59 protein-coding genes and 2 pseudogenes (2 of these 61 running past the window's edge) are annotated in these 57,671 nt (G+C 43.6%); 52 read left to right on the top strand and 9 right to left on the bottom strand.

Translation table 11 applies throughout. The annotated features are described in order from the left end of the window. The 8 genes and pseudogenes from ABLA85_RS00575 to ABLA85_RS00610 all read left to right on the top strand — a co-directional run. Positions 1-148, top strand: the final stretch of a protein-coding gene (locus ABLA85_RS00575) for an amino acid adenylation domain-containing protein (protein WP_367960427.1). 4,352 nt of this gene lie to the left of the window's left edge; 148 of the gene's 4,500 nt are visible here — the last part of the coding sequence; its start codon lies beyond the left edge, outside the window; it ends in the stop codon at positions 146-148. A gap of 1 nt (position 149) precedes the next feature. Further along, entirely contained in the window at positions 150-1,505 is a 1,356-nt protein-coding gene (basC, locus tag ABLA85_RS00580; protein ID WP_367960430.1) for a putative histamine N-monooxygenase, read from the top strand. Continuing rightward, entirely contained in the window at positions 1,483-2,649 is a 1,167-nt protein-coding gene (locus tag ABLA85_RS00585; RefSeq protein ID WP_367960432.1) for a histidine decarboxylase, read from the top strand. Before basC ends, ABLA85_RS00585 begins: the two co-directional genes overlap by 23 nt. A gap of 110 nt (positions 2,650-2,759) precedes the next feature. Beyond that, positions 2,760-3,557, top strand: a complete 798-nt coding sequence (locus ABLA85_RS00590) for an ABC transporter ATP-binding protein (RefSeq protein ID WP_367960434.1) — start codon at positions 2,760-2,762, stop codon at positions 3,555-3,557. 2 nt (positions 3,558-3,559) lie between these two features. Beyond that, positions 3,560-4,570: a FecCD family ABC transporter permease gene (locus tag ABLA85_RS00595; RefSeq protein WP_367960435.1), complete on the top strand. Its 1,011-nt coding sequence runs from the start codon at positions 3,560-3,562 to the stop codon at positions 4,568-4,570. A 56-nt stretch (positions 4,571-4,626) separates the two neighbouring features. Then, on the top strand, positions 4,627-5,622 hold the full coding sequence (locus ABLA85_RS00600) for a FecCD family ABC transporter permease (RefSeq protein ID WP_367960602.1): 996 nt from the start codon (positions 4,627-4,629) through the stop codon (positions 5,620-5,622). Positions 5,623-5,631: 9 nt separating this feature from the next. Continuing rightward, a pseudogene (locus tag ABLA85_RS00605) lies at positions 5,632-5,745 on the top strand (IS110 family transposase); the annotation flags it as partial. Between the two features lie 84 nt (positions 5,746-5,829). Beyond that, complete coding sequence (locus ABLA85_RS00610; protein ID WP_367960437.1) at positions 5,830-6,375, top strand: DUF5625 family protein; 546 nt, start codon at positions 5,830-5,832, stop codon at positions 6,373-6,375. A 186-nt stretch (positions 6,376-6,561) separates the two neighbouring features. Here the strand turns inward: ABLA85_RS00610 and ABLA85_RS00615 are convergent, their stop codons facing one another. The 4 genes from ABLA85_RS00615 to greB form a co-directional block, all read right to left on the bottom strand. Continuing rightward, positions 6,562-6,711: a hypothetical protein gene (locus tag ABLA85_RS00615; RefSeq protein ID WP_367960439.1), complete on the bottom strand. Its 150-nt coding sequence runs from the start codon at positions 6,709-6,711 to the stop codon at positions 6,562-6,564. A 349-nt stretch (positions 6,712-7,060) separates the two neighbouring features. Further along, positions 7,061-8,179 (bottom strand): ATP-binding protein, encoded by a 1,119-nt coding sequence (locus ABLA85_RS00620; RefSeq protein WP_367960440.1) that lies wholly within the window; start codon positions 8,177-8,179, stop codon positions 7,061-7,063. 69 nt (positions 8,180-8,248) lie between these two features. Then, complete coding sequence (gene ompR / locus ABLA85_RS00625) at positions 8,249-8,968, bottom strand: two-component system response regulator OmpR (RefSeq protein WP_047685160.1); 720 nt, start codon at positions 8,966-8,968, stop codon at positions 8,249-8,251. A gap of 171 nt (positions 8,969-9,139) precedes the next feature. Further along, the gene (gene greB / locus ABLA85_RS00630; protein ID WP_367960442.1) at positions 9,140-9,625 is read right to left on the bottom strand and encodes a transcription elongation factor GreB; all 486 of its coding nucleotides are present in this window, start codon (positions 9,623-9,625) and stop codon (positions 9,140-9,142) included. Between the two features lie 362 nt (positions 9,626-9,987). Here greB and ABLA85_RS00635 point away from each other — a divergent pair, with 362 nt between their 5' ends. From ABLA85_RS00635 to ABLA85_RS00670, 8 genes are all read left to right on the top strand, one after another. Further along, complete coding sequence (locus ABLA85_RS00635) at positions 9,988-12,336, top strand: Tex family protein (RefSeq protein ID WP_367960444.1); 2,349 nt, start codon at positions 9,988-9,990, stop codon at positions 12,334-12,336. 344 nt (positions 12,337-12,680) lie between these two features. Continuing rightward, entirely contained in the window at positions 12,681-13,205 is a 525-nt protein-coding gene (locus ABLA85_RS00640) for a pyridoxamine 5'-phosphate oxidase family protein (RefSeq protein ID WP_367960446.1), read from the top strand. A gap of 316 nt (positions 13,206-13,521) precedes the next feature. Continuing rightward, positions 13,522-13,752, top strand: a complete 231-nt coding sequence (gene feoA / locus ABLA85_RS00645; RefSeq protein WP_367960448.1) for a ferrous iron transporter A — start codon at positions 13,522-13,524, stop codon at positions 13,750-13,752. A gap of 68 nt (positions 13,753-13,820) precedes the next feature. Then, on the top strand, positions 13,821-16,163 hold the full coding sequence (gene feoB / locus ABLA85_RS00650) for a Fe(2+) transporter permease subunit FeoB (protein ID WP_367960603.1): 2,343 nt from the start codon (positions 13,821-13,823) through the stop codon (positions 16,161-16,163). Between the two features lie 8 nt (positions 16,164-16,171). Continuing rightward, on the top strand, positions 16,172-16,411 hold the full coding sequence (locus tag ABLA85_RS00655) for a FeoC-like transcriptional regulator (protein WP_367960450.1): 240 nt from the start codon (positions 16,172-16,174) through the stop codon (positions 16,409-16,411). 103 nt (positions 16,412-16,514) lie between these two features. After that, entirely contained in the window at positions 16,515-16,961 is a 447-nt protein-coding gene (locus tag ABLA85_RS00660; RefSeq protein ID WP_367960451.1) for an antitoxin Xre/MbcA/ParS toxin-binding domain-containing protein, read from the top strand. Beyond that, a complete protein-coding gene (locus ABLA85_RS00665) occupies positions 16,958-17,419 on the top strand; it encodes an RES family NAD+ phosphorylase (protein WP_367960453.1) in 462 nt (153 codons plus the stop codon). Before ABLA85_RS00660 ends, ABLA85_RS00665 begins: the two co-directional genes overlap by 4 nt. A gap of 112 nt (positions 17,420-17,531) precedes the next feature. Continuing rightward, the gene (locus tag ABLA85_RS00670) at positions 17,532-17,975 is read left to right on the top strand and encodes an OsmC family protein (protein WP_323864871.1); all 444 of its coding nucleotides are present in this window, start codon (positions 17,532-17,534) and stop codon (positions 17,973-17,975) included. Between the two features lie 93 nt (positions 17,976-18,068). Here the strand turns inward: ABLA85_RS00670 and bioH are convergent, their stop codons facing one another. Beyond that, positions 18,069-18,848 (bottom strand): pimeloyl-ACP methyl ester esterase BioH, encoded by a 780-nt coding sequence (bioH, locus tag ABLA85_RS00675; RefSeq protein WP_367960455.1) that lies wholly within the window; start codon positions 18,846-18,848, stop codon positions 18,069-18,071. A gap of 53 nt (positions 18,849-18,901) precedes the next feature. Between bioH and gntX the strand changes: the two genes are divergently transcribed. The 15 genes from gntX to ABLA85_RS00750 all read left to right on the top strand — a co-directional run bounded on the left by gntX (position 18,902) and on the right by ABLA85_RS00750 (position 33,496). Then, the gene (gene gntX / locus ABLA85_RS00680; RefSeq protein ID WP_367960457.1) at positions 18,902-19,585 is read left to right on the top strand and encodes a DNA utilization protein GntX; all 684 of its coding nucleotides are present in this window, start codon (positions 18,902-18,904) and stop codon (positions 19,583-19,585) included. A gap of 59 nt (positions 19,586-19,644) precedes the next feature. Continuing rightward, positions 19,645-20,220, top strand: coding sequence for a Fe-S biogenesis protein NfuA (gene nfuA / locus ABLA85_RS00685; protein ID WP_038264683.1), 576 nt, complete (start codon positions 19,645-19,647; stop codon positions 20,218-20,220). 143 nt (positions 20,221-20,363) lie between these two features. After that, positions 20,364-20,687: a thiosulfate sulfurtransferase GlpE gene (gene glpE / locus ABLA85_RS00690; RefSeq protein WP_367960460.1), complete on the top strand. Its 324-nt coding sequence runs from the start codon at positions 20,364-20,366 to the stop codon at positions 20,685-20,687. 141 nt (positions 20,688-20,828) lie between these two features. Then, a complete protein-coding gene (gene glpG, locus ABLA85_RS00695) occupies positions 20,829-21,665 on the top strand; it encodes a rhomboid family intramembrane serine protease GlpG (protein WP_367960605.1) in 837 nt (278 codons plus the stop codon). Between the two features lie 58 nt (positions 21,666-21,723). Next, positions 21,724-22,482: a DeoR/GlpR family transcriptional regulator gene (locus ABLA85_RS00700; protein WP_367960463.1), complete on the top strand. Its 759-nt coding sequence runs from the start codon at positions 21,724-21,726 to the stop codon at positions 22,480-22,482. A 308-nt stretch (positions 22,483-22,790) separates the two neighbouring features. Further along, the gene (gene glpD / locus ABLA85_RS00705) at positions 22,791-24,284 is read left to right on the top strand and encodes a glycerol-3-phosphate dehydrogenase (RefSeq protein ID WP_367960466.1); all 1,494 of its coding nucleotides are present in this window, start codon (positions 22,791-22,793) and stop codon (positions 24,282-24,284) included. 863 nt (positions 24,285-25,147) lie between these two features. Further along, positions 25,148-26,056 carry a GntR family transcriptional regulator YhfZ gene (yhfZ, locus tag ABLA85_RS00710; RefSeq protein WP_367960469.1) on the top strand — a complete coding sequence of 303 codons (909 nt, stop codon included), beginning with the start codon at positions 25,148-25,150 and terminating at the stop codon, positions 26,054-26,056. 76 nt (positions 26,057-26,132) lie between these two features. After that, positions 26,133-26,495: a PRD domain-containing protein gene (locus tag ABLA85_RS00715; RefSeq protein ID WP_367960607.1), complete on the top strand. Its 363-nt coding sequence runs from the start codon at positions 26,133-26,135 to the stop codon at positions 26,493-26,495. 103 nt (positions 26,496-26,598) lie between these two features. Then, complete coding sequence (locus ABLA85_RS00720; RefSeq protein WP_367960472.1) at positions 26,599-27,786, top strand: YhfX family PLP-dependent enzyme; 1,188 nt, start codon at positions 26,599-26,601, stop codon at positions 27,784-27,786. Positions 27,787-27,919: 133 nt separating this feature from the next. Beyond that, positions 27,920-28,888, top strand: a complete 969-nt coding sequence (locus ABLA85_RS00725) for a phosphotriesterase-related protein (protein ID WP_367960476.1) — start codon at positions 27,920-27,922, stop codon at positions 28,886-28,888. A 42-nt stretch (positions 28,889-28,930) separates the two neighbouring features. Next, positions 28,931-29,293, top strand: a complete 363-nt coding sequence (locus ABLA85_RS00730) for a DUF2620 domain-containing protein (RefSeq protein WP_367960478.1) — start codon at positions 28,931-28,933, stop codon at positions 29,291-29,293. A 10-nt stretch (positions 29,294-29,303) separates the two neighbouring features. After that, a complete protein-coding gene (locus ABLA85_RS00735) occupies positions 29,304-30,686 on the top strand; it encodes a YhfT family protein (RefSeq protein ID WP_367960482.1) in 1,383 nt (460 codons plus the stop codon). A gap of 33 nt (positions 30,687-30,719) precedes the next feature. After that, the gene (locus ABLA85_RS00740) at positions 30,720-31,808 is read left to right on the top strand and encodes an aminotransferase class V-fold PLP-dependent enzyme (protein WP_367960608.1); all 1,089 of its coding nucleotides are present in this window, start codon (positions 30,720-30,722) and stop codon (positions 31,806-31,808) included. Between the two features lie 241 nt (positions 31,809-32,049). Beyond that, positions 32,050-32,586 (top strand): type IV toxin-antitoxin system AbiEi family antitoxin domain-containing protein, encoded by a 537-nt coding sequence (locus tag ABLA85_RS00745; RefSeq protein WP_367960485.1) that lies wholly within the window; start codon positions 32,050-32,052, stop codon positions 32,584-32,586. Continuing rightward, entirely contained in the window at positions 32,576-33,496 is a 921-nt protein-coding gene (locus tag ABLA85_RS00750) for a nucleotidyl transferase AbiEii/AbiGii toxin family protein (RefSeq protein WP_367960487.1), read from the top strand. Before ABLA85_RS00745 ends, ABLA85_RS00750 begins: the two co-directional genes overlap by 11 nt. 93 nt (positions 33,497-33,589) lie before the next feature. On the opposite strand, the gene paaZ is transcribed toward ABLA85_RS00750, so the two are convergent. Then, positions 33,590-35,653 (bottom strand): phenylacetic acid degradation bifunctional protein PaaZ, encoded by a 2,064-nt coding sequence (paaZ, locus tag ABLA85_RS00755; RefSeq protein WP_367960489.1) that lies wholly within the window; start codon positions 35,651-35,653, stop codon positions 33,590-33,592. Between the two features lie 329 nt (positions 35,654-35,982). On the opposite strand from paaZ, the gene paaA reads away from it, so the two are divergent. From paaA to paaX, 12 genes are read left to right on the top strand one after another with little or no spacing between them, the layout of a single operon-like run. Next, complete coding sequence (gene paaA, locus ABLA85_RS00760; RefSeq protein WP_367960491.1) at positions 35,983-36,924, top strand: 1,2-phenylacetyl-CoA epoxidase subunit PaaA; 942 nt, start codon at positions 35,983-35,985, stop codon at positions 36,922-36,924. Between the two features lie 43 nt (positions 36,925-36,967). Further along, a complete protein-coding gene (gene paaB, locus ABLA85_RS00765; RefSeq protein WP_367960493.1) occupies positions 36,968-37,255 on the top strand; it encodes a 1,2-phenylacetyl-CoA epoxidase subunit PaaB in 288 nt (95 codons plus the stop codon). 9 nt (positions 37,256-37,264) lie between these two features. Beyond that, a complete protein-coding gene (gene paaC / locus ABLA85_RS00770) occupies positions 37,265-38,095 on the top strand; it encodes a 1,2-phenylacetyl-CoA epoxidase subunit PaaC (protein WP_367960495.1) in 831 nt (276 codons plus the stop codon). A 41-nt stretch (positions 38,096-38,136) separates the two neighbouring features. Beyond that, complete coding sequence (gene paaD / locus ABLA85_RS00775) at positions 38,137-38,658, top strand: 1,2-phenylacetyl-CoA epoxidase subunit PaaD (RefSeq protein WP_367960497.1); 522 nt, start codon at positions 38,137-38,139, stop codon at positions 38,656-38,658. 14 nt (positions 38,659-38,672) lie between these two features. Continuing rightward, positions 38,673-39,833, top strand: a complete 1,161-nt coding sequence (gene paaE, locus ABLA85_RS00780; RefSeq protein ID WP_367960499.1) for a 1,2-phenylacetyl-CoA epoxidase subunit PaaE — start codon at positions 38,673-38,675, stop codon at positions 39,831-39,833. A gap of 56 nt (positions 39,834-39,889) precedes the next feature. Beyond that, complete coding sequence (paaF, locus tag ABLA85_RS00785) at positions 39,890-40,663, top strand: 2,3-dehydroadipyl-CoA hydratase PaaF (RefSeq protein WP_367960500.1); 774 nt, start codon at positions 39,890-39,892, stop codon at positions 40,661-40,663. 3 nt (positions 40,664-40,666) lie between these two features. Beyond that, the gene (paaG, locus tag ABLA85_RS00790; protein ID WP_367960502.1) at positions 40,667-41,470 is read left to right on the top strand and encodes a 2-(1,2-epoxy-1,2-dihydrophenyl)acetyl-CoA isomerase PaaG; all 804 of its coding nucleotides are present in this window, start codon (positions 40,667-40,669) and stop codon (positions 41,468-41,470) included. A gap of 8 nt (positions 41,471-41,478) precedes the next feature. Further along, positions 41,479-43,128: a 3-hydroxyacyl-CoA dehydrogenase gene (locus tag ABLA85_RS00795; RefSeq protein ID WP_367960610.1), complete on the top strand. Its 1,650-nt coding sequence runs from the start codon at positions 41,479-41,481 to the stop codon at positions 43,126-43,128. Positions 43,129-43,163: 35 nt separating this feature from the next. Further along, the gene (paaI, locus tag ABLA85_RS00800) at positions 43,164-43,667 is read left to right on the top strand and encodes a hydroxyphenylacetyl-CoA thioesterase PaaI (RefSeq protein ID WP_367960503.1); all 504 of its coding nucleotides are present in this window, start codon (positions 43,164-43,166) and stop codon (positions 43,665-43,667) included. Beyond that, positions 43,664-44,866: a 3-oxoadipyl-CoA thiolase gene (gene pcaF / locus ABLA85_RS00805; RefSeq protein WP_367960504.1), complete on the top strand. Its 1,203-nt coding sequence runs from the start codon at positions 43,664-43,666 to the stop codon at positions 44,864-44,866. Before paaI ends, pcaF begins: the two co-directional genes overlap by 4 nt. Before the next feature lie 49 nt (positions 44,867-44,915). Next, positions 44,916-46,259 carry a phenylacetate--CoA ligase PaaK gene (gene paaK, locus ABLA85_RS00810; RefSeq protein ID WP_367960505.1) on the top strand — a complete coding sequence of 448 codons (1,344 nt, stop codon included), beginning with the start codon at positions 44,916-44,918 and terminating at the stop codon, positions 46,257-46,259. A gap of 45 nt (positions 46,260-46,304) precedes the next feature. Next, positions 46,305-47,237 carry a phenylacetic acid degradation operon negative regulatory protein PaaX gene (gene paaX, locus ABLA85_RS00815; RefSeq protein ID WP_367960507.1) on the top strand — a complete coding sequence of 311 codons (933 nt, stop codon included), beginning with the start codon at positions 46,305-46,307 and terminating at the stop codon, positions 47,235-47,237. A gap of 84 nt (positions 47,238-47,321) precedes the next feature. Here the strand turns inward: paaX and ABLA85_RS00820 are convergent, their stop codons facing one another. The 3 genes from ABLA85_RS00820 to ABLA85_RS00830 all read right to left on the bottom strand — a co-directional run bounded on the left by ABLA85_RS00820 (position 47,322) and on the right by ABLA85_RS00830 (position 49,219). Then, positions 47,322-47,861, bottom strand: coding sequence for a hypothetical protein (locus ABLA85_RS00820; RefSeq protein ID WP_367960509.1), 540 nt, complete (start codon positions 47,859-47,861; stop codon positions 47,322-47,324). Positions 47,862-47,871: 10 nt separating this feature from the next. After that, complete coding sequence (locus tag ABLA85_RS00825) at positions 47,872-48,714, bottom strand: hypothetical protein (RefSeq protein WP_367960510.1); 843 nt, start codon at positions 48,712-48,714, stop codon at positions 47,872-47,874. Positions 48,715-48,940: 226 nt separating this feature from the next. After that, a complete protein-coding gene (locus ABLA85_RS00830; RefSeq protein ID WP_367960512.1) occupies positions 48,941-49,219 on the bottom strand; it encodes a PAAR domain-containing protein in 279 nt (92 codons plus the stop codon). A gap of 367 nt (positions 49,220-49,586) precedes the next feature. Here ABLA85_RS00830 and ABLA85_RS00835 point away from each other — a divergent pair, with 367 nt between their 5' ends. The 9 genes and pseudogenes from ABLA85_RS00835 to prlC all read left to right on the top strand — a co-directional run. Then, complete coding sequence (locus ABLA85_RS00835) at positions 49,587-50,129, top strand: dihydrofolate reductase family protein (RefSeq protein ID WP_367960513.1); 543 nt, start codon at positions 49,587-49,589, stop codon at positions 50,127-50,129. A gap of 21 nt (positions 50,130-50,150) precedes the next feature. Further along, positions 50,151-50,324, top strand: coding sequence for a helix-turn-helix domain-containing protein (locus ABLA85_RS00840; RefSeq protein WP_367960514.1), 174 nt, complete (start codon positions 50,151-50,153; stop codon positions 50,322-50,324). Next, positions 50,284-50,532 (top strand): annotated as a pseudogene (locus ABLA85_RS00845) (SelA-like pyridoxal phosphate-dependent enzyme); the annotation flags it as partial. The gene ABLA85_RS00840 and the pseudogene ABLA85_RS00845, both read left to right, overlap by 41 nt. Before the next feature lie 191 nt (positions 50,533-50,723). Beyond that, positions 50,724-51,905, top strand: coding sequence for a M20 family metallopeptidase (locus ABLA85_RS00850; protein WP_367960611.1), 1,182 nt, complete (start codon positions 50,724-50,726; stop codon positions 51,903-51,905). Positions 51,906-52,453: 548 nt separating this feature from the next. Further along, positions 52,454-53,887, top strand: a complete 1,434-nt coding sequence (gene treB, locus ABLA85_RS00855) for a PTS trehalose transporter subunit IIBC (RefSeq protein WP_367960515.1) — start codon at positions 52,454-52,456, stop codon at positions 53,885-53,887. A gap of 26 nt (positions 53,888-53,913) precedes the next feature. Then, positions 53,914-55,578: an alpha,alpha-phosphotrehalase gene (gene treC / locus ABLA85_RS00860; protein ID WP_367960517.1), complete on the top strand. Its 1,665-nt coding sequence runs from the start codon at positions 53,914-53,916 to the stop codon at positions 55,576-55,578. A 324-nt stretch (positions 55,579-55,902) separates the two neighbouring features. Further along, complete coding sequence (locus ABLA85_RS00865) at positions 55,903-56,472, top strand: hypothetical protein (RefSeq protein ID WP_367960519.1); 570 nt, start codon at positions 55,903-55,905, stop codon at positions 56,470-56,472. A 135-nt stretch (positions 56,473-56,607) separates the two neighbouring features. Then, positions 56,608-56,934, top strand: a complete 327-nt coding sequence (locus ABLA85_RS00870) for a lysozyme inhibitor LprI family protein (protein WP_367960520.1) — start codon at positions 56,608-56,610, stop codon at positions 56,932-56,934. A 328-nt stretch (positions 56,935-57,262) separates the two neighbouring features. Beyond that, a protein-coding gene (prlC, locus tag ABLA85_RS00875; RefSeq protein WP_367960522.1) for an oligopeptidase A crosses the window boundary here: on the top strand, positions 57,263-57,671 show its 5' portion. Its footprint extends 1,634 nt past the window's final position; 409 of the gene's 2,043 nt are visible here — the first part of the coding sequence; the start codon lies at positions 57,263-57,265; the stop codon falls past the right edge of the window.

Here is a 57,671-nt window from a genome sequence, read left to right on the forward strand (position 1 = left end):
TCCTCAGCATCTGAAAACAATTTCGGCACGGATCTGTGAGGAATTTGCGATCGTGCTTTCGCTCTCGCAACTGCTGCGTTGCCGTAACGTGGCAGAAGTCGAACAGCATCTTAATGAAAAAACTTTAGAAAACAGTCCGGATTATTAATATGAATGATATTGACCTGATCGGTATTGGTATTGGCCCCTTCAATCTGGGATTGGCGGCGCTGCTTTCGTCACACACTAATCTGACCAGCCTTTTCCTCGAACGTAAGCCTGAGTTTCGCTGGCATGAGGGTCTCCTGTTACCCGGTACAACGCTGCAGGTTCCATTCCTAGCGGACCTGGTAACAATGGCAGAGCCTACACACCCTCTGAGTTTTCTTAATTATCTTCATAAGCATGATCGTCTTTACAAATTCTACTATTATGAAAACTTTCAGATCCCACGCCAGGAATATGACCATTATTGCCGCTGGGTGACGCAACAGCTTCCCTCCTGCCAGTTCGGTGAAAATGTCATTGATGTGGCTTATGATCCGGTTCCCGATCATTTCATTATTGAAAGTAAGTCTCATACGGGATCGACGCATCAGTATTACAGTCGTAACCTTGCTATCGGTATAGGAACCGCTCCGTTTTTGCCTAAGTGGGCTAAAATCCAGACCAAAGCTCCTATCTTACATTCGGCAGAGTTCATAAACAGACGTGCACAGCTCTCAACGTGCCGACGTGTCACGGTAATTGGTTCAGGGCAAAGTGCTGCCGAATGCGTGCTGGCACTCTATAAGGCATTGACGCCTGAAATGATAGAGGCCGGTGCTTCAATCCAGTGGATCACCCGATCTGCCGGTTTTCATCCTATGGAATCATCGAAACTCGGTCAGGAATGTTTCACGCCGGCCTACATGAACCATTTTCACAGTATAACAAGAGAGAAACGCCGCAAGATCGTGGCGGGTCAGGGAGGACTTTATAAAGGTATCAGCTTCTCAACTATCGCAGATATCTTCGACATTTTGTATGAAGGCTCCATCGGCGGTCGTGATCCAGGAATTTTGCTTGTTTCAAACTGCGAAGTCGAGCAGGTGGAAAACACTGGAGACTCTGAGGCACTGCGGGTCATTTTTCGTCATCAGCATCTCGATAAAGTTGGCGTCATTGAAACCGATGCTATTGTCGCTGCAACAGGTTATGAGCATACCAGTCCCGAATGGTTAGAAGGTCTCAAAAATACAGTGCTTGCAACCGATGATTATGGCGATTTTATTGTAAAAGAGGACTTTAGTGCTCAGCGCCTTGACAAAGGAAAAGGCCATATTTTCGTCCAGAATGCTGAGATTTTTCAGCACGGTATTGGCTCTCCCGATCTGGGGCTTGGTGCGTATCGCAATGGGATTATTGCCAACCAGCTTCTTGGGCGAGAATATTATCGCTTGCCTCAAAATTCGTCATTCCAGAGCTTTGGTCTGCCAGAGTGTTACAATACCGGAGATAAAGATGACATTGTCCGTTGCCGATAAGAACAGGCTAGATGCGTTTTGGCATTACTGTATTAAAAACCAGTATTTTAATATCGGCTATCCTGAGTCCTCAGACTTTGATTACTCTTATTTACAGAGATTCATGCAGTTCTCTATCAATAATTGTGGTGACTGGGGAGCGGAGTGCAACTATCTCTTAAACTCTTTTGAGTTCGAAAAAGAGGTCATGAAATACTTTGCTGAACTGTTCAAAATCCCTTTCGAAGACAGTTGGGGTTATGTTACCAACGGAGGAACGGAGGGTAATATGTTCGGCTGCTATCTTGGGCGAGAACTATTCCCGGAGGGGACACTTTATTATTCAAAAGATACGCATTATTCGGTGGCAAAAATCGTTAAGTTACTGCGTATCAAATCTTGTTTAGTAGAATCCTTACCCACTGGTGAGATAGATTATAACGACCTGATACAGAAGATCATCACTCATAAAGAACCACATCCAATCATCTTTGCCAATATCGGCACGACATTGCGCGGTGCGGTGGATAACATAAAGATCATTCAACAAAGTATGCAGCAAGTCGGTATTGCTCGCGAGAATTACTATCTGCACGCTGACGCTGCCTTAAGTGGGATGATCTTGCCGTTCGTAGAGAACCCGCAGCCTTTTACCTTTGCAGATGGTATCGACTCTATCTGTGTCTCTGGACACAAAATGATAGGTTCCCCCATTCCTTGCGGGGTTGTTGTTGCAAAACGGAAAAACGTTGAGCGTATTACAGTCGATGTTGATTACATTTCGGCTCAGGACAAGACCATCTCAGGGTCACGTAATGGCCAGACGCCACTCATGATGTGGGCGGCCATTCGCAGTCACTCGTTTGCCGATTGGCAACGCCGCACCAAACACTGCCTAGAGATGGCACAATATGCCGTCAAGTGTTTCCGTGCTGCCGGGATAAACGCTTGGCGTCATGACAACTCTATTACGGTGGTATTTCCATGCCCATCGGCAGCCGTCTGGAAGAAGCATTGTCTGGCAACGTCGGGAAATATTGCACACCTAATCACCACAGCACATCATCACGACAGTAGTAAAATTGATGCATTAATCAACGATGTCATTGCTGAATCGCGCCAGATAACTCAAGTGCAGGATGCTGTCATAGATGCTGTTATGTAAGAGGTAAAAACAACTATATTGGGGCTTACCCTGTGATTTTGGTATGCTAGCCAAATCATAACTATTACACTGTAATTTATTTTATATAAGATAAACTGAAGGAGCCTTTGGTGCTTACAGCAAAAAATATCACCGCAACTTACGGCAAGAAAACCGTATTGCATGATTTGTCAGTAGACTTTGCCCAAGGACGCATCACTGCACTCGTCGGGTCTAATGGCTGCGGTAAGTCGACACTTCTGAAGTCCATCATGGGTTTCATCCCCCTGAAAAGCGGAGAAATTCTGTTGGAAGGTAAGCAAATTACAGGGATAGGTCGTAAAGCGCTGGCTCGAAAAGTCTCTTATCTGCCGCAGGAATGCCACTGCCCGGATTACATGACACTGGGAGAGTTGATCGAGCTGGCAGCTTGTGGGCGCAATTCGCTTTTCGGCGGGCCATCCTCACGGGATCGCAAATTGTTTCATGATGTACTGGAAATCGTCGGCTTGGCCGATAAGGCAGGTTCTCAAGTCAACTCCCTTTCAGGAGGGCAACGCCAGCGCGCTTGGGTAGCGATGGTGCTTGCGCAGGACACTGATATCATTCTTATGGACGAGCCAGTGAACCACCTAGATATCAAATATCAATACACAGTGCTTAAATTGGTTCGCGATCTCTCACTCCAGCACGGAAAAACCATCATTGTGGTGTTACATGATTTAAATCTAATAACGACTTTTGCCGATGATGTAGTAATGCTGAATACTGGCAGCGTTATTGCAGCAGGGGCTGTTAATAAAACGATAACGGTAGATAATATCCGACGCGTATTCGATATTCCGGCCGATATTTTCAGTTATAACGGCAGCCTTATCTGTCAGCCTTATCCGGGCATAAACCACCCTGGTAATCAGTCCGGAGTATGACGATGAAATCCAGTCTGTTCTTTATATTCGCACCTTTTGTATTGCTGCTGATCTTTTTTTCTAGTCTCTCTTTTGGCGTGAATATTGCGTCGATTTCGCAAATTTATGCAGCCTTAACACAGCCCGAACCGCAAGACTATGAGCAGGCAGTTATTTTATACCAGCGACTGCCACGGGCTTTGATTTCTGTTTATGTCGGTGCGGTGATGGCATGCAGTGGTCTCGTCTTCCAGGGGCTTATCCGCAATCCACTGGCCTCCTCATCAACATTGGGAATCAATGCCGGTGCGACACTGTTTGTCATAATAGGCGCAATCAGCTTTGAGTTTGATCTGACATTACAAGGCATAGCAGCCCTAGCCGGCGGGTTATTCGGTTTTCTGTCATCTCTTGCAGTATCTCGCCTGGCGGGCGTTAACGGCGTTTCTCGCAACTTGCTATTGATACTGTCAGGCACATTAATAGCAATGCTTTATCTTGGGATAAGCAATGCTGTTCTTCTTGCCCATCCTGCATTAAGAACCGAATATTTGAGTTGGTTAGCAGGAGCTATCAATCATACTTATATCACAAGACTTCACCATTTCTGGTGGTTCGGGATACTGGCCTTGATGGTACTTTTATTACTGGCACGTCCACTGACACTGATTCTGCTCGGTTATGAAAAGGCGCTTTCGATTGGCGCGAATGCAACGCTTGTTTCACGCCTTGCGCTGATTTCAGCCATAGTTGCATCCAGTTCTGCCGTTGCCATATGCGGTCCGATTGGTTTCGTCGGGCTGGTTGTACCCCATATTGTCAAGCCTCTGGTTGGTCAGAATTTTATGCTGTCGCTGCCAGCTTGTGCTCTGACGGGGGCAAGTATCTGCCTGATTGCTAATCTCTGTGCGCAGACACTCTTCCAGCCTTATGTCATACATACCGGTATTCTGATGGATTTTTTGGGAGGGCTGTTTTTTATCTGGATCATCAGAAAGCGCTATATTTCAACAACATCGGAGAGATCGTTATGAACTTCGATCAGGCAACAGACGGACAAAGGGTATTACGTTTCGCCAATGGGTTGCAGATGCGTACTCGTGATATAAAAATCGGTTTATGCCTATTTACCATCACGATCATACTCGTGGCTATTTCTTTAAACGTCGGGGTTACGAACGTTGGTATACGTGAATTCACGCATATGCTTTTCGGATATTCCCTTGAGCACCACCAATTTTATGCACTCTGGGTTGTACGGATACCTCATATTTTATTGGGACTGATGGTGGGTTGGTGCGCAGCCCTTGCCGGTGCTATTTTGCAGCCAATTGCTCGTAATCCGCTGGCCGACCCCGGCCTTTTTGGCATAAGTCAGGGATCTATGACGATGATCATAGTCTTACTGGCGTTTGTTCCTTCCGCACCTAAGATGTTGATCGTCCTTGCTGCACTGGCTGGCGGACTGATTGTTGCGTTGTTTTTGACTTTGCTCGTCGGCAATAATCGCGCAAGTGGCTTGGCAATTTTGCTGATGGGGATTGCCGTCTCATCCGTTCTTAGTTCTGTCAGCTCTTTTCTTATTCTCTATCTTCCGACAGAGTTATCCTTGAATCTTGCTGGCTGGATGCAAGGATCGTTGTTTCAAGCCAGTTGGGCAATTATCGCATCATTCATCCCATTATTCTTATTGAGTATTATCGGAATTCTGATCACTGGCCCCGCTTTAAACCGCTATGAGCTTGGAAACGAACTTGCGATGTCCCTTGGGGAGCCTATCAAATATTCCCGTCCATTGCTGATGATGTTTTCTGTCCTGTTAAGCGCAGCGTCTGTCACCGCAGTAGGACCATTGAGCTTTCTGGGGATACTGGCGCCGCATCTGGCCAGCTTTATTTCATCGGCCACAGGCCGCGCCCGACTGTTTCTTTCCGCTCTGGTGGGCGGCAATCTGGTTGTCACCGCGGATATCTTGACGAAAGCAGCCCCGGCAGGAGTTTTTCTCCCTGTCGGTTTGAGCTTCACACTCATTGGCGTACCCCTGTTCATCCTGACGATGCGGCTGAATGCACTACGTAATCGCTGAATATCTGGGGTTCAGCAACCCGCCAAGTTCATCGCTGTCAAGGCGGAAGAACAACAGGCGATCCTGGCACTTCACCGAATGCGTCAGCAATTGGTGAAGTTCAGAACCCTCCAGATAAACGCGCCAGGTATGTTGCAATGGCGTTTGTATCTCTTTTCGGATTTACGTTAATGTTTTTCACAATATAATTGCGTTTAAGGTGCTACGATGAAGGTATTACAGAAATCTAATTGGTCCAAGTATTGGTGTAAAGTAACTATTATTTTTTTAAGTCTGAGTATCTGGTCGGGAATCTGCGATAGTAATCCTTATACTATATTCGAACTCAAACCATTAAATGTAACCGAGTCGGGTCAATCAGCAAATTTTGAGTTTGAAATCAAAGAAACAGGAAATTATCATTTTAACTTGTTGTTTATGCTAGGAGATAAATATCGTAATATAACATGCGAAAACTGGAATAAATTAGTGGGAGATCCTAATAACTATGGGATTATAACTCCATTTTCTCTTCGCATGGTTAAGGATGGTAAGGTTTTTCTTGACGAGAAAATAAATGCATGGGGCTGTGAAGGGAAAATTCACTTCAAGTATAAAGATGAAGAAAAGATATCTGTATTAGTGCGAAAAATTAAAACACTTGAGTTATCTCTTGGGCATTATTCTGCCACCATTACCAATCTAGATAGCATTATTGAATTTAAGGATATTATGACTGTTGTTTGGTTCACCTCTCATGATCCAAAAATGTAGGTTTTGTCGCATTACCGTAATGTTTCAGGTAATCTATAATGTAGGAAGAGTATCCTTGCCAGAACGGGGCTGTTCATAATACATGTAAAATGTTGGCATAGCGTGTTTTCAAACGCTGGCGGGAAAATTGTCATATCCACAATATATATACGAATATGATTCGTATATATATTGTTAATTAATGGATTAATTGACAGTGGTTGAGCTGCTGGCTACATCCAGAAGTGCTTCCCATGCAGCAGTACTATTTGGAGTGGTAATAATAAGACGCAACGTGATTTGTTTTTGCCAACTAGCCCAATTGAGACGGTTATAATTACACAGAATGGTGTTCACAACTCTTCTGTAAATTAGTGCTATCGATATGTCGAATAAGTACAGTCTATTGCCAGACTACGCTTACCTGACACTATGAGTTGAATTACCTAGAACGTTCAGGGGATGAGAACAATTTTAAGAAAAGATGTCGAATAGAAATTAGATAAATCCAATTATGATAAAATTAACATTAAATTAGATTGGCTTAAATCCAACGCTATATTAGCCTAACTTAAATTAAAAATATAAAGCAGAATATTTTAATGTAAATCAATATCGCTCTCTAAGAATTGATTTTTAGAATTGCTGGTCATGACTCCAAAGCGTTATGTTGCAGTTATTTCACTATGCCAACATCTTACACGTATTATGAACAGACTCGATCTATGACTGATGGTTCTACAGCGGATGGTTCAGCCGCTAATGGAATATAAGCGCGAATGGATAACCCACCTTTCTCACTTCTGCTTATGTCAAGATAACCGTCATGTTTGTCGATGATACGGCGGATAATAGCAAGCCCCAAGCCGACGCCACTATTATGATGATGGATATTATGATGATGGAGTTTATTACTGTAACTCTGTTTTCCCTGCCTGAAAGGCTGAAACAAAATCTCAGCTTCTTCTTGTGTTATACCTGTCCCGTTATCTTCTATTTGAAACCAGCCAAATTGTTCAGTAGCCCCACTACTGATGCGGATCCAACCGTTGCCATAGCGATGGGCATTAGTGAACATATTCGCCAGAACACGTTTAACTGAAAGCGGATTAGCCATAATGAAAACAGGAACAGCGGACAGGTTATCTTCGATATTTTTTTCGGCACTATTATTATTTTCCGTGTTCGTCTTCTCTGCCATTACCGCTTTTTCTGCACCAATCACGTCCTCAATAAGTTGATTTAATTCACAGCGGACTATTACGGCATCCAGCCCGGACCGCTGGTAATTGATAAATTGATTAATGATTGTATTGCACTCTTCAATATCACGATTAATCGACTCATACAGGAAATCATCTTCTCCACCAATCATTTCGATCGCTAACCGTATACGAGTCAGCGGGGTACGTAAGTCATGGCTTATACCTGCCATAAAAATGACACGCTCATCTTCCAATGATTTAACCCTCACCGACATTTGATTAAATGCCCGTATAACTGACTGGATGGCAGGTGCTCCCGATTCAGGTAATGCCGTAACGACTTGCCCTTTTCCCATCTTTATTATTGCTTGCTGTATGGTGGTTAAGTGCTGTTTTTGGGCACGCAGATAAAACCAGAATGCCGTAGAAACGAATAATACTGTCGCCAACACACTGATGAAGATATACGATAACACGCTGATAAATAATATTTTTTCCAATACTAATAATAGTAGATAAGCGGCCAAAGAACTGACCGTCAGGCTGCCCAACAGCATCACCAGTATCCAATACAGGGCACGGGGGAATACACCATGCCGTGAGAGCCTGAATTTTTTCATGCTTTCTTCCAATTATGCTTGACTACAATTTATATACGCCTTGCTAATTATTAATCTAACCTTGACAACTCATGCCTTACTACCATCAGGAACAAAAACATATCCTAGTCCCCAAACAGTCTGGATATAACGAGGATGGGCAGGATCTTCTTCAATCAAACGACGTAAACGGGAAACCTGGACATCAATGGAACGCTCCATCGCACCATACTCCCTGCCTCGTGCCAGACTCATCAACTTATCCCGTGATAAAGGTTCACGGGGGTGAGATACCAATGCTTTCAGTACAGAGAATTCACCACTGGTCAGGGACAGTTGTTCATCTTTATGAAACATTTCACGAGTCCCAAGATCCAACTTAAACTTACCAAAGGTAACTATCGCGTTATCCGGTGTCGGAGCGCCAGACAATTCATTAGAGTGACGGCGCAGGACAGCACGGATACGAGCCAATAGTTCCCGCGGATTAAAAGGTTTCGCAAGGTAATCATCTGCACCGATTTCCAGACCCACAATCCGGTCAACTTCTTCCCCTTTCGCGGAGATCATAATGATGGGAAGCGGGTTATGCTGGCTTCTCAATCTTCGACAGATAGACAACCCATCTTCGCCCGGCAGCATTAAATCCAGTACAATCAATTGAATAGATTCTCTGGTCAACAATCGATCCATCTGCTCTGCATTTGCAACACAACGAACTTGAAAACCTTGCTCCGATAAATAGCGCTCCAACAATACGCGTAAACGCATATCATCATCAACAACAAGGATTTTATAACTCTCTTGCATGTTTCAGCTCCCAAGATGTTCCATGCTCGCAATATCCATTATTCTCACAGAAAATCCATGCTCTAAAAGATACTAAGGCCATGTATTCTATGAATATTTATAATATTGGCAATGATTGCTTATGTTTCTGTTTTTCATCCTTGTTTTCCTGTTTCCATTTACATCTGATTTTTATGCTTCCAATGGCTGGTAACTAATTTCCAATATCCAGTAAATCACCTTACCATTAGGTGTCATGACGGTAATTTCATCATCGACCTGCTTACCAAGCAGCGCCCTTGCCACAGGTGAATCAATTGAAATCCATTTTTTGCCAGGGTCAAATTCATCCGGCCCCACTAAGCGAAAAATATATTCTTCAGCGTTTTCGTTTTCGACTTTAACCCAGGCCCCGAAAAAAACTTTGCCTTCCTGCCGCGGATCAGCATCCACAATTTGCAGTACATCCAATCTCTTGGATAAAAAACGCACACGGCGGTCAATTTCCCTTAACCTTTTTTTACCATAAATATATTCTGCATTCTCTGAACGATCCCCTAATGCGGCTGCATCAGACACAGCCTGAGTGACTTTTGGACGCTCAATTTTCCAGAGATACTTCAGTTCCTGATCAAGCGCCAGCCAGCCTTCTCGGGTAATGTAGTTACTTTTGCCCATGAAAACCCCACTTGAGAAAATATGATTAATGGCGCAGTACTATATCTTAACCGTGCAGATATTCGATGAATTCTGTCGCAACCTGACAGAAATATTGTGCTATCCCTGATAGATCTCGAGCTGCATCACAACAATAAGTAACAACCCAAAAACAGGTAACCTGAAAGATAAAAGGCATAAAATGGAAATTATCGCGCTCTGTACGTATATAATGGTGTCAAGTTTGAACCCTGTCAGCATCTGTACTTAATGGATTTCAAGTTGCTGCCATCAAAAAGCAATTTGAATGAAGGGTAGATCAGATAAAATTAGCCCTGTCTACTGATATCTACAGGTGCTGAGAAAGTTAAAGAAAACAGACCATGAATGAATCTTTAAGTCGAATCATTGCTGGTGAGCTACAGGCTCAACCACAACAAGTCCTGGCAGCTATTACCTTACTTGATGAAGGCAATACTGTTCCCTTTGTTGCCCGTTACCGTAAAGAGGCCACCGGTGGTCTGGATGATACACAGCTTCGCCAGCTTGAAAACCGCCTTGGTTATCTACGCGAACTGTCAGACCGTCGCCAGACTATCTTGAAATCCATTCAAGAACAGGGAAAATTAACGGATGAATTAGCTGAAGCCATTAATACCACTCTGAGCAAAACCGAGCTGGAAGACCTCTATCTGCCCTATAAACCTAAACGCCGTACCCGTGGGCAGATTGCCATTGAGGCCGGGCTGGAACCATTGGCAGACCTGCTGTGGCAAGACCCACAGCAAGAGCCGGAATCGGCTGCAACTGCTTATGTTAATGCTGACAAAGGCGTTGCAGATACCAAAGCCGCATTGGATGGTGCTCGCTATATCCTGATGGAACGTTTTTCTGAAGATGCCTCTTTGTTGGTGAAAATACGTGAATATTTGTGGAAAAATGCACATCTGGTTGCCAAAGTTGTTGAAGGTAAAGAGGAAGAAGGTGCCAAATTCAGCGATTACTTTGACCACCATGAAGCCATCAGCTCTGTACCATCCCACCGTGCCCTTGCCATGTTCCGCGGACGCAATGAAGGTATCCTGCAACTATCCCTGAATGCTGACCCTCAATTTGAAGAAGCACCTAAGGCAAGCTACTGCGAACAGATCATCACAGAGCATTTGAACCTGCGCCTGAATAACGCGCCGGCTGATAATTGGCGCAAAGCTGTCGTGAACTGGACATGGCGCATTAAAGTGCTGTTACACATGGAAACCGAATTGATGGGGACGCTGCGCGAAAAAGCTGAAAATGAAGCGATCAACGTTTTCGCCCGTAACCTGAACGATCTGTTGATGGCAGCACCTGCAGGAATGCGCTCCACAATGGGATTAGATCCGGGTCTCCGCACAGGAGTAAAAGTTGCGGTTGTAGATGCGACAGGCAAACTGCTCGCTACGGATACCATTTACCCGCATACTGGTCAGGAAAACAAAGCAGCAGCCGTCGTTGCAGCCTTGTGTACCAAATACAATGTTGATCTGGTAGCCATCGGTAATGGTACTGCATCCCGTGAAACAGAACGTTTCTTTGCCAATGTTCAGAAACAGTATCCTGACGTTACTGCGCAGAAAGTCGTGGTCAGCGAAGCTGGCGCATCTGTTTACTCCGCTTCAGAGTTAGCCGCACAAGAATTCCCTGATTTGGATGTTTCTCTGCGTGGAGCTGTCTCCATCGCCCGCCGTCTGCAAGATCCCCTGGCAGAACTGGTGAAAATCGATCCTAAATCCATTGGTGTCGGCCAGTATCAGCACGATGTCAGCCAAACCCTGCTTGCTAAAAAACTGGATACAGTCGTTGAGGATTGTGTCAACAGTGTTGGTGTCGATCTGAATACTGCCTCAGTTTCCTTGCTGACCCGCGTAGCCGGCCTGACTCGCTCTGTCGCTCAGAATATCGTGAATTGGCGTGACGAGAATGGTCGTTTCAATAACCGTGCAGAACTATTGAAAGTTCAACGCCTTGGGCCAAAAGCCTTTCTGCAATGTGCGGGCTTCCTGCGTATTAATCAGGGCAATAACCCGCTGGATGCTTCCACCGTTCATCCAGAAGCCTATCCGGTCGTTGAAAAAATTCTGACAATGACAGAACAGACTTTGCCGGAACTGATGGGTAATCCAGCCGCTCTTCGCAATTTGAAGGCTCAGGATTTCACAACTGAAAAATTCGGTATTCCGACAGTCACCGATATCCTGAAAGAGTTGGAGAAACCCGGTCGTGACCCACGTCCTGAGTTCAAAACAGCGACTTTCGCCGACGGTATTGAAACAATGAATGATCTGCAAACAGGTATGATTCTGGAAGGCACTGTCACCAATGTCACCAACTTTGGTGCTTTCGTTGACATTGGCGTGCATCAGGATGGATTAGTGCATATCTCTTCCCTATCCAATCACTTTGTGGAAGATCCACACTCCGTCGTGAAAACAGGTGATATCGTGAAAGTTAAGGTAATGGATGTTGACCTGAACCGTAAACGTATTGCCCTGACGATGCGCCTTGATGAACAACCAGGTGAAGCACCCGCTCGCCGTGGCAACACTCAGGGTGGTAATCGCCATGAACGTAATAGCAATGAGCGCGGTAAAAATGGCAAAGGTCGTCATAATCTCCGTTCATCAAACTCTGCACCATTGACCAACAGTATCATGAGTGATGCGTTGGCAGCCGCTCTTGATAAAAAACGTTAACCTCTTTCAATAAATTATTTCCTGAACTGGCCCGACTGGGCCAGTTTATTCTGGTCAATAAGACGAAATTTAATTAATGTAATCTTATTTCTATTTCTGAAAAAATTTCTCAATCATATACATAAAAAAACCATAACCTTCATTGTGATGACTTTATTTTATTGCCAATGTAATAAATTTAAATAGGTGATCATGACTGACGTTCTTCATTAATAACCCGTATAATTCATCGCGCAATATATTTAATAATCAATATATTTCATAATAACACTTGCCATAATTATGGTAATTTATTTAATAAAATTAAAAACATAGCAAAAATTCAAATTGTTAAGGAATAATTTATGAATAAATATGTCCAAAGCAGTTTTGACTTACTCAGCAATATAAGATTTTTTAACCTTGCCACTAATGATCCAGACGCAGAATCAGTTTGGTCATCAACGCTTTTTTATATTCCTAAATATAATCCATTAAGTTTAATTTGGTATTCAAAACAAGATACCCGGCACTCGCAGGAGCTGTGCATGAACCCTTGTGTCAGCGGTACAATATACAGTAGCCTCGCTATGCCTGACTCATCGTTGATACTCGCAGGTTCTCAATTCATTGGTCATGCTTATCAAGTCCCCGACGATGAATTACAAGAAACATATGATTACTTCTTCCTGAAAACTTATCCGGATGAGAATATCAGAAAGAAAAAGGCACGCCCTATCACTGATTATTATGGTAATGCGATACGCCGTTTCTACGAATTGAAAATTGAAGCATGGTGGGTATATGACTCAACACTTTGGAGTGAGCACCAGGATGATGCCCGTGTTCCGGTGCCATTAAGTGACCTGCTTCATCCCCCCAAAAATTAATGAATAACACAAAATACATCTGAAAAATTAATAGAAAAAATAAATATCAACAAGCTCCATTTCTTATTGGAGCTTGTTATTCGCTCCCCCCTGATATTCTTTACATAACTTTAATTTCAATAAAACCATCATGAATCTGATTATTATCAATTTATTCCATCATCATTCGTGATAGATACATAGTATTGGTATTGCATATTATTCTCATTAGTACTTTAATTCAAAATAATTAATGTACTTTTTCCTTGTGAATTTTGCTTTATTGAGGATAATAATTCTCATAATCACTAACTTTCTAATTTTGACGGAATGTTATATGTTATTGACTCCAAATCAAAGCTATAAAATTCTGGGATTCTTTCCACAGATAAATCCAGCATACAGACAGAAGTTATTGTCTCTGGGAATGTTGCCCGGCTCCACATTTCAGGTCATCCGGGTAGCACCTTTGGGCGATCCCATTCAAATAGAAACACGCAGAGTCAATCTTATCCTCCGTAAAAAAGACTTAGCATTCCTTACATTAGCAGTAAATTCAGCAGAATGAAGTCTAAGTTCAGTACACTCCAAACGGAATGTAATGACGTGCAATATTCCTAATCAGTAAAAAGTATGATGAAGCAATTAACTATAGGTTTGATCGGTAATCCCAACTCTGGGAAAACCACTTTATTTAACCAACTTACAGGCTCCCGACAAAGAGTCGGTAACTGGTCTGGGGTTACAGTTGAACGTAAAACCGGGTATTTTTCCACCCAAAATCATCAGATAGATCTTGTAGACCTTCCCGGTACTTATTCTCTTACGACCATTTCTGAACAGACTTCGATTGACGAGCAAATTGCTTGCCACTACATACTGAGTAGTGAAGCTGATATGTTTATCAACGTCGTTGATGCTTCGAATCTGGAACGTAATCTCTATCTTTCGTTGCAACTTATCGAGCTAGGCATTCCCTGTATTATTGCCCTGAACATGTTGGACATCGCCAAAAGCCAACATATCAACATTGATATCGCGGCACTGGAACAACGCCTTGGCTGTCCGGTTATCCCACTCATTTCTACCCGTTCTACAGGGATAGACGCGCTGAAAGATGCCATTGACCAATATCAACAAACTCTTCGGCCGGTGTTGGTTGATTACCCCAAGACCTTATTGCAGGAGGTCGATCTTCTCGCCGGCCAGATCTCAGAGAAATTCAATCCACAACAACGTCGTTGGCTCAGCTTACAAGTACTGGAAGGAGATATTTACAGCTTTACACGTTCGGGCCTGACTCAGGAGCAACTGACTGAAAGTAAAACCCGCCTGCAACAACAGCATATTGATGAGCCGGAACTTATTATTGCTGACGCCCGTTACCAAACGATTAACACACTGTGTCTGGCAGTCACTGATATCCACTCCGCAATCCCCAATAAGCTGACTCAGACGATGGACAGAGTTATCCTCAATCGCTGGCTAGGTGTACCTATCTTTCTGTTTGTCATGTACCTCATGTTCGTATTGGCGATTAATATTGGTGGTGCCTTACAACCTATCTTTGATGGTGCTTCTTCTGCTATTTTCATCGATGGTATGCAGTGGCTCGGCCATACACTCCACTTCCCCGGCTGGCTGACGATTTTCCTTGCGCAGGGTATCGGAGGTGGTATCAATACCATGCTGCCATTGGTTCCGCAGATCGGCATGATGTACCTGTTTCTTTCTTTCCTTGAAGACTCTGGCTATATGGCCCGGGCAGCATTTGTGATGGACAGGTTGATGCAATCTTTGGGATTGCCGGGTAAATCCTTCGTCCCACTGATTGTTGGCTTCGGTTGTAACGTCCCTGCCGTGATGGGTTCCAGAACGCTGGATGCTCCACGTGAAAGACTGATTACTATCATGATGGCACCATTTATGTCCTGTGGTGCACGGCTGGCTATTTTCGCCGTCTTTGCTGCAGCCTTCTTTAATAAACAGGGCGCAAGTATTGTCTTTTCTCTGTATATCCTCGGTATTGTTGTTGCTATCCTGACAGGCTTGCTGCTCAAATTCACCATAATGCGGGGTGAAGCATCACCTTTTGTCATGGAGCTGCCGGTATACCATGTTCCCCACGCCAAAACTCTGCTAATCCAAACCTGGCAGCGTCTGAAAGGATTTGTGATCCGTGCAGGTAAAGTGATTGTCGCCGCTAGTATATTTATCGGCGCTCTTAATAGCTTTTCTTTCTCTGGCAAGGCCGTGGACAATATCAACGAATCTGCTCTGGCATCTGTTAGTAAAGTCATCACTCCGATCCTTCAGCCTATCGGTGTACATGCTGAGAACTGGCAGGCAACTGTCGGCCTGATTACGGGAGCAATGGCAAAAGAAGTCGTTGTCGGTACACTGAATACGCTTTATACCGCTGAAAATATCACTAAACAACCATTCAATCCGGATGAATTTAATTTGCTGGATGAGCTGAAAGGTGCAGTGACAGAAACATGGGATAGTTTGAAAGAAGCATTGACTCTCAGTGCCTTGTCTAACCCGATTGAAGCCAGCAAAGGCGATGGCGATATGGACAGTAGTTCTATGGGAGTGATGAGCGTTAAATTTGGTTCAACTATCGCAGCCTATAGCTACCTGATTTTCGTTCTGTTATACGTTCCCTGTGTTTCTGTAATGGGAGCTATTGCCCGTGAGACCAGCCGTGGCTGGATGACTTTTTCCATTCTATGGGGATTAAACGTCGCCTATTCTCTGTCTGCGCTGTTCTATCAGGTCGCGACGTTTTCTGCACATCCGCAAAGCAGCTTGCTCACTATTTTGGCTGTCATTCTATTTAATATATTTGTCTTTATTGGCTTACGTCACGCACGCAGCAAAGTCACAATTGCACTTAATAGTACCAAAAACCACAGTACCAAAGACCACAGCACCAAAGACCGAAGCTGCGAATGTTCCGGCGGTAGCTGTCACTAGGAGCCATTATGATTAGCCTGTTGCAAGTCCGGGATACCGTTGCCCTTAATGGACGTACCGATGTTAGATCGTTGAGCCATCAGCTTTCAGCACCACAGTCCATAGTAGAAGCCATGCTCAAGCAACTGGTGATAATGGGTAAATTGGAGGAAGTGGATATTTCCTCCTGCCTGAGTGGTGGCTGTAAGCAGTGCCCGGAAACACAAAAATGCGACATTAAGGCGTACCAATTAGTGATAAAAGATTAAACTATATCTCATATTTCCCTCGTTAAGAATACTTAAGCAGCTTGCTTAAGATAGACAAATGTCATATATTTTTTATGACATTTGTCATTTTTGGGAGTGATTTATGAGAATCTATGTACCAAATGATACGGTCGGTAAGAAAGCTCTCTGGCGCTCTGTAGGACTACCAGCAAACCGGGGAAGTGATCTGATCGAAACCTTACAAGCTGGATTACCACTTGATGTGCTGGACAATCTTCATCGAGACTCAGAAATATCTAAAGCCGATATTCTTCGCATTGCTGGTATCAATGAACGTAATGTTGCACGTCGTAAAAGTTCTAGTCGCCCATTTTCACCTGATGAAAGCGAACGTATAGCTCGTTTGGTTCGCGTGTTTGATGCAGCCATCAATTTCTTCAATGGCGATAAAGAAGCGGCCTATCATTGGCTTAAGGAGCCTGTTAAAGGGTTAGGTAATATTGCACCGATTTCCCTTATCTCAACAGAAAGTGGGGCTCTTGAAGTGATGGATCTCATTGGCCGTCTGGAACATGGTGTTATTGCATGATTTTTTACCGATTAGTAAAATCCATTCATGCCAACGAAGCATGGACGGGATATGGGGCCAAAAGATTTGGTGGGCGCTGGAATCATAAGGGATACCATGCTGTCTATGTGTCCAGCTCCATCGCCCTTGCTATACTAGAACTGTATGTCCACACCTCAAAAGAAAGCCTTCTTGAAGAATACCAGCTATTTTCTATTGAATTAGCAGATAAAAATGTGGATTACCTCGATCACAGCTATCTTCCTGATAACTGGAGGCGTGATCCCGCACCGGTTTCAACCATGGATATAGGTAGTGGCTGGCTAAGTGCGGCAGAAAATCTCGCCCTGATAATTCCTTCTTGTATCGTTCCTTACGAAAACAACGCCATTATTAACCCAAACCATCCTAAATTTTCCAAGTCTATTGAATCCGTTAAAGAATTAGACTTTACATTCGACCAACGTCTAATTCGTTAACAACAGCACGGTAATTCATTTATCTATTGTGATAAATTGAAAAATAAAAACCGTTTTCTTATTATTACATATGCAGTTTTATCATTATTATTAATAACCTGAGGATACTAATATGCCTAAAGAGTTATTTGCTGCAACAATAGAATCTGCTGGTCACCTGAAAATGAAGTGTTCATCACGAGGTTTTACCTTTCATGTGGATGAACCCAAAAATCTGGGTGGAACAGATGAAGCCATGAACCCTGTAGAAGCACTTCTTTCAGCTTTCGGAGCCTGTCAGTGTATTGTCGCGAAAAGTTTTGCTCGCAAACATAAAATCAATTTAATCGATATTCAGATAAAAATGGAAGGCGAATTAGATACTGACGGTTTCACCGGTAAAAATAAAAATGCCAAAATCGGTTTTTCCAAAATCACGTCAAAATATTATATAAAGGCAGATAATACTGACCAAGAAATTCGCGACTTTATTCAGTTTGTAGAAAGTAATTGCCCTATACTCGATACTATCGTCAATACGCCGGAAATTGTAACTGAAATTTATCCTGTCAGATAAATGAGCAATTCCCCGTCATATTTATTACCCATACTTTGTTGTTATGGGTAATTTTTATATGTAATTATGAGTAATTACTATGTTGAGTCATTATCAATAAACCATTTCACCATCCACAAAATCTATCAATAAATCCACAAATTCATCAGGATGAGAAATAAATGGTGCATGAGCCGCATTGCGCATAGTGACAGAGCGTGTATGCGACCACTGACTATCAAGTAATGCAGCAATCTTACGCGGCACTAAACCATCAAGATAGCCATAGATGCGTAAGAAAGGTAATTGAAGCTGTGCCAATTCAGCCCTCAAATCCTCTGTGCGCAGAATTTCCAACCCTGCATTGAGTACTTCCACGGTTGGCATCGGTTGGTTCAATACCACCGATTTCAGTAAACGAGCATCCTGACGCGCACTATCTGTTCCCAACGTTTGCAGTGCCAGAAAACGCTCAATAGTTTTCTGGAAATCTTCGCTCAGTTGGTGTTTGAAAGCACTCAGAACAGTGGGTTTGATTCCCGGCCAATCCCCGTCTTCACTGAATTTTGGGGAAGATGCCACTGTGATTAATCCGGCCACTTGTTCAGGGTGATCTAACGCAACCTGACTAGCAACTAATCCTCCCAACGACCATCCAAGCCACAAGGCATTTTCTGGTGCCTGTTGCCACACTGTCTCAGCCATCTCTTTCAGTGTCATAGCCGGATACGGCTGACTGCGGCCATATCCCGGCAAGTCCACTAAATGTAAACGAAAATGCGAAGCCAGTCGCGTTTCCACTGAACGCCAAACTTCAGCATTCAGCCCCCATCCATGCAGCATCACAATATCACGAGGAACTTCACCTAAAGTCTGCCAAAATAACTTACTCATTGTTATTCTCACCTTTATTTGTCATCAGGGATTTTTCATCAAGGAAGAAAACTATGCTAACAATGGTTGGATACTGTTGGCTATGCCATCAAAATTTGTATTTTGCCCATCATGGAATCTGCCATATCTGCAACCAGGGACTAAAACGATTAGAACGTGTTTGTCCGCGTTGTGCGTTACCTGCCGAAACCAGTGATTTCCTCTGTGGCCGCTGCCTAAAAAATCCACCTCCATGGCAACGGCTTATCGCTGTTACTGATTACGTTCCACCGTTGAACCAGCTTATCCGTCGCTACAAATATTATGGCTCACCACAAATAGCGACAGTATTGGCTCGTCTGTTTCTTCTGCATTGGTTGCAAGGTTATCGTGAAGGCCTTTGGAGCAAGCCGGATTATATCCTGGGCATTCCCTTGCACCATCAGAAACGCTGGCGACGAGGGTTTGACCAGGTTGAACTTATCATCAACCCTTTAGCACGCTGGTTGCAATGCCAATATCAACCCAATATTTTACAACGCACACGTGCTACACTCACACAACAGGGCTTATCTGCCGCCCAAAGGAAAACCAATCTTAAGCATGCCTTTCAATTGCGCGGCAATTTTACGGATCAACATGTCGCCATTTTCGATGATGTGATCACCACAGGCACAACTCTGCACGAAACCACACAGTTGTTAATTCGTGCGGGTGCCTGCTCCGTGCAAGCGTGGGCAATATGCCGAACCTTGTAGTTCCTTCATGAATGGGCGTATTATAACCAACTAGAACAGTCAACTATTGAGCAAATGACATGATTAATATTACTGAAGCAGCGCAAGCGCACTTTGCCAAGCTACTGGCAAATCAAGAACCGGGTACACAAATCCGCGTTTTTGTCATTAATCCAGGAACACCGACTGCGGAATGCGGTGTTTCCTATTGCCCACCTGATGCTGTTGAAGCCACTGATACCGAATTAAAATTTGACAAACTTTCTGCCTATGTTGATGAAGTCAGCGCTCCTTTTCTGGAAGAGGCTGTCATTGATTTTGTGACTGACCAACTTGGCTCCCAACTGACCCTGAAAGCACCAAACGCCAAAATGCGTAAAGTGGCAGATGATGCACCACTGATTGAGCGCGTTGAATATCTCCTGCAATCACAGATCAATCCTCAACTCGCAGGTCATGGTGGCCGTGTCAGTCTGATGGAAATCACCGATGATGGTTATGCCATCCTGCAATTTGGTGGTGGTTGCAACGGTTGTTCTATGGTCGATGTCACCCTGAAAGAAGGGATTGAAAAACAGTTGTTACAAATGTTCCCTGAACTGAAAGGCGTCAAAGACTTGACCGAACATCAGCGTGGCGAACACTCTTACTACTAATTTTATTTTCTGTTTTTAGTACTTCTGCTCGCTTGGTCATGCCTTCCCAATACCAAAATTGGGAAGGCTGTAGAGTTATGAAATAAGATTATTAAGAAACTAACTCCTTAAAATGAAAATTTAAGAAATAACATTGAGTATTTATGGATCATTTTCAAACAATAAGCTCTGAACAAGCCTACCAAAACTGGCTCGATAAAAGCGCTCTGATGGTGGATATCCGTGATCCGCAAAGTTTCCGTGCAGGGCATGTAACAGGGGCATTTCATTTAACGAATGAAACTATCAATAAATTTCTGCAAGAAGCCGATTTTGACCAACCGGTCATGGTGATGTGTTATCACGGGCACAGCAGCCAGGGCGCTGCCCAGTACCTAATCAATATTGGTTTCGAAACGGTATACAGCGTTAATGGTGGCTTTGAAGAGTGGAAAAAAGATTATCCTCATGCTGTTTATTCTGAATAAGTTTTAATCTTTTGCTATTTACTATGGCTTACTATGGCGTATGGCGTCTTTAAGTTCAGTGTCTTTAACTGCGGTACAGACCGTTTCTGCACAACAAGCTCCTGTGCCATTAACCCCAATTTAAGGCAGATAAAACGCGCAATGATCCATGTAACTTCAATATCTAACCCAAGACTGGCTCAAGCCTTCATTGATTATATGGCGACGCAGGGTATTCATCTGACCATGCGTCCTGCCAATGAACCGCATGTGGTTGAATTATGGCTGGAAGATGAAAGCCAATTAAATTTTGTTGAACAAGAACTCAACACATTTGCCCGTGACCCGCTTAATGAACGCTATCAAGCTGCTAGCTGGCAAACAGGTAAATCAAACACACCTTTGCAATACCATAACAACCTGAACTGGAACACGCTGAAAAGCCAATCTGGCCCATTAACTATCGCCATAATCGCGCTCTGTATTCTGGTTTATCTCTGGATGCAATTTACTGGAATTAATGAGGTTATGCGCTGGCTGGCATGGCCCAATAATGAGCAATATCTGGAACTGTGGCGCTGGATCAGCCCCATATTACTGCACTTTTCATTGCTACATATCCTGTTTAATTTAGTGCTTTGGTGGTATTTCGGCAGTCAGGTTGAAAAAAATATTAACACAGCAAAACTCATTGAAATAACAATAGTCTCTGCTTTTTTCAGTGGTTGGGCACAATCGCTGTTCAGTGGATCGCATTTTGGTGGGCTTTCCGGTGTAGTCTATGCCCTGCTCAGTTATGTTTGGCTGACAGGAGAAATGTCTCCCGAAAAGGGAGTCAGCGCTCCCAGAGGGCTTATCGCCATCTCGGTTATTTGGTTATTCGTTGGCTATTTCAATATGTTTTCGCTCAATATCGCCAATGCAGCCCACTTTTCAGGCTTAATCATCGGGTTATTAATGGGATTATGGGACAATTTACGCAAACAAAAAAATGAATAATATTCCAAATAAAGTCAGTCAATTATAATTAATTTAGGTAAAACATTAGGGGAGTGTTGTGAAGCAAACACAGCGACATGATGCAATAATCGAGCTGGTGCGTCTTCAAGGTTATGTCAGCACTGAAGAGCTGGTCGAACACTTTGACGTCAGCCCACAAACAATCCGGCGTGATTTGAACGAATTGGCCGACAAAAATAAGATCCAACGTCATCACGGTGGTGCCGCTTTACCCTCCAGCTCCGTCAACACGGCTTATCATGATCGCAAAATTATGTGGTCAGATGAAAAAGCCCGCATTGCCCGGCAAGTTGCCACCCAGATCCCAAATGGTGCAACCCTATTCATTGATATTGGCACCACCCCGGAGGCGGTGGCTCACGCATTAATCGATCATCGGGATTTGCGCATTGTCACCAACAACCTTAATGTTGCAACCCTGCTCATGGGAAAAGAAGATTTTCGCCTGATTCTGGCTGGTGGCGAAGTACGTTCTCGTGATGGTGGTATCATTGGTGAAGCAACGCTGGATTTCATCTCCCAATTCCGCCTTGATTTCGGTATCCTCGGTATTAGCGGCATTGACTCTGATGGCTCTCTGTTAGAGTTCGATTATCATGAAGTCCGAACCAAACGCGCAATTATCGAAAATTCGCGCTGCGTCATGCTGGTTGCAGATCATTCCAAATTTGGCCGCAGCGCCATGGTTAACCTCGGTAATATGAACCTGATCGATTTTCTGTTCACGGATAAAGCACTACCATCCAACATCCAGAAAATCATCGAACAATATAACGTTAAATTGGAACTGTGTTAAAACCGGGGTCATGTTAGTTATAGTTGTTTATGCCCCGCCTAAAAAAACCAGGCGGGCTATTTCAGCCCCCGTTTCTCCCGTTCATAATTTCAGCCCCTCTTCTTTGTATCCTCACCCTAACTCTCTGCCTTTGACTTGCTTCTATCAATTTCCTTATTAATCTTATACATAAGATAAATATCTGTTATCTGCATCACGTAAATATTTTTTTTCCTAGTTAATAGTTGGCGATTGATGAATTTTTGATTACAATTCATGAGCGAAAACGAACATTAAAGAACTGTTTCGAACATTTCAGAGGGTATGCGATGGAAACCAAAGACTTAATTGTTATTGGCGGCGGAATCAACGGCGTTGGTATTGCGGCAGATGCTGCTGGCCGAGGACTTTCTGTCCTGCTGTTAGAAGGCCAAGACTTAGCCAGTGCCACGTCATCAGCCAGTTCCAAACTGATCCACGGTGGCCTGCGCTATCTGGAACATTATGAATTCCGTCTAGTCAGTGAAGCACTGGCAGAACGTGAAGTCTTATTAAAACTGGCTCCCCACATTGCATTCCCTATGCGTTTTCGTCTTCCACACCAGCCACACTTGCGCCCGGCCTGGATGATCCGCATTGGTCTGTTCCTTTACGATCATTTGGGCAAACGTGTGAGTTTGCCGGGTAGTAAGGGGCTGAAATTCGGTACAAACTCAGTTCTGAAACCTTCCATTACCCGTGGCTTTGAATATTCTGACTGTTGGGTTGACGATGCCCGTCTGGTTGTGCTGAACGCACAGGAAATCCAAAAACATGGCGGTGAAGTCCGTACCCGCACTCAAGTTACCCGCGCATGGCGGGAAAATGGCCACTGGATGGTGGAAGCCAAAGATCTCTCCACGGGTAAGACGCAAATATGGCAGGCAAAAGGTCTCGTTAACGCAACTGGCCCGTGGGTTAAAAGCTTCTTTGATAACGGCCTGAAACTGAAATCCCCTTATGGTATCCGTCTGATCAAGGGCAGCCACATCGTTGTACCTCGCGTTCACGATGAGCCTCAGGCCTATATTCTGCAAAACGAAGATAACCGTATCGTGTTTGTGATCCCGTGGAATGATGAATTCTCCATCATCGGTACAACAGACGTTGAATACAAAGGCGATCCAAAAGAAGTTAAAATCGACGATCAAGAAATCGATTATCTGTTGAAAGTTTATAATGATCACTTCAAGAAGCAACTTAGCCGTACTGATGTGGTCTGGACTTACTCCGGTGTGCGTCCACTCTGTGATGATGAATCTGATTCACCACAGGCTATCACCCGTGATTACACGCTGGATGTTCAAGATGAGCAGGGACAAACACCACTGTTGTCTGTCTTCGGTGGTAAACTAACGACTTACCGTAAACTCGCCGAACACGCGATGGATAAACTGGCACAATATTATCCAAACGCCGGTAAAGCGTGGACTAAAAATGGCAAACTGCCTGGCGGAGAGCTGGAAGGCTATGACCGCGATGGATATGCACGTTTACTGCGTCAACGCTATAATTGGCTGCCAGAAGGAGTAGCCCGACGTTATGCCCGTACTTACGGCAGCAACAGCAACATCATTCTGCATGGTGCAAACGAGTTGGCAGATCTGGGCGAATTCTTCGGTCACGGTCTGTACGAAGCCGAGCTGCGTTATCTGGTAGCACACGAGTGGGTCACTCAGTTGGATGATGCAATCTGGCGTCGCACCAAGTTGGGTATGTGGCTGACTGATGAACAGAAACAGCGTATTACTGACTGGTTGGCGCAGAACGTTAAGTCAACGTAATCATAATATTGATTTAATCTGACCCATTAAAATGTTTGCAAAATGGCGATAAACGTTTATCGCCATTTTCTATTTCCACCATAAACGCCTACTTTCACTCAACATCCCGCCCAAAAAATCATAAAGTTTCGAAATCAATCATTAATATGTTCTATTAAAATTCCTTAATTTCCATTTAATTCCACTAATGGTTCAGACAGTACATTTTTACCACTATGAATAGGATATTAATAAGCTGAAAAGACAATATGAGATAACTTATGTTAACCATTAGGGAAGCAATAATAAAAGATAAGCAACTGTTATCCCAAATGATTGGAGAAAGTTACTGTTTTTATTTTTCTCGTTTTTATCTTTAATTTCGATTAGTACATCATTGCTGTAATTTTCATTAATAATAACCCTATGCTATATCAGCATGATCATCAAAAATAAAAAATTAGAACAATAAATATACGTGCTTTGTCTTTTCTTACAGCAGAATAGAATAAAATTTAATAGGATTAAAATAAAAAATGTAATCATCCAATTAATTACTTTGCGGTAGAACAAAGAACAAAATACAATCAAACTGATTCATAAGATGACAAATAGTGCAGCCAAAATCACCACCCAGGTGGAAAAATACAGCAGACATAGAAGCGAGAAACAAGTAATTTCCCTATATTCTCCCATAGTGCTTATTTTTATATCTTCAATACAAAATTGAAATATATCTTCAAAATATTGATAATATTAGTTTTTGTTATTTTTTAAATTTTCATTTATTTTGTAATTGTGATATTACTCCCTTTTCTTTAATTCGCTTGTTGCGGTTTATGTTCAAATTTATGAAGATAAACGAGAATGGATAAAAACTTATAATGATGAGTCAAACATTCATTAAAAAAGAGGGGATTGCGCAATCATTTTTGGCTCGTTATCTCCTCTCTGAACAATGTGGCAACCGCCTGAAAACCATAGAATTATTGGCAAAAGAGTGTGGGTTGTCCGTAGGTTTAATGCAGGCAGCATTAAAATCTCTCGAACAATCACAGGCAGTTGGGATTAAGCGTCGTGGTCGGAATGGCAGTTTTCTCTCGCATATTAACCACAAATTATTGCTAGAATACGCCGATATCGGCAATGTGGTCTGCGCAATGCCCCTTCCTTATACCCGTGCCTATGAGGGTCTGGCCAGTGGTTTAAAAGCATTATGTGCAGGAGTTCCTTTTTACTTTGCGCATATGCGAGGTTCAGATATCCGCATTGAATGTTTACTGAATGGGGTCTATGACTTAGCAGTAACATCAAGACTTGCCGCAGAGCAACACCCAGAAATTAAAGATATTTATATTGCGCTATCACTAGGGACACAAAGTTATACAGACAGGCATCGATTAATCTTTCGTCAAGGCGAGATGGAATCCATCCGGCGCGTAGGGTTAGACAGTACCTCAGCCGACCAGAAAATAATGACAAAGCAGTACTTTGCAGGAAAAGAAATTGAACTGGTCGAGGTCTCTTATCATGAATGTCTGAATCAAATCAAAAAAGGCCACATCGACGCGGCCATCTGGAATGTCGGACAAGGTCACGAGCTAATTGCAGAAGGCCTGATGACCCAACTTCCGGACGACAGTGAGTGTTTTATCAAAGCTTCAGAAGCCGTTATCCTTGCCCGTAAGGATAATATTCCTATCCAACAGCTTTTGCATACTATGGTTGACAGAGATGCCCTGCTGACTCACCAACAGAATGTGGTAGCGGGTATAATCGAACCCATTTATTGACCTCTATTAACCAATAGTAAGCGTCTATCAAAACAAGTAATAACCAAAAAATAATTCTGACGTGTAACAAAAAGTGATGGTAGAACAACGGTTAGCTATCCTGTTGCAAGGTGGTGTCATCGATAAAGATATCTACGATAACATGCTTGATGTCGTGCATATTCTGGAAGATATCTGGTTGATCCCTGTCCGTCATCCACAAGGTGAAATGGCGCTTACCCATATGGCAAGTGCTTTCATGCGATCACGTCGTGGCGAAATCGTTTCCCCTATAGAAAAAGAAATTCTGGAAAAAATAGAGCGATCCGAATATTACTCACAATTACTTACAATTCATCATTCCCTGCTGGAGAAATTTACACTCACCCTACATCCTAATGAAGAAGGCTACCTGTTGATAAATTTATATGGTTTAATACTTGCAACAAAAATTCATTGATCTTTTTTATACTATAAATATTCAAAAAAATGAAGATTAATAGTCTTCAATAATTTTTATTTTTCGCACAGACGGGCTGCTTTGCAGCTATGAAGGGAAATCTATGTTTATTAATGCATTAAAAAAACAGAACCCTAAATTGATTGAAGTAGCAAAAAGTCTTTGGCAGCAAGGTGTTATCTTACCAGATACTTACATCATTGATGTCGACCAAGTGTTAAATAATGGCCGACATTTACTGCAAACAGCAAAGCAACATGGTATTGAACTCTATTTGATGACCAAGCAGTTTGGTCGTAATCCCTGGTTGACCAAGAAACTGATTGAACTCGGTTATCCCGGTGTCGTCGCTGTAGATTTCAAAGAAGCCTATAGCCTGAGCCAACACGACATACCGTTATGTCACATTGGTCATCTGGTACAGACGCCAACTCACCTGATAGAAACCATGCTTAAGCGTAATCCCGAAATAATCACAGTATTCTCCATAGAAAAAGCTCAGGCAATATCAGATACGGCTGAGAAATTGGGACGCGTTCAGCCCATCATGCTGAGAGTCTTTACTCAACGTGATATCTCTTTTACTTGTCAAGAAGCAGGTATTCCCTTTGATGAGATCGACAAAGTTGTTGATGCTTTAAAACAAATGCCGGGTATTAAACTATGTGGCCTGACCCATTTTCCTTGTCTGGCATGGAATGAGCAGTATCAGACAACCTTACCAACTGTCAATTTGCAGACGCTTATCAGAGCACGGAATAAACTCGCACAACTCGGTGTTTCCCTTTCACAAATCAACGCACCTTCTGCAACAAGCAGTAGTACCATTCCTCTGTTAGCGAAATATGGTGCAACTCATTTAGAACCCGGACATGCACTAACCGGAACAATACCTGCCAATGCCATTGGCCGAGAGCCTGAACATATCGCTATGGTTTATGTATCAGAGATATCCCATCACTACGATGGCAACAGTTATTGCTACGGTGGCGGCTACTACAAACGCAGCCACATGAAACATGCATTGGTTTTTCCTGCCAAGAATCAAGAAAACAATAGATCATATAAGACAGTACGCATATTACGGTTAGGTGAACCTTGTATTGATTACCATCTGCCATTATCAGGCACCCATCCTATCGGTAGCCCAGTCATTATGTGTTTTCGTGCTCAGGTTTTCGTAACCCGCAGCGATGTCGCTTTAATTTCAGGGATTCAGTCAGGAGAACCCAAGCTGGAAGGTATTTATGACAGCCAGGGTAACTGGAAAAACAATGGCTATACCCAATAAATACTCTATAGAGGTATTACAGTAAATATTATTCCCCCCCTAAATAATGTTATTTTCGCTATAGTCGATTTACAGCATCATGCTGCGTAACTATTTTTTTACGGAATAGTTATGTTTTATTTATGGAATAGTTATGGAATACCAGAAAAAGACTGGGAACACCCCCACACATTCCGCTCCGTATTCCTCATCCAGGATTGATACATCAGGCTACACCTATGTGCATGAGCATTTGCATATTGATCTATCCGAAGCTAAAGGCAACCTCGATTGCCGATTAGATCAATACGAGTTAATTGCTGATGAACTTCGCCACTTGTATACGCTAGGATTACGCAACATTGTGGAAGTCACCAACCGCTACATGGGACGCAATGCCTCCTTTCTGCTGAATTTGGTACGTGATACCCACGTCAACATCATCGCCTCGACAGGTTATTATAAACAGCCTTTCTTCCCTGCCCATTTCAGCGAATTAAGCATACAAGACATTGCCGAAGATATGATCACTGACATTGAAACAGGCATTGACGGTACGGAGTTAAAAGCCAGCGTCATTGCAGAGATCGGCTCCAGTTTCGGGCAAATTACCGAAGATGAGCGAAAAGTATTTGCAGCGGCAGCCCTGGCTCATCATGCAACCGGGTGTCCCATTTCCACCCACACAACGTTAAGCACGATGGGGCGTGAACAATTGGCACTCCTCAGGGAATTGGGTGTTTCTCCTGAACATGTGGCAATTGGTCATTGTGATCTGAAAGACAATCTGGACACGATTATTCCCCTGCTCGAAGAAGGCGCATGGGTCCAATTCGATACCATTGGTAAAAACAATTACTATCCAGACAGCCGCCGCATTGCGATGTTGCAAGCGGTTGCCAAACGTGGGCTACTCGACAGAGTGATGCTCTCGCAAGATATAACCCGCCGTTCTCATCTAAAAAGCAACGGAGGAATTGGTTTCGATTACTTACTGACGGTATTCGTTCCGATGCTGCGGGCAGCCGACTTTACCCAAACACAGATAGACCGAATGTTACGTGACAACCCTGCACAATTCTTCCGGCATCATTTTTTCAATAAGCTTTTTTCCAAAAAATAAACAATATCTTATAAAAGATAATTTAAAGAGAGGGATAACAACATGAAATTTGTCGTTGGTGGGCAAATAGAAAAAGAAAAAATAGCCGAATGTATCCGGCAACTGGCAGGAAATAAAGCGACCTCGATTGTCATCATGAATGATATCGAAGCATCTATGGCGATTAAAAATGGCGATGCCGATTACTATTTTGGTGCCTGTAATACCGGAGGAGGTGGAGCGCTGGCAATCGCCATTGCACTTATCGGCTTAGATCTCTGTGCCACCATTGGTATGCCGGGAAAAATTTTACCGGACGATGAGATTATTGCTCATGTGAAAGCAGGCAAAAAAGCATTTGGCTTTACAGGGCAAGATATCGATATTGTTCTGCCAGTGATCATTAATTCGATCATTTCTCAATAAGGAGCATATCATGCAACATTTTCATGATTTCCTGATGAGATTGATGGAAGTTGATCCCTTTAAAGCAGGATTACTAGCAGCAATTGGTGCGATTGCTGCCATGATGGCAAACCGTGGTATCGCTGTTTTCCATGATGGTCTGCGTCCACTGCTTCCTGAATATCTCGAAGGGCGAATGAGTCGTAAAGCACTCGCTGCGACGAGCTTTGCCTTAAGCATCGGTCTGGTTGTAGGATTTGGTATTCCCTTTTCGCTGACAGCGCCAATCGTACTGGTTCACAGCCTGTTGCTTGGTACGGATATGATTGGTATCTGGTGTGCCAACAGCCGCAGAGGGTTTATCGCGTCAGGTATTATTGGCGCGCTGTACGCCATTGCCTTACTGGCAGGGCTACGTTCAGTGGTGGAACTCTTTGCCATGCTGCCGGTTAATTTCACTGACGATCTGAAAAAAGTCGGCGATCCGATTGTGGCCTGTTTTGCCCTGTTCCCTGCGATGGTCGTCGGCTACCAATATGGCTACCGCAAAGGGTTATTAGTGATGTTAACCGCTTTGATTGGTTATCTGGCGACCAAAGCCGCTGGCCCGCTCAGTTTTGGTGGTTTAATCGAAAAACCTGTCAGCGTCGATCCAAATGGAGCGGCTTTGCTGCTGTCGATGATCGCGATGTTCTACTTTGCCATGCGTGAACGCCCGGCACATCTTGCAGATAATACACCATCAACAAATCAAACCTCAGCAGCACCAAAAGGTGCTAATGAAATCTTAGTAGGACTGTTTTCGACCCGTATTGAACGTATTCAGAAAAACAAATGGCTCCTCATTCTCTGTGGTGGTCTGACTGCAAGCGCAGCTACCATGTCTTTCAGCCTGCTGGCAGAAGGACCGGTATCACTGCAATTAATGGCACAAGATGAACAAACTAACGCCTTGCTGGTAGCGCTGGCTCGTGCCATCGGGTTTGTTCCGCTGGTCGGTACGACGGCAATCGCTACCGGCGTGTATAGCCCCAACGGGATGAAATTCGTCTTTGTGGCAGGGCTGGCAACCAATAACCCGTGGCTCGCCTTTATTGCAGGCGGTATCACTATGTTTATTGAGATCCAGTTGCTGGCGAAAATTGCAATTTGGCTGGATAAATACCCCGGCGTTAAAGCCTGTAGTGGCCATATTCGTACCGCGATCACCAAAATGCTCGAAGTCGCCCTGTTGGTTGGTGGTATGATTGCTTCCAACGCAATTCTACCGGGTATGGGCTTTATGATTGTGGCAGGTATCTACCTGCTCAACCGGACTTCCAAACGTCCTTTGGTTGAAATGGCAATAGGCCCGATTGCCACCATTGCGGTAGGTATTCTTGCCAACGTGCTCTATTTAGCAGGAATCAATTAACAGGAATAAAGTAAGAGAATGAAAACAGCTTCATTGCAAAGCTATCCACTGAAAAGTATGACTATGGCACAAGCCCAACAGCAGCAATTTAAGCTGGTGGATATTATCTGTCGTCACTTTCCCGGAGCTGATTTTCTCTCACAAGGCGATCTGGGCTTAGTCCCGGATCTCCATCAACCCCGGATGACTCAACGTATTGAAAGGGTAATCGCCGAGTACTTTGGGGCTGAAGCAGCGGCCTTTGTCAATGGTGCCGGAACCGGTGCTTTACGTGCCGGGTTGGCGGCACTGCTTCGTCCTCATGAGACATTACTGGTGCATGATGCCCCCGTTTATCCCACAACAAAAACATCGATTGAACAAATGGGGCTTAATGTTGTATATGCTGATTTCAACTGTACAAACCAACTAGAAACCAGCATTAAGCAATATCAGCCAGTAGCCTGCCTGATCCAGCATACACGGCAAAAAATCGATGATTACTATGCTCTGCAAGATATCATTGCCATCTTAAATCAATACCACATTCCTTCATTGGTAGATGACAATTATGCCGCAATGAAAGTACCACATATTGGTTGTGAATACGGCGCAACCCTTTCTGCCTTTTCTTGTTTCAAATTACTGGGGCCACAAGGCGTAGGCGTGGTTATCGGCCAACAGACTGTGATTGATAAACTGCGCCACAGCATGTACTCCGGTGGCTGCCAGATTCAAGGTTATCAGGCGATGGAAGCATTACGTGGGTTAGTATTCGCCCCAGTCATGCACGCAGTGCAATCTGAAGTGAATGAATCTCTGGTGACAAGGCTGAATCAGGGTGAAGTGCCACAAGTGAAGCGGGCATTTATCGCCAACGCTCAGTCAAAAGTTGTCTTAGTGGAATTTCACGAACCGATTGCAGATGCCGTACTGACCACAGCACACACATTGGGTGCATTACCTTATCCCGTCGGTGCCGAATCGAAATTTGAAATTCCCCCATTGTTTTACCGAATTTCCGGCACATTTCGTCAGGCGGACCCCTCTTTGGAAAAACGCATGATCCGCATCAACCCTAATCGCAGCGGGGCTGAAACAATTATTCGTATCTTACAGGCAAGTTGTCGATATAAACCTTGAAGCAAGTATGACGATATACCCAGATTTGCAAGAAAATATCCACGATTATCATCCTGCTACATGACATAATATTCGCTCCTATCATCACCCATCTGGCTCAACTTACCTTAAAAATATAAAAAAATTCCCTACCAGATAGACACAAACATCTCCTTTAAATGAGGTTTATGTCCACTTAATCAGATGCTATTATATTTACATAAACCACATTTAAAAGTGATATCAGTGTAGACTTAATACCATGAATCAAACTACCGCTATTCAACGACTGAGTAAATTTGATCAACAAGGCCGCTATGTCTTCACCACTAAAGATCTTGCCAAAATTTTTTCAGAGGACAGCAAACGTGCCTTTGAAGCCAGCCTGCACCGTCTCGTTAAGCACGGTGTATTATTACGCGCTTCTAAAGGCATTTACGTATTTAGACTATCGCAACGTAAAGGATTAAACACGCTGGAACTCATTGCCAAGGCAATGAGAAGAGGTGAATACAACTATGTCAGCTTAGAATCTGCACTATCTGAATACGGTGCCATTTCACAAATTCCAATTGATCGGCTGACAGTGATGACTACAGGCCGTAAAGGAACCTACAAAACTCCTTTCGGTATCATTGAATTTACACACACAAAAAGGTCAGTCCCCGACATTATCTGTAATATCAAAGAAATTGGCAGACCACTCCGCCTGGCAAGTAAACAAGCCGCCTACCGTGACCTAAAACGAGTGGGTAGAAATACACATTTGGTTGAAGAGGAGATAATCTATGAGGATTAATCGTGCAGATTTCTCACAACTGGTCGATCACATTTTGCAAAATGGTCAAATAAAACATATGCGACCCGTTATTGAAAAAGAAATTCTCCATTATGACATCTTATTTTGTCTTGAGCAGAGTGGATTACTTGATGACCTTATTTTTCAGGGAGGGACGTCTTTACGCCTTTGTTACGGGGGCAACCGTTTTAGTGAAAACCTAGACTTCGCTGGTGGAAACGATTTCTCATCCAGCCAATTAACAGATATGAAGCAATGTATTGAAGATTACATTGGAACACGATATGGCTTAGAAGTCACAGTAAAAGAACCAGAAACACTGAAACAACAGCCTGAATATTCTGAACTTAAAATCAGCAAATGGCAGATTGCTGTTATTACTTCTCCCGATAGAAAAGATTTACCCAAACAACGCATTAAGATTGAAGTTGCCAATATTCCTGCTTATACCCGAAATATTTTACCATTACGTAATAACTACGATTCTCTGCCCGATGGTTACAATGATACCTTGATACATGTCGAAACCTTAGATGAAATTATGGCAGACAAACTGATTGCATTACCTGCTACCAGAAATTATGTGCGCCATCGGGACATTTGGGATTTGGTTTGGTTACAACAACAAAATGCCAAATTAGACACTGATTTGGTGAAGAAAAAAATTGCTGACTACAAACTGACAAATTTTACTACCTTACTCGAACAGTGCCGCCAATCCTTACCAGAAGTGATCACTGGTCAAGCGTTCATGGCGGAAATGGAGCGTTTTTTGCCAAATGATGTCTTTACCCGTACTTTAGGAAACGAAAAATTTATCCCTTATTTAATTTCGAGCTTAGAAGAACTATTCAAAAAGCTGCAACTTTTGCTCTCCAATAATAATGATCAACCCGAATTCTGGATGTAAATGTAAAAATTGGCCTGAGGAATATCACCACTTTGTTTTATTAATCTTGTTCCTCAGGCACTTTATCTCTCTTATTTAGAGCATATTAACGAGTTAAACATAATCCCTCTGCTGCCGCTCCACCAATGTGAGGATGCTGTAAAGGGCGACAGGCTGTTGCTCCTGATTCAAAACCTGCACATCCCACATAACAACACCTTGTGGCTTATCATCCGGGGTCTTCTGAACTTTCTTAATCTTCTTCTTACAGGTCAACCGAACCTGAATCGTATCGCCAATTTTCACTGGTTCAATAAAGCGCAGGTTTTCCATACCGTAGTTCGCCAATACTGGCCCGACAGGTGCATCAACAAACAGACCGGCAGCGGCTGATACAACAAAGTAACCATGCGCCACACGCTCACCAAACAGAGATTCAGCCGCACCAATTTTATCCATATGAGCATAAAAATGATCACCGCTCAGGCAAGCGAAATTGACGATATCCGCTTCCGTCACCGTCCGGCGAGCAGTCAGCAAACTCTCTCCAATCTCAATTTGTTCGAAATATTTACGGAAAGGATGAACCGGATCTTCCTTCACTTTCGCACCGCGCACCCACTCACGACCAATTGCCGTCAGCATACTTGGACTAGCCTGAATTGCAGTTCGCTGCATATAGTGTTTTACCGCACGCAATCCTCCCAACTCTTCACCACCACCAGCACGTCCCGGTCCGCCATGTACCAACATAGGTAACGGAGAACCGTGTCCTGTGGATTCCGCTGATGCCGCCTCATCCAGAATCAACATGCGGCCATGAGCACAAGCTGTTGCCCGGATAACCTGTATCGCAATTTGCTCATCTGCCGTGACCAATGAACCCACCAGACTACCTTGCCCCATCAAGGCCAGAGCAATCGCCTGTTCCGTGTCCTGATAAGCCATCAAAGTGGAAACCGGCCCAAAGGCTTCCGTTTCATGTACGACCTGATTAGTCATCGGATCTGCACAATAAAGCAGAGTTGGCGGGTAGAACGCCCCATCGCTGTGAGTATTATTTGCCAGCACTAACTTATCCAACGCACCGCCGCACAGTAATTCACAGCCACTGTGTAACAGTTCATCAACCTTGGATTGGACCTCACCCCGTTGTTCAAGGTTGATCAATGCTCCCATACGTACATCCGGTAAAGCAGGATCGCCCACCACTACACCAGACAAACGTTTAAGCAACGCTTGTTTAACCGCCTCAAGTTGGCTGACAGGTACAATGATACGCCGGATAGCCGTACATTTTTGTCCTGCTTTCACCGTCATCTCACGAACAACTTCCTTAATGAATACACCGAATTCTGGCATTTCCGGCGTGACATCCTCCCCTAAAATACAGCAGTTAAGGGAATCTGCTTCCATCGTGAATGAAATTGATTTTTCAACCAGTCGTGGATGAATTCTCAATTTCTGCCCAGTCTGGGCTGAACCTGTAAAAGTGACCGCATCTTGATAATCGAGATGATCAAACAGATCACCAATGCCACCGCAGATCAGTTGCAGTGCACCTTCTGGCACTAAACCACTATCGAGTATCAATTTCACCATCGCCTGTGTTAATTGTGCTGATGCGGTCGCAGGTTTGATAATTGCCGGCATACCCGCCATCCAGGTCGGAGCCAGTTTTTCCAACATTCCCCAGCAAGGGAAGTTAAACGCATTGATATGTAGCGCAACGCCGGGACGAGAGGTCAGAACATGGCGAGCGACAAACTGGGACTGTTTCGACAGTGGGATCATCTCATCTTCCGGCCACAGAACATCATCCGGTAACTCACGTCCTGCCAGACCCGCATAGGAAAATAACGTTGCGATGCCTCCCTCAATATCGATCCAGCCATCCGAACGGGTCGCTCCGGTTTCTGCTGAAATAGCATACAAGGCTTCTTTATTAGCAAGCAGGTGCTTTGCAACGGCTTTCATCATCTGAGCCCGCTGCTGGAATGTCATAGCCGCAAGAGCTTTGCCCCCTTTTTTCCTGGCGTAACTGAGACTATCAGCCAGTGGCAGCCCATCTGAACATACCTGATACAAGGCTTTACCATTTACTGCATGGTGAATAGTTCTGGCATGACCTTTTCCATAAACCCAGGCACCACATATATAACTGGTTAACTGTTGCATTTTTTTCTCCACCGATTGTATTAATGAATCATCATTAACCACATATACAACATTTATGTATCACATAATCCATAAAAAAGACCATCTGGTAAATTAACAAAATTAGAGCACTTTAGGGACGTCGCATGTCAATATCCTTACTTTTCCCTAACAATAAAAATTAATCACGGCTTTTTTAAAAAAATAAAAAGCAAATATTGTGATGTGTTCGACAAATATACAAACAAACCGTTTGATATTTTTGTTATCGATTTGTAGATTCACAGTTGCATTTAATGATTCATTTTTATGCTTTAACTTAAAAAATAAGAATCATATTTGGAGCATATATGACAACGGATCAACTCCAGGCGCACTTTGACACTAAGATCGAGGCCGACCTTTCCATTGAAGCTAAGGACTGGATGCCCGATGCCTATCGCCAAAACCTGATACGTCAGATAGGTCAACACGCACACTCGGAAGTTGTCGGTATGTTGCCGGAAGCCAACTGGCTCACTCGTGCCCCCACACTGCGCCGTAAGGCCGTGTTATTGGCAAAAGTACAGGATGAAGCAGGGCACGGGCTTTATCTCTACAGTGCCGCAGAAACACTTGGCTGCTCTCGTCAGGACATTTATCAAAAGCTACTGGCTGGCAAGATGAAATATTCATCAATCTTCAACTATCCCACCTTAAGCTGGGCGGATGTCGGAGTTATTGGCTGGCTGGTGGATGGTGCTGCGATTGTTAATCAGGTCGCTCTGTGCCGGGCATCTTACGGCCCTTATGCCCGTGCTATGGTTAAGATCTGCAAAGAAGAGAGTTTCCACCAGCGGCAAGGTTATGAGGCAGTTATGGCATTAGCAAAGGGCAATAAAGCTCAGCGTGCCATGCTGCAAGATGCCATCAATCGATTCTGGTGGCCAACTCTGATGATGTTTGGCCCCAATGACAGTGATTCTCCCAACAGCGCCCAAAGCATAGCCTGGAAAATCAAACGATTCAGTAATGATGAACTGCGACAGAAATTTATTGATAACACCGTCCCTCAATTGGAAGCATTAGGCATGACCGCACCCGATCCGGAGTTAACCTGGGATGAAACCACTGGCCATTACCGTTTTGGTGAAATCAATTGGGATGAATTCTATCAAGTGCTCAAAGGGCGGGGCATATGCAATCACGAACGTCTGGAAGCCAAACGCCATGCGTGGGAAAGCGGGAGCTGGGTACGTGAAGCGGCTTCTGTTTATGCCAAAAAAATGGCAGCTAAAAAACAGGCTGTTTAATCCGTTGCGTGATGAGTACAAATTCGGAAGAAGGAGACAAAACATGAACGATACCGATTGGCCACTGTATGAAGTCTTTATCCGCAGCAAGCAGGGGCTGACTCACCGTCATGTTGGCAGCCTCCACGCAGCAGACGATCAAATGGCACTGGAAAATGCACGTGATGCCTATACCCGACGCAATGAAGGTTGCTCTATCTGGGTAGTGAAATCCATGTATCTGATTGCATCACAACCAGAAGATCGCGAAGCTTTTTTCGAGCCCTCAGAAGACAAAATCTACCGTCATCCGACTTTCTACACGATCCCTGATGGCATTAAGAATATGTAGAGGTGAGACATGAATACATTTCGTGCTGTTTCACCCAACGAGACACTTTTTAACCCTAAGCCTGATCATGATCTTTTTAACGATAACCTGGCTAACTACGTACTGCGTCTGGGAGACAGCCCGCTGGTTCTGGCGCAACGCCTGTGCGAATGGTGTGGTCATGCACCAGAGCTGGAGATTGACTTAGCGCTATCCAATATTGGTCTCGATTTACTGGGGCAAGCACGCAATTTTCTCAGTTATGCCGCCACGCTTTACGAGACAAATCACGGGACAAATGTTGATGAAGATAAACTGGCTTTTGGTCGTGAGGAACGGGAATTTTGCAATCTTTTGTTGGTAGAACAGCCTAATGGTGGCTTTAACGATACGTTAGCACGCCAGTTTTTCATTGATGCCTATCACATCTTACTTTATCAGGCATTAGGGCAGAGTCAGGACTCTCAGTTAGTAGCCATTAGCAATAAGTCATTGAAAGAAGCGAATTATCACCTGCGTTTTAGCCGTGGCTGGATGATCCGTCTGGGGGATGGCACAGAACAAAGCCACGAAAAAATGCAAAACGCTGTCAATCAATTGTGGCGCTTTACCGGCGAACTATTCCACTGTGATGAAGTGGAACAACACCTTGCTGAAGCTGGAATTGCCACAAATCCCCGCACACTATATGAGCCGTGGCAACAAATCGTCAAAGAGACCTTTGCCCAAGCCACGTTAGACATACCACAGGAAATACCTTATCGACAGGGTGGCAAACAAGGGCAACATACAGAACATTTGGGTTACATACTGGCAGAAATGCAATTTTTGCAACGGACTTATCCAGACTGTAACTGGTGACTGAGGCTGATAACCAAGCCCGATAAGATCAGGAGGAAATGATGGAACAGCAATTCAAAACATTGCAGCAGCCGGAAGTCCATCAGATCTGGCAGTGTTTACATCAGATTGCCGATCCAGAATTGCCAACATTATCCATTACCGATCTCGGTATGGTACGAGCTGTTCAGCCTTTCCACACTGAGCAAGCTGGTCAAACAGGCTGGCAAGTGATATTCACCCCGACTTATTCAGGCTGCCCGGCGACAGAATTTCTGGTCAATGAAATCCACACAACACTGACTCAGGCAGGGTTCTCGCCAGTGCATATTGATGTGAGTCTAAGTCCGGCATGGACAACTGACTGGATGAATGCAGATGCCAGACAGCGTTTACGTGAATCCGGTATCGCACCGCCGCAAGGTTCAGCCTGTGAGAAACCGGCAGATACAGAATCTATCATCTGCCCCCGTTGTAGCAGTCATGAAACGGAGAAAATCAGTGAATTTGGTTCCACTGCCTGCAAAGCGCTTTATCGCTGCCGGCAATGCCTGGAACCTTTCGATTATTTCAAATGTATTTAATAAGGGAGCAGCAGATGACTATTCTTCATCGTCCCGGTTCTCAACAAAAACAGCACCAACAGGAACAATTTTACCGGACGCAACGCCAGCGGACACCGTTTCAGCGAACGCAATTTCATCACTTACGTATTGTCGCTATTGAGCAGGAAACCCCTGATTCCGTTGCCGTCACGCTGCATGTCCCCGATGAATTAAGAGAATTCTTTCACTATCAGCCCGGTCAGCATCTGACACTCAAAGCAAAGGTGGATGGGGAAGAGCTGCGCCGCTGTTATTCCATCTGTAGTTCGCCACTGGATAATGTATTACAAATAGGCGTCAAGGCCGTTTATCAGGGGCGCTTTTCCACCTTTATCAACCAACAATTGAAAGTTGGCGATGAATTAGAAGTCATGCAACCACAAGGTCATTTTGGCCATCGTCCTGATACTGGTGCGCGGGGAAATTATCTGGCTATTGCGGCGGGTTCCGGTATTACCCCGATTCTATCGATTATCAAAAGTACATTGGCCCTGGAGCCAGAAAGTTCTTTTGCTCTGATTTATGGTAATCGTACCAGTCGCTCCGTGATGTTCAAAGAAGCGCTGTCTGATCTCAAGAACCGCTATCTACAACGTTTTCAGATAATATACCTGTTCAGTCAGGAAACTACCGACAGCCCGCTGTTCAACGGTCGTATCAATGCAGAAAGCCTCTTACGTATTGGCAAAACCCTGCTCACTTTTGCTCAGTTTGATCACGCCTTTCTTTGTGGGCCTGAAGCTATGCTGGATGATGCCAAAACGGCACTTGAGCAGGCTGGTATGCCGTCTGAACACATTCATAGTGAACGTTTCAACACAGGGAATCGTCCCCTTTACGCCACTTCCCGTCCAGACAATCTAATCGAACGCAATGAAACCCGTGTCAAAATTCATCTGGATGGCCGTATCTTGAATATTGTCATGAACACTGAGGATAACAGCATTCTTGATGCAGCCCTGCGCCAGGGAGCAGATTTACCCTATGCCTGTAAAGGCGGGGTTTGCGCCACCTGCAAATGTCGGCTCAAATCCGGTGAAGTGGATATGGGAGTGAACTACAGCCTGGAGCCAGACCAACTGGCTTCCGGCTATATTTTAAGCTGTCAGTCGTGGCCGAAAGGCGACGGTGTCGTTGTTGATTTTGACGTCTAAGATTTCTCATCACTAAAAAATTTTCCAGAAAAAATGGGCATAAATCAGGAGCCACCATGAACCAAGAATGGATTTTATGTCAGCAGCAACAGCGGGTACGCACACTGACTCTCAACCGTCCAGAAGTGCGCAATGCTCTCAGCAATGACTGTCTGGAACAGCTTGTACAGCATCTGGAGCAAGCGGATACCGATGCCGGCACCGGCGCTATTATCATTACCGGTTCACAGCGCTGTTTCGCCGCGGGTGCCGATCTCAAAGAACTACAGCAACAGACCGTTGCAACCGCAATAACCGATCGTCGTCCTCAACTCTGGCAACGCCTGAACAATATCAGCAAACCGATAATAGCCGCTGTTAACGGCTATGCGCTCGGCGCAGGTTGTGAACTTGCACTGGCCTGTGATCTGGTGATCTGCGGTGAAAGTGCCCGCTTCGGCCTGCCGGAAATCACTCTGGGATTAATGCCGGGTGCAGGAGGTACACAGAGACTTATTCGCAGTGTTGGCAAAGCCCTTGCCAGCCAGATGATATTAACAGGTGAAACTATTGATGCTCAGCAAGCACTGCAAGCGGGGTTAGTGAGTGAAGTTTGTATCGAAAACCTGACGTTGAAGCGTGCACAACAGATAGCAAACCGCATCAGTGAATTTTCGCCGCTGGCATTGCGGGCGGCTAAGGCTGCGCTCAGGACTGCACACGAAACCGGCTTGTCACAAGGGCTGTCTGCCGAGCGCCAATACTTTATTGCTTTGGCAGGTACAGCCGACCATCAGGAAGGTATTTCGGCCTTCCTTGAAAAACGTAAACCGACCTTTAAAGGATACTAATAGATGGAAAATGAAAATATACCCACGATCCTCACTGAAATTAAAGCAGGTGTCCTTAGCATTAAACTCAACCGTCCCAAATGCATAAACAGTTTTAACGAGGAAATGCACCGGCAGCTAAGTGAGGCACTAACGATCGCGGAACAGGATGAATCAGTGCGCTGTGTGCTGCTCTCAGGATCCGGACGTGGCTTTTGTGCGGGGCAAGATTTAAACGATCGCAACGCTGTTATCAATGTAGGTGGCGTTCCTGATCTCGGTTATTCCATTGAAACTTTCTACAATCCGCTGATCCGCCGTCTGACGTCCCTACCCAAGCCGGTGGTCTGTGCTGTGCATGGTGTCGCCGCAGGAGCCGGTCTCTCTATCGCTTTGGCCTGTGACATTGTGATCGCAGCCCGCGACACCAGTTTTATTCAGGCGTTCTGTCGTATTGGTCTGACACCGGATGCGGGCGGTAGCTGGTTCCTGCCCCATCATATTGGTCATGCCCGTGCTATGGGAATGGCTTTGTTAGGAGACAAAATCACCGCTGAACAGGCACTGGAATGGGGAATGATCTGGCAAGTTTTCGAGCCTAATGAGTTAGAGGAGAAAGCCTGGGAAATCGCGCAACGTCTGGCAACCCAACCCACCTTCTCTCTCGCATGTATTAAGAAATCCACTTACGCAGCGGCAAGCAATACGTTAGATGAGCAACTTGATCTCGAACGCGATCTACAGCGCCAGTGCGGACACACTGAAGACTTCCAGGAAGGCGTTAACGCATTCATAGAAAAACGCGAACCACAATTCAAAGGGAAATAATCATGAACATGCCCATACATCATCGTTCAATATCTCATAATTCAATGCTCAATGAATCAACACTGAACGGCCCAATCGCTATGATTGGTGCAGGCACGATGGGTATCGGCATTGCTCAGGTAGCAGCTCAGGCAGGACATACTGTCCTGCTATTTGATGTAAACAGTGAAGCGGCACAACGTGCGCTAGATACACTCCACACCCGCCTGCATCAACGTGTTGAAGCAGGCAAGGCAGATGCAGGCAAAACTCAGGAACTGTTGCAACGTATCACGCTGGTAGATTCGTTACATTCATTGGTATCAAGCGCCCTGGTCATTGAAGCGATTATCGAAAAGTTGGCAGCGAAGCAGGATCTATTCCGCCAACTGGAAACCCTTTGTTCACAACAAACCCTTTTTGCCAGTAACACCTCATCGTTGTCGATTACTGCAATTGCCCGCGTACTGGAAGCTCCTCAGCGTATGGCAGGGCTGCATTTTTTTAATCCTGCCCCATTGATGAAACTGGTAGAAATCGTGCAGGGGTTGGAAACGTCGCCACAGACAATAGCAACTCTTAAACGCCTCGTGATCAACTGGCAAAAACAGCCTGTCATTTGTCGTTCTACACCCGGTTTTATTGTTAACCGTATCGCACGCCCTTTTTATGCGGAAGCCCTGCGTGCACTGGAAGAACAAATTGCTTCCCCCGCAACACTGGATGCGGTTATGAAAGACTCCGGCGGCTTTGCGATGGGGCCATTGCAGCTTACCGATTTAATTGGGCATGATGTTAATTACGCCGTAACCGAATCCCTGTTCAATGCTTTCTATGGTGATACACGTTTTCAGCCATCACTACGACAAAAAGAACTGGTGGAAGCTAATCATCTGGGGCGTAAAAGTGGCCGGGGATTTTATGTTTATGCGGGCAAGGATTACGCTGACAAAACGCAACAACAATTTATTCCCACCATTATGGAGATGATTACAGAAATATCGCCGGCAGCACTAATACCACCTGAACAAATGAAAACAATCGGTAATTGGTCTGTCCTGCCGTCCTTTACCACACTGTTACAGCAACACGGATTATTACACCCCGATAAAATTGCTGCTGAAAAAGGCGAAAATATTCAGCTACCATCACCAGCATTACAGATTGATGACGTTATATTTATGCTGGCAACAGGGAAAACCAGCTCACAACTTACTGATGAAATTGGGATGCCGATAGTGCAGTTTGATCTATCAGCCAATCATCAGACCGCTCCGATAATGACGCTCAGTGTAGCCTGCCAGAATACTCAGCAACAGACCGCAAAAGTGATCAACTTTCTACACGCCCTCGGCAAGCAGGTGATTTTACTGCCGGATTACCCGGCTCTGCTGACCATGCGTACTGTAGCAATGCTGTGCAACGAAGCATTGGATGCTCTTAATAAAGGTATCGCTAACGCCGAAGATATCGATCTGGCAATGTGTTATGGCGTGAATTATCCCATTGGCCCTTTGACATGGGGCAACCAGCTTGGCTGGCGGCACATTCTCAGTACATTAGAAAACTTACAACAATTCTACGGCGAACCCCGTTACCGTCCGTCACCTTTGCTACGCCAACTGGCTGGGGGTTATGTCTCACTGCCACATATCTCACCGCAGCACCTGTCTACATAGCAATATGAACATCAATAAATATAAGAAGAAAAATCATGCCTGATAAAACCAATAACTCTCCTAAACAACTTGCCCGGCACTCTATTGAGGCCATGTATACCAAAGATGCTTGTGCCAACCATATGGGTATACACATCGACTATATCGATATCGGGATCGCTCAATTAAGCATGACCGTTGAGCCTACTATGCTCAACGGTCATAAAACCTGTCATGGTGGCATCATATTCACTCTGGCTGACACAGCTTTTGCTTACGCCTGTAACAGTGAAGGACCGGCTGCGGTGGCTTCAGGATGCAGTATAGATTTCATTCATCCAGTCTTTAATGGTGACCAACTCACGGCTATCGCTTCGGTGCAACATCAGGGAAAAACGTCTGGGTTGTATGATGTCAAAGTGACCAATCAGAATGGCAAAACAGTAGCCTTCTTCCGTGGTCACGCACATCGCCTTGGTCACTCAGTTTTAGAAGAGCCCTCAAAAGTTCTTCCATCTCAAACTTCTCTTCCTAAAGAACATCGGGGAGAAAAATCATGAATCATGCATTTATTTGTGATGGAGTACGTACCCCTATCGGACGTTATGGTGGTGCCCTTGCCAGTCTGCGGGCTGATGATCTGGCCGCTCTGCCATTACAAGCACTGATAGCACGTTATCCCACATTAGATGGGCAAGGTATTGATGACGTCATCCTCGGTTGTGCCAATCAGGCTGGCGAAGATAACCGTAATGTCGCACGCATGGCGGTATTACTGGCTGGACTACCATATTCCGTCCCCGGAACAACTCTCAATCGATTGTGTGGTTCTGGTCTGGAAGCACTGGCTTTTGCGGCCCGCAGTATCAAAACTGGTGAAGCTGCTCTGATACTGGCTGGTGGTGTTGAATCCATGACCCGTGCGCCATTAGTGATGGGAAAAGCAGAAAATGCGTTCAGCCGTCAAGCACAGATATTCGATACCACGATTGGCTGGCGGTTCATTAATCCACGCATACAACAACAATTTGGCACGGATTCGATGCCGGAAACCGCAGAGAACGTTGCAACCCAATTTAAAATCAGCCGGGAGGCTCAGGACGCTTTCGCGCTGCGTAGCCAGCAACGTACAGCCAAAGCTCAGCAACGCGGTATTCTGGCCGAAGAGATCACTCCTGTTACCCTGCCTGGCCCCCGCAAAGCCACTTTATTTTCACAGGATGAACATCCCCGGTCTGACACAACATTTGAGCAGTTGCAAAAGCTCAAAACCCCATTCCGTGTTGACGGCACAGTCACTGCCGGCAATGCCTCCGGCGTCAATGACGGAGCAGCCGCTCTGATCATCGCTTCAGAAACAGCAGTTCAACAACATGGTCTGACCCCACGGGCACGTATTGTCGCAACCGCCACCAGTGGTGTTGAACCGCGCATTATGGGGATAGGACCACTGCCTGCCACTGAAAAAGTACTGGCACTTGCGGGCCTAAGCCTGAATCAAATGGATGTGATTGAACTGAATGAAGCCTTTGCAGCCCAGTCACTGGCAGTCATTCGTCAATGGGGATTGCCGGATGATGCAGAGCATATCAACCCGAATGGCGGCGCAATTGCGCTTGGGCACCCATTGGGCATGAGTGGTGCCCGCCTTGCGCTGACAGCCACTCTTGAACTGGAACGGCGAGCTGGCCGTTATGCCCTATGCACCATGTGCGTTGGAGTGGGACAAGGTATCGCCATGATTATCGAGCGCATATAACTTATAAAAACAGCCTGTTACAACCAAATCAACAAAATGGCGGGAAATTATGAGCAACAACGTACAACACTTCTACTCACACGTTACACCACACACCAATACACATTTCGATCCTATTGAATTTGCCTCACGCGATGAAATTCAGACACGGCAATTTGAGCAAATAAAATGGACGCTGCATCACGCCTATAACAACGTACCAATGTATCAACACAAATTTGATGCCATCGGCATTCATCCCAGTGATTTCAGACAACTTGATGACATCAAGAAATTTCCTTACACCACCAAGCAGGATCTAAGGGATAACTACCCTTTTGATACCTTTGCCGTGCCAATAGAAAAAATTGTGCGTATTCATGCGTCATCCGGTACGACAGGTCGTCCGACTGTCGTGGGCTATACCCAACAGGACATTGATAACTGGGCTGACTTGGTCGCCCGCAGTCTGCGTTTCGCCGGGGGTACAGCCAAAGACAAAGTACACGTTGCTTACGGTTACGGCTTATTTACGGGGGGATTAGGTGCACATTATGGTGCTGAGCGTCTGGGAGCAACCGTGATCCCCATGTCTGGAGGACAAACGGAAAAACAAGCACACCTGATCCGGGATTTTAAGCCTGACATCATCATGATGACACCTTCCTACTGTCTGACACTACTGGACGAGCTGGAACAACAAATGGGAGGCGATGCCAGACAATGTTCCCTCCGGGTTGGTATTTTCGGAGCCGAACCGTGGACGGAAGGGCTACGCCAGGAAATAGAGACACGTATGGGCATTAAAGCACTGGATATTTACGGCCTGTCCGAAGTCATGGGGCCGGGTGTTGCGATGGAATCAGTGGAATACGCGGATGGTTCCACCATTTGGGAAGATCACTTTTATCCAGAAGTGATTGATCCGGATAACCTGAATGTCCTGCCGGACGGAGAGCATGGCGAACTGGTTTTCACAACGCTGACCAAAGAAGCCATGCCTGTGATCCGCTACCGTACCCGTGACCTGACACGTTTATTACCGGGAACCGCTCGCAATATGCGCCGTATGGACAGGATCACCGGACGCTCCGACGATATGCTTATTATCCGTGGTATTAACGTCTTCCCCTCACAGATAGAAGAACAGATTGTACGTTTCAGGGAACTGTCACCACACTATCAATTGGAAGTGAATCGCGTGGGTAATGATGACAGCCTGTCTGTCAAGGTCGAACTGAAAGAACCTAATCAACTCAGTTTCCAACAACGCTGTGGCATTTGCCACCAACTGCGCCACCACATTAAATCTATGGTCGGTATCAATACAGAAGTCAGCATCGTCAACTGCGGAGACATTCCCCGCTCAGAAGGCAAAGCGGTTCGGGTGATAGATAACCGTCGGCATGGATAATTATGCTAATGTCATGACACAATTCCGATACAAAAATAACACAATATGACTTACAGACTCGATGATTTTATTCAATATGCTCTCACTGCCCAGCCGATTAGCGGAACATCGCTGATTATTTCTTTGTATGGCGATGCCCTCAGTCACCGGGGTGGTGAAGTCTGGCTAGGTAGTCTTAGCCTTCTGTTGGAACCGATGGGATTCAGTAACCGCTTTGTGCGAACATCTGTCTTTCGTTTGCAAAAAGAGGGATGGCTAGAGGTAGAAAAAATAGGTCGTCGTAGCTATTACCGCATTACAGAACGCGGCATGAACCAATTCCGCCATGCAGAGAGTAAAATTTATCTCAGCGAACAACCTGCCTGGGATGGCAAATGGGATCTACTGCTACTGGAAGAGAGCAACAAAGAAGAACGCATCCGCCTGAAAAAAGAGTTGAGCTGGCTTGGATTTGGTCAACTCAACAGCACATTAATGGCTGCCCCTGGCAGCTCACAAAGTGATATTCCCGCCCTGCTCGGAGAACTCAACGCCAGTGACTCTGTTATCTACTTCCGGGCGGATTATCCTTATCCCCGTTCAGAGCAGAGCCTGAAAGAGCGGGTATCCGCCAGTTGGTCGCTGGACCAGGTCGCTCAACGCTACCATGAATTTATCCTCTCATTCCGTCCTTTGATGAAACTATTGCAAGACTGCAATCCAGATGAACTGACACCAGAACGCTGCTTCCAATTACGTCTTCTGCTTATCCACTTTTACCGCCGTGTCGTACTGCGCGATCCACTCCTACCGGATGCCCTGCTACCTGCACAGTGGGAAGGACAAATCGCCCGTCATTTATGTATCAACATCTACCAACGCATTGGCTCTGCCGCAACACAGTACATCGGTGAACAATGTGAAACTACCATAGGTAAACTGCCACAACCTGCTGCCGCGTATTATCGGCGTTTCGGTAGATTACGTAGCGGATCTTAGTATTTTCTGACGATTGATTTTGAGAAAATGTTTATATTTGTCTATATAGGTACACCTGCTCGCTGGCTGCGAGCAGGTTCTCTATTATTTAATATCAACAACTTCCGAAGGTTTTATTGTTATTTTCTGACCATGCAATTCACAATCTTCCATCATTTGGATAACACCTTCTTTAGCCCATAAAGCTTGTGCTCCTTCTGCTTCTTTATATGGAACAACTGAATCACTGATATCAATAAAGGGTTTGCTGTATAAAATGGATTTAAACTTGTCATCATAGTTTCCATCAGGAAGCTCCCAATTAATCAATCTATTAGCATTTTTCCAATAAACAATAACGCTGTTAAATCCATCACGATCACTTTTCTTATAAAATTTATATCCAATCAAACAAAATTTATTAATTACATTTTGTTCTTCTAAGACGTTAATAATATAGCTAAATGCCAGAATATAATTTTCTTTATATTTTTTTATTTTTAACGGGTCAAACCTATCATCGGGTTTTGAGGCAAATATACCCCAACTACCCTTCTCTTCCCAAGCATTAAAATCCAACTGTTCCTGTTTTGTAAAGGCACTAATAGAGAATAAAATTATAGTAATACCAATTAAATATTTCATATATAATCTCTTATTTCAGATAACTATCTGATAATTTATAAAAATCCTGCCCTTGTAATGAAAATAACTTAATGAAATTTTTACCTGGAGAATCATAGTCTTTTGTTCTCCACGCAATAACTTCTGTATTTGATATTTTATTACTTTTGACTATATTGATAGCATTTGTAATTAATTGACGATAAACAAGGAAGTCAATATGAGTACCTTCATTGGCAGTTGCTATCATACCATTAATTCTTTTTTGTATATCAGATTTAATATTGGGATACTGGCTAAATCCCTCTATTGTTCTTGGCCCTGAAATAAGTCCGATTAATTTATTTCCATGTTTTGGTACATCAAGTTCATGTGACTTAGGAGACTTAACCCTATTCAATAGAGCATCATGCATATATTGCATTGCGTCTCTTGCTTTCTTTTCATCATAGCCTGCCCCAATTGTAGATGGTGTTTTCGTCTCCGCCAACAATACCATCAACATCGCTTTCTGTTCAGGAGTGAGATCAGTAGGAATCGATATTTTAGATAACACATTAATTGTTAACGGTGGGAAACAATCCTCAGCAACACCGGCGGCAAAAAAGGAACAGTAGCTGATATTCGTATCTACCGCGCTGATAATACTCATTCCCATATTGATGGCTGTGATTTTCAGTGTCTGTTCTCTGCGCTGAGGATTATCGAGTTGGAAAACAGAGACAAGGCCATTATTCGGCATAAATTTAAGGTGTTTTCTGGTGCCGCTATTTAAACCATCAATCTTTAATGTCAGTGTATTGCCCGGCGTCAGATAAAAGACAGTTTCATTAAGTAACGTCCGGTTATTCCGCATAATAATAAATTTAGACATCGTTATTTATCCTTTTTATTTTGGTTAAATCCGTTCTCTAACCCATTGCGTTATAATAAAAATAATCTTATGAACAAATCAAACTCGTGTCCAGTAAGATAGCTCTTATTTTTTTAATATGCTCTTCATATAATTTTTAACAATGGAAATTATTTATTACTGTTCTATTTAAATGCCATCAGTAATATTCACAATGGCATTATCTATTGATGTTGATTGACACGCATTAATTGGAGTAAGAATCTGGAATGGAATGAATTAAACCTGCCTGACAAGGGCAACTGCTTCGGCTATCCAGCGTACCTGCCATTTTTTTCTGGTGATTCAGAAAACCACTGACACCACCGATAATCTGGTAAGAACCGCCATATCTGCCACAACTGACTGATGAACCTTCAAGAGCAGATTGCTTGCCGTAGAAAGTGACCTGACTGCTGCCTGTTAAGATCGCACCACCACATGTTGTCTGATCCCCAACAACTAAGAAATATCCAATGGCCATCATTCATCCTTAAAGTGAATTTAATGTGATTTGATTAATCAATATATTATCTATAAATACGGCGCGATTAAAGAAATCATGATTCATGATTCATGATTCAAAAAACAATTTATTCATCTTGTTTTACTCTAAATATTCAATATTTGTGACAATGAATACATAAAAAATATAGACAAAATCTTTATTTCAGTAAGTTATGTGACAAACATCTATTTTAAACACGCATTTCTAAAATATTACTTCAAAAAGCTAATTGGTTTCTGGTTCTCCTGATAGAGTTATTAATTAATTTAACGAAAATTTATCTCAACACCTATTGTTTTTTTTCAAACAACGTAAATAAATCCTAAAATTAAAAATGAGGAAAGATATGTCAAAGCTTGTTTATTATGTCGCGGCCACAATGGACGGTTATATCGCTACAGAAAACCACGAATTAGGTTGGTTAGAGACATTTATCCTCAGCGAGGATGCCACTCCTTACGAGAAATTTTATCAAAGCATTGGCGCGGCAATTATAGGTGCAGGGACTTATGAATGGATAATGAAAAATATTTCAGGTCACTGGCCGTACCAGAATATTCCCTCTTTTATTCTCTCCTCCAGAAATTTGTCCATTCCGGCAGAAATTAATGCCGTTGTCACTCATGATTCAGCCCATCAAATTGTTACCAAAGCAAAAGCAGCAGCTAAAGGTAAAGATGTTTGGCTCATTGGTGGAGGAAAAACGGCTGCATTTTTTGCAGATGCAGGAGAATTACAACAACTGTTTATGACTACGGTTCCCGTGTTCCTCGGTTCAGGTATTCGCGTTCTGCCAGTCAGCCGTTCGATTCAGGCAGTACCTAATCAACAACGATTCTTGAGCAGTGGTGCAATCGAAACCATTATGGATATCAAGTCAACGGCATAATTATTTGCAAAAGGTATTATCGTGGCCCTGTTCCCCTATTCCCGCCTTATCTATATCTTTGAGGCAGTTCAGGCAACAATATTGCCACAGGCTGAATTAGCAAAACGCTTTGCGGTTTCCAGCCGGACTATCCGTACAGATATAGCCGAATTGAATAGTCTGGGACAACGCTGGTCGCGATATAGCACGGGCTGAGATGACTTTTGACGAACAAAAGATTAATAAAAGTACATTTGAAATTCTGGCACAACTCCGACAAGGCAATACAGCGATCTATTTTCGGGAATATAAAGCCAATGAAGGTAAAGTCGAGGCAGATATCCGTAGTGTTTCGACAGAACAACTTGATACGATTGTTGCGGAAATCAGGCGAGTTGTAATACAGGAACGACAAATATTTTAACCACCTAAATATTCAATATAATTATTCATCATTGAGTCGTCTTATTATTCTCTGACAACTGATAAGTAAGGAAAAGGAACTGAAGAAAAATATTATGGCAAGTGATCATCGTTTTCATGATAGTTTCTACTGACTACTTTCTCAATGCTTCTTTCATTGCTCAAATTAATTTTGGCAAAATGGGGAATATGATGGACATCAATAAATACAATGTCAGTGAAAAATTATTTTCATTAGAAAAGTTCAGTAAAAAAACTCGACAAGATTTACATAAAATCCCCGAACTTTCTGGCCGGGAATTTAAAACTGCAAAATATTGCCATGATTTAATAACAAGTTTCGGTTATACCACTAAAAATTATGCAGGCTATACCGGTTTTCTTGCTGATTTAATTATTGATCCAGCCAAACCTTTAATTGCATTTCGCGCTGATATGGATGCGCTCGCTATGCCCGATATGACTAATAATGAGCATAGTTCTATCCATGAGGGTTGCGCACATAATTGTGGTCATGACATCCATATGACAGTAGCCCTGACCGCAGCCAATTATCTGTCCCAGTACCAGAATGAAATGAATGCCAACGTACGTTTTATCTTTCAAATGGCTGAAGAAGATATGCGTGTTCCGGGGGCAGATAAAATGGTTGAGCTAGGATGTATGGACGGAGTAAGTGAAGTCTATGCCCTGCACAACAATGCTGCTGTGGAGACCGGAACCATCAGTCTCAATAGCGGTACGGTAACATCATGGGGTTCAACATGGACACTGGATGTATACGGTGTTTCTGCTCACGGCTCCACACCACAGAGAGGGCTGGATGCCATTCGAGAAGCATCTCGCATCATTGACTACCTGGACTATATCGTTGCCAAAAAAACCAGTCCTTTTAGCCCCGCGGTATTCAATTGCGGTATGATTATTGGCGGCACAGTTCCCAATACCGTTGCCGATCATGTTCAGGCTCAGGGAACGATCCGGGCAATGGATAAAGAGACCGACCAGATTCTGAAAAACAGTATGCAAGAAATTATTGCCCGCAGCGAAGCGGGGGGATTCAAAGCTACAATGTCTTACGTCACCTATCCCGCGGTAGAAAACCATCCTCATGCTTACCGGCGAATCATAGAAGCGGCCAGCAACTTCCTGCCACAAAGAAATATCGAAACTAACAGCCGACCAACAACGGCCAGTGATGATTTCAGCTACATGATTAATGCTACTCAAAATCGCACAGGTGCTATGTTCACACTTGGCAGCGGGAATAAAGCGAAAGGAATAAATAACTTTCCACATTCTAACCCTTATTTTGTTGACGATAATTGTCTACTGGTTGGAGCACAGATTTTTATTAATCTTGTTACTTATTAATCATATTTGGCGTCCGATAGTGGAATATCGGATGCTGGGTTACCCTCTAGCAAATTGAACTTGGTCTATTTTTAGCAAAGTCACAATAATCCCCTTTTTATAAAATAATTATCTTAGATTCAAACAGATTCACTTATTCAATTAAACACAAAGAAGAAAAATGGCAGAGGAATAATTGCATTTTTTCAATTAAATGAGAACACACCTTAACAAAGCTATAAAATTAGTTTTCACTTTAGCATTAATAGATAGTAAACATAATACAAACAACATTCATCACCCACACCTATTAATTACAAAGGAAATTAAAACCATTAAAACAATAATTTTAAGTAATATAAAAAGTATTATATTTTCACACTAATAGAATAAAGTGTGATCTAAAACTCAAACAACGTATCTTTTCATATTCAAAATTCTGAAATCTGACTAGGATGGGGGGATTATTACTTCATTCTATGAATTATCTCATCATAAAAGTAATCATTCTGTTAGCACCAATTTACATTATTCAATTCACTACTCCTGCCATATGAAGGAGAAAAGGCATGAAGAAAAAACAAATAAATCAAAAGGATATTGATAATCTTATTCGGCTAATCGGGGGGCAAGAGAATATTGCCTCCGTAAGCCATTGTATCACCAGACTCAGATTTGTTCTTAATGCACCCGAAAAAGCCGACGCCAAAGCTATTGAAGAATTACCTATGGTAAAAGGTTGTTTCACCAATGCCGGCCAGTTCCAGGTGGTCATCGGGACAAATGTAGATATCTATTATAAAGCCCTGCTCACCGCTACCGGAAAGCAGTCAGCCAATAAAGAAGAGGTCAAACAGGCCGCGCGACAAAATATGAAATGGTATGAAAATGCAATTTCACATTTTGCTGAGATCTTCTTCCCATTGCTGCCTGCCCTTATCAGTGGCGGTCTGATATTGGGCCTCCGTAACTTGATCGGGGGAATTCCATTCAGTGACGAAAAATCCCTCGCTCAGTTATATCCAATCTGGCAAACCATCTATGATTTCCTCTGGCTGATTGGTGAAGCCATATTTTTCTATCTGCCTGTCGGTATTTGCTGGTCCGCCGTTAAAAAAATGGGCGGAACTCCCATACTGGGCATTGTTCTGGGGATCACGCTGGTCTCCCCACAATTAATGAATGCCTACTTACTTGGGCAACAGGTGCCTGATGTCTGGAATTTTGGCTGGTTTACCATCTCCAAAGTGGGTTATCAGGCTCAGGTTATACCTTCCCTGATGGCTGGCCTGACGTTGGGATGGATTGAAACACGTTTGAAGAAACTGGTGCCGGATTATCTTTACCTGGTGATTGTTCCGGTGGTTTCCCTGTTGCTGGCAGTTTTCCTTGCCCATGCACTAATTGGCCCGATTGGGCGTGTAATTGGTGATGGTGTTGCATGGTGTGTCAAAGGGCTGATGACCGGAAGTTTTGCGCCGATTGGAGCCGCTTTGTTTGGCTTCTTCTATGCTCCATTGGTTATCACTGGCGTACATCAGACTACGCTGGCTATTGACCTGCAAATGATCCAAAGCACAGGCGGAACACCTATCTGGCCAATCATTGCCCTGTCCAATATTGCTCAAGGCTCTGCGGTTATCGGGATTATCTGGGCAAGCAAAAAAGAAAAAGAGCGGGAGATTTCAGTTCCGGCAGCGATTTCAGCCTATCTCGGCGTTACCGAACCGGCCATGTATGGTATTAACCTGAAATACCGCTATCCCATGTTCTGTGCAATGATTGGAACCAGCCTGGCGGGTCTGGTATGTGGGCTCAATCATGTTACCTCCTATGGCATCGGTGTGGGAGGAATACCGGGTATTCTGTCCATCAAACCCCAGTTCTGGGTAATCTACCTTATCGCCATGCTTATCGTTATTGTTGTGCCAATGGCACTTACCGTTCTGATGTATCGCAGGAATGAACGCAAAGTCACATTGGCTAATGGAGCAGCAAATTAATAGGATACAGGTTAATAGGAATTGTTATGACTGAACAACAACCGTGGTGGTTAAACAGTACTATCTACCAGATTTACCCAAAAAGTTTTCAGGATAGTACAGGAAGTGGGACGGGGGATATTAATGGGATCACCCAACGTCTGGATTATTTACAGCGCCTCGGTGTAGGCGCTATCTGGATCACACCAATTTATCCATCTCCACAGGTAGATAATGGCTATGATGTCGCCGATTACTGCGCCATTAATCCTGATTATGGAACAATGGAAGACTTTGATAATTTGGTGGAAAATGCCCATCGTCGTGGCATTCGCATCATTTTAGATATGGTCTTTAATCACACCTCAACCGAGCATCCGTGGTTTAAGGCGGCACAGGATATTAATAGCCCTTATCGCCAGTTTTATATCTGGCGGGAAAGTGCCAAGGATCCCCTTCCCAATAACTGGAAATCCAAGTTCGGGGGGAATGCGTGGCAATGGCATCCAGAGAGCCAACAGTATTACCTTCATCTGTTTGCTGTAGAACAAGCTGATTTGAACTGGGAACATGAACCCGTTCGAACTGAGTTGAAGAAAGTCTGTGAGTTCTGGGCCGATCGTGGTGTTGATGGACTAAGGTTGGATGTGGTTAACCTCGTCTCAAAACAACAGGACTATCCTAATGATGAGCATGGTGATGGCCGTTGTTTTTATACCGATGGCCCACGGATACATGAATTTTTGCAGGAGATGAGTCGTGATGTTTTCCAACCTAAGGGATTGATGACTGTCGGAGAGATGTCCTCCACACGCCTTGAACACTGTCTCCACTATAGCGCATTGGATGGCAAAGAACTCTCCATGACGTTTAACTTTCATCATCTGAAAGTTGATTACCCTAATGGTGAGAAATGGACCCTCGCTAAGCCTGATTATATTGAGCTGAAAAGGATTTTTTCGACATGGCAACAGGGTATGCATCAAAAAGCCTGGAACGCACTTTTCTGGTGTAACCATGACCAACCTCGCATTGTTTCCCGGTTTGGCGATGAAAACCAATACCATAAGATATCTGCCAAAATGTTAGCCATGGTGCTACACGGCATGCAGGGAACACCCTATATTTATCAGGGTGAAGAACTGGGTATGACGAATCCTCATTTTAAGCGTATTGAAGACTATCGGGATATTGAAAGCCTGAATATGTATCAAGAGCGTATTGAAAAAGGCGTACAGCCAGAAGAGATTTTAGCAATTCTGGCACAGAAATCCCGTGATAATAGCCGAACTCCGATGCAATGGGATGATTCCAGCAACGCGGGTTTCACTTCGGGTACTCCGTGGATCGCTACTTGCGATAATTATCGTGAAATCAATGCAGAAGCCGTATTACAGGACAACGATTCTGTATTTTACTGCTACCAAGATTTGATTAAGTTAAGAAAAACACAACCCATCCTAACTCACGGTGATTATCGGGATCTTTTACCCGACCACCCTTCACTATGGTGTTATCTGCGTCGTTGGCAGGATCAAACTCTGCTGGTTATAGCCAATCTAAGTGACGAAACACAACTTTGGTCTCCAGAGTCTGAACTCACACACCAAGATTGGCGGGTACTCATCAGTAATTACCCATCATCGACAAAAAAAATAGAGAAGGAAATTAAGCTCAATCCTTATGAAGCAATATACTTAATTTCAACATAACAATATTGTTTATGTTTTTATTTTATCATAATATATTGTTTATAAGATAATTTAAATATTATGCCTTGCCGAATAAGAGGTGAGGCATAATATTAATCAGAAAAAAAACTTATAAATAAAAACAGTGAGAAAATAACATATATCCTCCCAATACAAAGAAAATTCTATATCCAGCTTTATTTTTATTAACTCCTGCTATACTTAAAAATGAAATATATAAATACAAGCCATCTTTCAAATTACAGCTTCGTTGACTGACATTCTCTTGTTGTCACACTGTATTTTGAACGCAAGCAGGTAATTTTTTAAATAGAGGGAATAAAAATGAAACCGCTTAAAAAATATATCGCATACAGTTTATCTTTAAGTATGATACTTTTTGCAAGTAGTACTTTCACTAAAAACAGCACAGTGCAAGATGATCATAAAATAGAAAATAACAAAGCCATCCATAAACCCTCTGTTTTTTCTACAGATTATAACGTGCACTTCAAAAATAATAGCAAAACTGCCAAAGTAGTCATTTCACGTAAAGCAGACCAATGTATGTATAATGCCGGCCCATCAGATGACATAATCTTAACCCCTCAACAAGAAAGAAGCTTTAGCTTAGTAGATAATAATAATTTCTTTAGTTTTTGCGAACTTTCGGATAAATTTATTAGATGGTATATTGTGTATCATAAGCCAAAAAATTGGGAAATACACTGCAAAGTAGTATTACTTACAACGTTTAATAATATAATAAAAGGCTGGAGTACCTATTTTACTCCTGCGAATAATATAGAATGCGGGTTTCCTATTAAATTTACTTGTGACGGTAGTGAATCAAATTGTAAGAATGGATATTCAAGTTATGATGGAACACAGATAATTATGGAAATAAATGATTAATAAAGTGAATGCTGACTGACTATATAAAAAGACACTAGTTTAATGGCAGGGGAATTATTTTTCTAATCTCAAGCGAGGAGTATGCTATTATGTTTTACTTAAGATATTTATTTGCCGTCCTTATAAGGGGAAATAATGCGATATATACTGTTACTATTGTATATCCAGTCACCACTTAGTTTTGCTGCCAGTTTTGACTGTACGAAAGCTAGAGCGTCAGATGAGAAAGCGATTTGTGCCAGCCCAGAACTAAATGATCTGGATGTAGAAATGAATGTGAAATACCACTTTCTTCGAGGGTTATTTGCTATGGGGATATCAGGAGAGATGTACGATGATCAGAAGGCATGGCTGAAACAACGTCAGCAATGTAAGGCCAATATATCATGTCTGAGAGAGAGTTATCGTCAACGTATTAATCAATTAGATATGCTTTATAACTCAATAGAAAAACCGATTTAATTAATCGTTCAGAGATTAAGATAAGAATTTACTATTTTCAATTCCTGCTATTTTTTGACATAACCAACATGAAATAGACTTATTTAACTGCTTATGTTGATTATGAAACCAGTAATAACATTTGCTGGTTTTTTCTTTCCTATTATTTGACATCGAACCTATCACCAATGTTATCGCGTCATTTCACAGATCACTGATATAAAAAGAGAGTAATTATTCACATAAAATGGCGGTATTTACAGTGAACTCACGCTATCTTAATTCCCGTCTTTCAACACCAACTCTTTGGGATAGCGGTATACCCAAATATACTAATAAGGCGCTAATTATGACTAATCCATTACTAGAATCTTCTGGACTACCCAAATTTGCTTCTATTAAAGCAGAACATGTTGTACCAGCTGTAAAGGAAAGGTTAGCCAACTATCGTCAGGTGATTGAGAAAGTACTGGCCGAAAATTCCCCATTTACCTGGGATAACCTGTGTCAACCAATCTCTGAAGCGAAAAATCAATTTGGACGTGTCTGGTCTCCAGTCAAACACCTCAATGCCGTCAAGAATAGCCCGGAATTCCGGGTAGCTTATGAGCAGTGCCTCCGCATGGTTGCCGAGTTCGATACTTGGATAGGACAGCACAAAGGATTATATCAGGCGTATAAGTCACTGAAAGAAAATCCGGCATTCAGGGAGCTACCCCAATCGCAGCGTAAAGCCATTGAAGATGCGTTGCTTGGTT

It is taken from the genome of Xenorhabdus sp. SGI246 (assembly GCF_040838225.1).
In the GTDB taxonomy this organism is placed as follows: Bacteria; Pseudomonadota; Gammaproteobacteria; order Enterobacterales; family Enterobacteriaceae; genus Xenorhabdus; species Xenorhabdus indica.

Bases quoted from the DNA above. Each gene is read 5' to 3' on its own strand.
- paaX (WP_367960507.1), top strand. From the start codon at position 46,305: ATGACTTACAGACTCGATGATTTTATTCAATATGCTCTCACTGCCCAG.
- paaG (WP_367960502.1), top strand. From the start codon at position 40,667: ATGGAAAATGAAAATATACCCACGATCCTCACTGAAATTAAAGCAGGT.
- ABLA85_RS00665 (WP_367960453.1), top strand. From the start codon at position 16,958: ATGATTTTTTACCGATTAGTAAAATCCATTCATGCCAACGAAGCATGG.
- ABLA85_RS00865 (WP_367960519.1), top strand. From the start codon at position 55,903: ATGAAACCGCTTAAAAAATATATCGCATACAGTTTATCTTTAAGTATG.
- ABLA85_RS00750 (WP_367960487.1), top strand. From the start codon at position 32,576: ATGAGGATTAATCGTGCAGATTTCTCACAACTGGTCGATCACATTTTG.
- ABLA85_RS00715 (WP_367960607.1), top strand. From the start codon at position 26,133: ATGGTAGAACAACGGTTAGCTATCCTGTTGCAAGGTGGTGTCATCGAT.
- paaB (WP_367960493.1), top strand. From the start codon at position 36,968: ATGAACGATACCGATTGGCCACTGTATGAAGTCTTTATCCGCAGCAAG.
- ABLA85_RS00825 (WP_367960510.1), bottom strand. From the start codon at position 48,714: ATGTCTAAATTTATTATTATGCGGAATAACCGGACGTTACTTAATGAA.
- ABLA85_RS00720 (WP_367960472.1), top strand. From the start codon at position 26,599: ATGTTTATTAATGCATTAAAAAAACAGAACCCTAAATTGATTGAAGTA.
- ABLA85_RS00655 (WP_367960450.1), top strand. From the start codon at position 16,172: ATGATTAGCCTGTTGCAAGTCCGGGATACCGTTGCCCTTAATGGACGT.
- ABLA85_RS00635 (WP_367960444.1), top strand. From the start codon at position 9,988: ATGAATGAATCTTTAAGTCGAATCATTGCTGGTGAGCTACAGGCTCAA.
- ABLA85_RS00745 (WP_367960485.1), top strand. From the start codon at position 32,050: ATGAATCAAACTACCGCTATTCAACGACTGAGTAAATTTGATCAACAA.
- glpE (WP_367960460.1), top strand. From the start codon at position 20,364: ATGGATCATTTTCAAACAATAAGCTCTGAACAAGCCTACCAAAACTGG.
- ABLA85_RS00640 (WP_367960446.1), top strand. From the start codon at position 12,681: ATGAATAAATATGTCCAAAGCAGTTTTGACTTACTCAGCAATATAAGA.
- paaC (WP_367960495.1), top strand. From the start codon at position 37,265: ATGAATACATTTCGTGCTGTTTCACCCAACGAGACACTTTTTAACCCT.
- ABLA85_RS00610 (WP_367960437.1), top strand. From the start codon at position 5,830: ATGAAGGTATTACAGAAATCTAATTGGTCCAAGTATTGGTGTAAAGTA.
- paaK (WP_367960505.1), top strand. From the start codon at position 44,916: ATGAGCAACAACGTACAACACTTCTACTCACACGTTACACCACACACC.
- paaZ (WP_367960489.1), bottom strand. From the start codon at position 35,653: ATGCAACAGTTAACCAGTTATATATGTGGTGCCTGGGTTTATGGAAAA.
- ABLA85_RS00670 (WP_323864871.1), top strand. From the start codon at position 17,532: ATGCCTAAAGAGTTATTTGCTGCAACAATAGAATCTGCTGGTCACCTG.
- feoA (WP_367960448.1), top strand. From the start codon at position 13,522: ATGTTATTGACTCCAAATCAAAGCTATAAAATTCTGGGATTCTTTCCA.
- ompR (WP_047685160.1), bottom strand. From the start codon at position 8,968: ATGCAAGAGAGTTATAAAATCCTTGTTGTTGATGATGATATGCGTTTA.
- bioH (WP_367960455.1), bottom strand. From the start codon at position 18,848: ATGAGTAAGTTATTTTGGCAGACTTTAGGTGAAGTTCCTCGTGATATT.
- treC (WP_367960517.1), top strand. From the start codon at position 53,914: ATGACTGAACAACAACCGTGGTGGTTAAACAGTACTATCTACCAGATT.
- basC (WP_367960430.1), top strand. From the start codon at position 150: ATGAATGATATTGACCTGATCGGTATTGGTATTGGCCCCTTCAATCTG.
- yhfZ (WP_367960469.1), top strand. From the start codon at position 25,148: ATGATGAGTCAAACATTCATTAAAAAAGAGGGGATTGCGCAATCATTT.
- feoB (WP_367960603.1), top strand. From the start codon at position 13,821: ATGAAGCAATTAACTATAGGTTTGATCGGTAATCCCAACTCTGGGAAA.
- ABLA85_RS00735 (WP_367960482.1), top strand. From the start codon at position 29,304: ATGCAACATTTTCATGATTTCCTGATGAGATTGATGGAAGTTGATCCC.
- paaI (WP_367960503.1), top strand. From the start codon at position 43,164: ATGCCTGATAAAACCAATAACTCTCCTAAACAACTTGCCCGGCACTCT.
- ABLA85_RS00850 (WP_367960611.1), top strand. From the start codon at position 50,724: ATGGACATCAATAAATACAATGTCAGTGAAAAATTATTTTCATTAGAA.
- paaF (WP_367960500.1), top strand. From the start codon at position 39,890: ATGAACCAAGAATGGATTTTATGTCAGCAGCAACAGCGGGTACGCACA.
- gntX (WP_367960457.1), top strand. From the start codon at position 18,902: ATGCTAACAATGGTTGGATACTGTTGGCTATGCCATCAAAATTTGTAT.
- ABLA85_RS00725 (WP_367960476.1), top strand. From the start codon at position 27,920: ATGGAATACCAGAAAAAGACTGGGAACACCCCCACACATTCCGCTCCG.
- treB (WP_367960515.1), top strand. From the start codon at position 52,454: ATGAAGAAAAAACAAATAAATCAAAAGGATATTGATAATCTTATTCGG.
- ABLA85_RS00870 (WP_367960520.1), top strand. From the start codon at position 56,608: ATGCGATATATACTGTTACTATTGTATATCCAGTCACCACTTAGTTTT.
- ABLA85_RS00830 (WP_367960512.1), bottom strand. From the start codon at position 49,219: ATGATGGCCATTGGATATTTCTTAGTTGTTGGGGATCAGACAACATGT.
- ABLA85_RS00820 (WP_367960509.1), bottom strand. From the start codon at position 47,861: ATGAAATATTTAATTGGTATTACTATAATTTTATTCTCTATTAGTGCC.
- ABLA85_RS00600 (WP_367960602.1), top strand. From the start codon at position 4,627: ATGCGTACTCGTGATATAAAAATCGGTTTATGCCTATTTACCATCACG.
- ABLA85_RS00585 (WP_367960432.1), top strand. From the start codon at position 1,483: ATGACATTGTCCGTTGCCGATAAGAACAGGCTAGATGCGTTTTGGCAT.
- ABLA85_RS00595 (WP_367960435.1), top strand. From the start codon at position 3,560: ATGAAATCCAGTCTGTTCTTTATATTCGCACCTTTTGTATTGCTGCTG.
- ABLA85_RS00795 (WP_367960610.1), top strand. From the start codon at position 41,479: ATGCCCATACATCATCGTTCAATATCTCATAATTCAATGCTCAATGAA.
- nfuA (WP_038264683.1), top strand. From the start codon at position 19,645: ATGATTAATATTACTGAAGCAGCGCAAGCGCACTTTGCCAAGCTACTG.
- ABLA85_RS00660 (WP_367960451.1), top strand. From the start codon at position 16,515: ATGAGAATCTATGTACCAAATGATACGGTCGGTAAGAAAGCTCTCTGG.
- ABLA85_RS00730 (WP_367960478.1), top strand. From the start codon at position 28,931: ATGAAATTTGTCGTTGGTGGGCAAATAGAAAAAGAAAAAATAGCCGAA.
- ABLA85_RS00620 (WP_367960440.1), bottom strand. From the start codon at position 8,179: ATGAAAAAATTCAGGCTCTCACGGCATGGTGTATTCCCCCGTGCCCTG.
- ABLA85_RS00835 (WP_367960513.1), top strand. From the start codon at position 49,587: ATGTCAAAGCTTGTTTATTATGTCGCGGCCACAATGGACGGTTATATC.
- pcaF (WP_367960504.1), top strand. From the start codon at position 43,664: ATGAATCATGCATTTATTTGTGATGGAGTACGTACCCCTATCGGACGT.
- greB (WP_367960442.1), bottom strand. From the start codon at position 9,625: ATGGGCAAAAGTAACTACATTACCCGAGAAGGCTGGCTGGCGCTTGAT.
- glpG (WP_367960605.1), top strand. From the start codon at position 20,829: ATGATCCATGTAACTTCAATATCTAACCCAAGACTGGCTCAAGCCTTC.
- paaD (WP_367960497.1), top strand. From the start codon at position 38,137: ATGGAACAGCAATTCAAAACATTGCAGCAGCCGGAAGTCCATCAGATC.
- glpD (WP_367960466.1), top strand. From the start codon at position 22,791: ATGGAAACCAAAGACTTAATTGTTATTGGCGGCGGAATCAACGGCGTT.
- paaA (WP_367960491.1), top strand. From the start codon at position 35,983: ATGACAACGGATCAACTCCAGGCGCACTTTGACACTAAGATCGAGGCC.
- paaE (WP_367960499.1), top strand. From the start codon at position 38,673: ATGACTATTCTTCATCGTCCCGGTTCTCAACAAAAACAGCACCAACAG.